The sequence below is a fragment of the Paenibacillus zeirhizosphaerae genome (assembly GCF_030705605.1).
Taxonomy (GTDB): Bacteria; Bacillota; Bacilli; order Paenibacillales; family Paenibacillaceae; genus Paenibacillus; species Paenibacillus zeirhizosphaerae.
Genome location: NZ_JAPCKK010000017.1, coordinates 1 through 56,037 on the forward strand (window position 1 = coordinate 1; position 56,037 = coordinate 56,037).

The following is a 56,037-nucleotide window of genomic DNA, read 5'->3' on the forward strand; positions in this document are numbered from 1 at the left end:
AAAACCTGTCTGGTGGCGATAGCGGAGGGGTTCCACGCGTACCCATCCCGAACACGACCGTTAAGCCCTCCAGCGCCGATGGTACTTGGACCGAAGGGTCCTGGGAGAGTAGGACGTTGCCAGGCAAAACCTTTACGCTTGTTCAACAAGCGTAGTATTCCCTGATAGCTCAGTTGGTAGAGCACTCGACTGTTAATCGAGTTGTCACAGGTTCGAGTCCTGTTCGGGGAGCCATGCTCTCATAGCTCAGTAGGTAGAGTGCATCCATGGTAAGGATGAGGTCACCGGTTCGATCCCGGTTGAGAGCTTATATGGCCCGTTGGTCAAGGGGTTAAGACACCTCCCTTTCACGGAGGTAACAGGGGTTCGAATCCCCTACGGGTCATTCATATGGAGGCTTAGCTCAGCTGGGAGAGCATCTGCCTTACAAGCAGAGGGTCGGGGGTTCGATCCCCTCAGCCTCCACCATGTTTTTTTAATAATGTGACTGGTAATGGGGAATCCTATTTATATGCATAATGGGGATTAGCCAAGCGGTAAGGCAACGGACTTTGACTCCGTCATGCATAGGTTCAAATCCTATATCCCCAGCCATCTATGAGCCATTAGCTCAGTCGGTAGAGCACCTGACTTTTAATCAGGGTGTCGAAGGTTCGAGTCCTTCATGGCTCACCAGTTTTTACAATGTGCGCGTGTGGCGGAATTGGCAGACGCACTAGACTTAGGATCTAGCGTCTTTGACGTGGGGGTTCAAGTCCCTCCACGCGCATTATGCGGACGTGGCTCAGCGGTAGAGCATCGCCTTGCCAAGGCGAGGGTCGCGGGTTCGATTCCCGTCGTCCGCTCCATTAGTTTGTCCCCTTAGCTCAGCTGGATAGAGCGTTTGACTACGAATCAAAAGGTCGGGAGTTCGAATCTCTCAGGGGACGCCATATTACTTCAGTGAAATTATAATTTCGTGAAATACTATCGGGACGTAGCTCAGCTTGGTAGAGCACCTGGTTTGGGACCAGGGGGTCGCATGTTCAAATCGTGTCGTCCCGATCTTTAATTTGCGGGTGTAGTTCAATGGTAGAACTCCAGCCTTCCAAGCTGGTAGCGTGGGTTCGATTCCCATCACCCGCTCCATTGTGTATAATCAAGCCGCAAGGCTTTTTTTTGTATTTTGTTTTAATGAAGATAATAACTTGGAGAAAGCATGGATACGATGTTGCTTTCTCCTTTTTTCTATATTTATTTATGCAAATGCTTGTTTCAAGGCTAAGGAATATGTACTCTACAAAAGTACAAACTAAGCTTAGAGCTTCCGGGGGATTCTACATATAGGAGTCACTCAATCTGTAGAATAAAAATTTGTTTTCATGAATAAACATCACACTTGCTAAAAATAATAAAGCACTTTTCTCTCTAAATTTCCCGTTTAAAATTAAAGCTTTTCACTGATTTTTATTGTATGATGTTAAGAAAGTGTCAATTTTTCATGGTATGAATATCGGATGAGATGGGAGGAAAAGCATGACTGAGCAGCTTACGTTGACCGCAAATAAAAGCCAATCTAACAATCTACTGCGGCGTGACGTTCGTTTCTTAGGTACGATTCTCGGAGAGGTCCTTGTACACCAGGGGGGCAACGAGCTTCTGGATATCGTAGAGAAAATAAGAGAAACGAGCAAATCCTTGCGGGCGGAATTTTTGCCTGAGCTTTTCGATGATTTCAAATCCATGATCGGAAATCTGGAGCCGGAAATCCGGCATCAGGTGATCCGTGCTTTCGCCATATATTTCCAATTGGTGAACATTGCTGAACAGAATCACCGTATTCGCAGAAAACGTGATTATGAACGATCTGCCGGTGAAGAGATTCAGCCCGGCTCCATCGAAAAATCAGTTCAGGAACTGAAAGAGCAGGGATTCACAGCCGAGGATGTACACTCTATACTTGGTGAGCTTTCCCTGGAACTGGTGATGACCGCCCATCCGACAGAGGCTATGCGGCGGGCCATTTTGGATATTCACAAACGTATATCCGAGTATGTTATGCAATTAGATAATCCAACGCTGACTTTCCGTGAGCGTGAACAGCTTCGTCATAGCCTGCTGAATGAGGTTATCACACTTTGGCAAACCGATGAGCTGAGGGACCGCAAACCAACGGTATTGGACGAGGTCCGTAATGGCATGTACTTTTTCCATGAGACGCTGTTTCACGTGCTCCCTGACGTATATCAGGAGCTTGAACGCTGTTTGAATAAATATTATCCGGGGGAAAGATGGCATATCCCTACATATCTTCGCTTTGGTTCCTGGATCGGCGGGGATCGGGACGGAAATCCTTCCGTAACCGCTGATATCACGTGGGATACACTCCTTATGCAGCGCAAACTGGCTGTACGTGAGTATCAGCGCATTCTTTTCGACTTGATGGGCTCGCTGAGCTTCAGCACCAGTATTGTGACGGTCTCCGAGGAGCTTATTGCTTCAATTAAACAAGATAAAATAAATGTTCCTCTGAAAAAGATGGAAATATGGCATAATGAAAAAGAGCCGTATCGGATCAAATTGGCCTACATGATGGCTAAAGTTAACAATGTGCTTGAAGATACCAAAAAAGGCACGAAAGAGCAGTATGCGAGTGCTGCTGAGCTTATCGTGGATCTTAATATCATCGACCGCAGCCTGCGTCATCATTTTGCTGATTATGTAGCGGATACGTATATTCAAAAAATGATCCGCCAGGTCGAACTGTTCGGATTCCATACGGCAACCTTGGATATCCGCCAGCACAGCCAGGAGCATGAAAATGCGATGACTGAAATTTTGGCGAAAATGAACATCACACCTGATTACAAAAGCCTTGCTGAAGAAGAGAAGATTGAGCTTCTGGAAGCCTTGATGAATGATCCGCGTCCGATTACATCCCGTTATTTAGATTATAGTGAAAGCACGCGGGAATGCCTTAACGTGTACCAGACGATCTATAGAGCGCAGCAGGAGTACGGCAGACAGTGCATCACCAGCTACCTGATCAGTATGACACAGGGTGCGAGCGATATGCTGGAAGTGATGGTATTGGCCAAAGAAGCCGGCTTGTTCCGCAAGGAAGTGGACGGAACGATCGTTTGCAGCATTCAATCCGTTCCGCTCTTTGAGACCATCGATGATCTGCATGCCGCGCCTGAAATCATGAGAAGGCTGTTGAAGCTTCCAGTATATCGTCAATCGGTTGCAGCGATGAATCATTTGCAGGAAATCATGCTTGGCTACTCGGACAGCAACAAGGATGGCGGGGTTGTAACAGCTAATTACGAGCTGCGTGTATCCATGAACGAGCTTACCAAGGTGGCTAACGAGTTTGATATCAAGCTGAAATTCTTCCATGGGCGTGGAGGTGCGCTTGGACGGGGAGGAATGCCGCTGAACCGCAGCATTCTGGCCCAGCCGCCAGGAACGGTAGGCGGGGGAATCAAGATCACGGAGCAGGGCGAAGTGCTCTCATCCCGTTATTCTTTAAAAGGCATCGCATACCGCAGTCTTGAACAGGCTACGTCGGCCCTGCTTACATCGGCCATGTACCGCCGTTCCGGTAAAGAAGAAAAGTTCAATGAACAGTGGGAAGAGATTATCACGCAGATATCTGAGGTGTCGCTGGAGAAGTATCAGGACCTGATTTTCCGTGATCCAGACTTTTTCGCGTTCTTTAAAGAGTCAACACCGCTTCCGGAAATTGGAGAGTTGAATATCGGTTCCAGGCCGTCGAAACGTAAAAACAGCGACCGCTTTGAGGACCTGCGTGCAATTCCTTGGGTATTTGCATGGACTCAGAGCCGTTCTTTATTGCCTGCTTGGTATGCCGCCGGTTCCGGACTACAAAGCTTCTATCAGGATAAGGAAGAAAATATGCAGGTGCTGCAAGCGATGTATAGGGAGTTTCCCTTCTTCCGCTCTTTGATCGATACATTGCAAATGGCTATCGCTAAAGCGGATCTCGTGATCGCCAAGGAATACGCCCGTATGACGGATAACGACGAAGCAAGGCAACGCATACTCGGCTTAATCACCCAAGAATACGAGTTGACCTCCAGCCTGATTTTGAACATTACAGGGCAAAAGGAAATCCTGGATAATGTACCTGTGATTCAGGAGTCCATCCGGCTGCGGAACCCTTATGTCGATCCGCTCAGCTACATGCAGGTGCAATTGTTAACCGAGCTTCGGCAAATGAGAGAACAGAATGGTGATGATGCCGAATTGCTGCGGGAGGTGCTGCTTACAATCAACGGTATTGCGGCAGGATTAAGAAATACCGGCTGATACGTTAGCAGAGGATGCTCTAAAAATACGCGGTCGGGTGCTCAAATGAGGACCCGGCTGTTTCTGTTATTGCTCGTAGGAGCAATATAATATCAACCCATCAGCAAGTCTGGGGGAATAAACGGTGGAAAACATGGACAGCCGCTTGGTCAAGCTGATTCTTAAAGGGGATCAACGGGCCTTTGCGGAGCTAGTGGAGCTTTATAAGGATAAAATATTTCATCTGACGTACCGGATGCTTGGCAACCGGCATGAAGCAGAAGATATGGTACAGGAGACTTTTTTACGCGTTTACCGCAATTTGGATAAGTATGACCCTAATCAAAAATTCTCCACATGGATATACCGTATTGCTACCAATTTATGTATTGACCGATTGCGAAGAAGAAAACCTACATATTCGCTAGATGCGGAAATTAATGATCAGGAAGGCAGCGATGGATACGGGATGCTTCCAAGCGATGAGCGTACACCTGAGGGTGAAACTCTCTTGTTGGAGACACAAACTCAAATCAGGGAAGCCATAGACAGCCTGCCGGCTAAATACAAATCTATTATGGTACTCCGCTATTTACAGGATATGTCCCTCCAGGAGGTCAGTGATGTGCTTAATCTTCCGGTCACGACAATTAAGACACGAGTTCACCGGGGGCGGGAGTTTCTGCGGAAAAAGCTTGAACACAAATTGTAGTTAATTCATTTTTTGTGAAACATATCTGTTACGGAAACGTAAGTAATGTTGTACAAACGGACCTTGCGCTAATAGATGCCTTGACCGGATTGGATTTGTATCCATTGGCGGCAAGTCGGAAGACTACAAGAAAGGATTGGCTCATATGGAATGCAAAGAGGCCGTCTCTTTTATGCACCAGTACCTGGACGGTGATCTGTCCAAGCAGGAAAAGAGTGAGTTGCAGAATCATCTGCTGGTATGCCAGGATTGCCGGATGCGGTTTAAAGAGCTGGAGCGGACCGAAACGATGCTATTCGGAATCCAGCATCCCCTGCCTTCTGTTACGGATGAGCTGACTGATCGGATTTTGAGCATTATGCCAACACCGAAGCGGCAGCAGAGGTGGGTCAAATGGATAAAGAGACATCCGGCTGCTACAGCAGCGGCTTTCTTTCTCGTTGTCGTCCTATCCAGTTTAGTAAGCAATTGGGGCCAGAACAGCCAACTAGTGGTCCGGGGAGACCATCTGGACCAGCTTGTTATCCAGGGCAACACGGTTATTGTGCCTGAAGGCAAAGCTATTGATGGAGATCTGACGGTGGAAAACGGAACTGCTCAGGTGTATGGGGATGTAGAAGGAAATTTGACGGTGATTGACGGCTCATATTACCAAGCGTCAACCGCAAACATATCGGGACAAATAAAAAGCATTGACAGGGCGCTGGATTGGGTATGGTATAAAATTTCGAATTTGTTCACAGATGTGGCATACCGCTAGGGCCTTAACCTGAGAGACCAAAATAAGCGCCTCTTTCCGCGGAAAGGGCGCTTATTTTGGTGTCAGGTTCCAATATTTTGCGAAAACAACCGATATGCACCATTAAAATCGGAGTTCGGCTTGCAACCTGACCGCGATCGTTATAACCTAGATAAAGAGACCATACTATATACATACTGTCGGTTAGGACGACCCACTTATCATTGACACTGCGGGGGCATGCGCATGCTGGAGTACTTTACGGATATGACTTGGCAAGAGTCCATTAAGGACTTAATCGATATTTTAATTGTAACGTATATTATATATCAGATTATTTTGCTGGTGCGGGGCACCCGGGCAGTTCAACTGTTGAAAGGGATTCTCGTGCTGGTTGTAATATGGGCACTCAGCACCTGGTTTGATTTGTACACCTTAAAGTGGCTAATGAACCAGATGTTCACCTTCGGGGTGCTGGCGGTTTTCATCATATTTCAGCCTGAGCTTAGACGGGGATTGGAACAGTTGGGCAGGGGGAAGCTGTTTGGACGCTCAAGCGCCGAGGATGAAGAGCTGAATAAACTGATCGGCGAGATTATTAAGGCGCTGAACTATCTTTCCCGTAGGAAAATTGGTGCTCTGATTGTTTTTGAACGTGAGACAGGTCTGAACGAATATACTGAATCCGGGATTAGAACCCAGGCAGTGGTGAGCTCAGAGCTGCTTATCAATATATTTATACCGAATACGCCTTTGCATGACGGGGCGATAATTATCCAGAATAACCAAATTGCAGCGGCAGCATGCTATCTTCCGTTATCGGAGAATCCGTTTATCAGCAAGGAGCTTGGAACAAGGCACCGGGCCGCGATTGGCGTCAGTGAGATGGCTGATGCGGTAGCCATTGTCGTGTCGGAGGAGACAGGCCAAATTTCGCTTGCCATTAACGGGCAGGTTGTAAGGGATATTAAGGAAGAATCGCTTATCTCCAAATTGTATGAGGAACTGCGCCCGGCTACATCGATTAAGGAAAAGCGCAAGCCGTTCTGGAAGCGGGGAGGCGGCGGCAGCTCATGATGGACAGATGGTTTAACAATGCAACGTTCTCCAAATTGCTAGCCTTGTTGATCAGTATTCTGCTTTGGGCTATGGTGCATCTGGATAGTGGTACTACTTCTTCGGGCATTACTACGGCTTATGATAATAAAACGATAAAAGATGTTGCGGTCCAGGCAGCGGGACTGAATGACAACTATGTGCTCACTGGCATGAGCACGGACAGGGTGACGCTTGAGGTTAGGGGGAAGCGCTCGCTTTTGACGTCGTTTTTTACGGATGATTATAAAGTGACGGTTGATTTAACCAATATGAAGTCAGGAACGGAGACGCTGCCGCTGAGAACTGATCTGCCTTCCGGTGTTGAGGTGGTGTCCATCAATCCGTCCATGGTTACGGTAACGGTGGAGGAGAAAAAGACGGAAGCTTTCAATGTAAATATCGCGACAAATGGTGATCCCGCAGCAGGTATGAGGCTGGGTACGCCTACCTCAGACCCGGCAGAGGTTCATGTCACTTTGGCGGAAAGCCGCTTAGAAGCAGTGGCTTCTGTACGTGGGACCGTAGATGTCAGCGGGGCAAAAGAAAATGTGACCGAACGAAAAGTCCGGCTCAGGGCCTACGACAAAAATGGCCAGGAAATTGAAGAGGCCGTGATTGAACCTGCAACTGTTTCTATCGAGGTGCCGGTTGTACAGGGATACAAAACACTGCCTATACGGGTAAGCTATACAGGTGATCTGCCAGATGGTCTGGTTCTGGCCAGTGTGAAGCCTAGTGTGACGGAAGCAAGCGTGTATGCTCCGTCTGCTGTGTTGTCAGAGCTAACGGGAAATGTGACAGCGACGCTGAATCTCAGCACGCTGACGGAAGCAGGGACCAGGCAGGTACAGGCCAACCTGACGGTGCCAGAGGGGGCAGGGAGCGTATATCCTGCGGCGATTGAGCTGGAGGTTACCGTGGCCCCGGATGGTGCGGTGACCACTTCGCAGAGAACGATTGAGAACGTTCCAATCCAGATTAATGGAGCTGCCGAGGCAGGGGGTGTAACGATCGTAACCCCGGAAAGCCAGACTCTGAGTGTCAGTGTGAATGGACCCGAAGATCTAGTGAGTGAATTGACGAATGACGATATCGCACTGGTAGCTGATGTTGCGGGCCTGGAGCCAGGACAGCATAACGTTTCTCTCCAGGTAACGCTGCCGAAGTACATTTCCCTGACTGAGGAGGACACGCCATTATCGGCTACTGTCCAAGTCCAGGACAGCTCAGAACCCACTGTTACGACCCCGGAAGGAGACACAGGGGAGAGTTCGACGGGGGAGAGCGGGGAGTCTAACGGCGGAGAAGTCCAGGAGACGTTACCCCCAGATGGTGCCGGGGAAGGGAATGCGACAGAGGGCGGACAGGATACCGGCCAGCAGGGCAGCGAAGGCAGTCCTAACAATACAGAGGAGACAAACCAGCCTTAATACAATATAAAAAACATCTATAATCTAAAACAAAAAAAGCAATATTAAAGAGGGAGTCATCATCATATGGGAAAATACTTTGGAACAGACGGTGTCAGAGGTGTAGCAAATAAAGAGCTGACTGCAGAATTGGCTTACAGTATCGGACGCTGTGGCGGATATGTGCTGGCAGGAAATGTGGAGAAGCCGACAGTTGTGATCGGTATGGATACACGTATTTCAGGATTAATGTTGGAATCGGCTCTGGTAGCCGGAATGCTGTCGATTGGAGCGAATGTAGTCCGGCTAGGGGTGGTATCCACACCTGGTGTGGCTTATATAACCCGCATGCTTAAGGCGGATGCAGGTGTGATGATCTCCGCTTCCCATAATCCGGTTGAAGATAATGGAATCAAGTTTTTTGGAGGAGACGGCTTCAAGCTGTCGGACGAAACGGAGTTGGAGATTGAAGCATTAATGGATGCTGAAGAGGACTTGCTGCCTCGTCCCGTTGGGGGGGGACTGGGGACGGTAACTGTGGATGACCGATCACGTTACCTGTACCTGGATTACCTGAAGACGACCGTCTCCAATTCGTTTAAAGGCCTTAAAATCGTTCTGGACTGCGCCAATGGGGCGGCCTACGAGCTTGCTCCCAAGCTGTTTGAGGATCTGGGTGCGGAAGTGACGGCTATTGGTGCGGAGCCAAACGGTCTAAATATTAATGATCACTGCGGGTCCACGCATCCGGAGAAGCTGAAGGAAGAGGTGCTTCGCTTGAAAGCGGACATCGGACTGGCTTTTGACGGGGATGCGGACCGTCTGATCGCCATTGATGAAAATGGAGAAGAGGTAGACGGTGACTTCATTCTCTGCATTTGTGGAGATGCCATGAACCGCGCCGGTAAGCTGAAGGACAGCACGATTGTTTCCACGGTCATGAGCAACATCGGCTTTTATAAAGCGGCAGAGAGACTGTCTCTTAAAACGGCTAAAACCGCTGTCGGAGACCGCTATGTAATGGAAGAAATGCGTCGCGGCGGATATAATTTGGGCGGTGAGCAGTCTGGACACGTGATTTTTCTGGATTATAATACGACCGGCGACGGAATGTTGACGGCGATTCAACTGGTGGATACTCTCGCGGCGTCCGGCAAGAAGCTCAGTGAGTTGAAATCCTTGATGAAGCAGTATCCTCAGGTGCTGGTTAACGTACGTGTGCAGGACAAAACCAATTACCCGGGCAATCCGGCCATCGCTGAAGCGATACAGAAGGTCGAGCAGAAGCTTGGAGACAACGGACGTGTGCTGGTTCGTCCTTCCGGTACGGAATCGTTGATCCGTGTCATGGCGGAGGGACCTGATAAGGAAGAGCTTGAACGTTATGTGGACGAAATTGTCGAGGTTGTGAAAACGGAGCTCGTTTAAAGGGTGCGTGCAAGCCTGGGCCCGGAGCAGCCGCTGAGCGTCTTTTTCGTCTGAGCGTGACCGGGCTCGGGTAGTTATGTAAAGAAAATTGGCAGCGGAAGGTACAAAACACCATTGCCAAATTCGACAGACATGCATATAATGAATGAGTATTTTGGAATCAAAATTAGAGAGCGAGGGTAGTGAGGTTCACAACCACTAAGCGCCAGAGCTTGTAAATTGCGCGGGGGAACTTCGGTTCACGGCATAACAAGCTGACGAGGTGGAGGTGTTCGAAATGTTCGGCGGGGACCTCCCGGTGATGCATCTAACCGTAAACCGATTTCGGAAAAGAAATGGGTGACCATTTTTACAACGAACCGGTAGATGCCACTAAACTATAAATTTATGGATTCATTTCATGAATGTGCGGCCATCAGCAGGTGTGCGGTACGGGAATGCGTGACATTCGTGAAGATTCTTTATTGTCGATACCGGTTTTCTTTGACAACTTCATAATGAACTCTTTCCCGCATATTCCGCATGCTCTTTTTCAAGGTCCCGTTCTCACTGAAATGATGATCGGAGGAAATCGAACATGTGTGGTATTGTAGGGTATATTGGAAATAAGAATACACAGGAAATTTTGCTGGAAGGCTTGAGCAAGCTGGAATACCGTGGATATGATTCGGCGGGAATCGCCGTGTTTACTAATGACGGTCTCCGAGTTGCCAAAGCCAAAGGCCGCCTTGCCAACCTCGAAGCCAAGCTGGAGGGAACGCCGCTGATCGGCAGCGCAGGCATTGGACATACACGCTGGGCTACGCACGGGAAGCCTTCTGATGTGAACTCCCATCCACATACGGATGAAAGCCAGAAGTTTTCGGTGGTTCATAACGGGATTATCGAGAATTATCTGGAACTGAAGGAGGAAATGATGAGGGAGGGGCACACATTCCGGTCCGAAACCGATACGGAAATCGTGTCCCACCTGATTGCACGTGAGTACCAAGGTGACATCGTCAAAGCGGTGCAGAAAGCCATTAAATATATTCGCGGCGCATTTGCGTTGGGTGTATTGACTGAATACGAGCCGGAAAAGCTGGTCGCGGTTCGTCAGGCAAGCCCGCTTGTCATTGGCGTAGGAGAAGGCGAAAATTTCATTGGATCTGATATTCCTGCTATTCTGAAATATACACGTAATGTATATATTCTCGAAGATGGAGAGATGGCTGTACTGACAAAAGACGCTGTCGAACTGTTGACGATTGAAGGAAACTTTATTGCTCGGGAAATGATCCATGTCGATTGGGATGCTGTTACTGCTGAAAAAGGCGGCTACGAGCATTTTATGCTGAAGGAAATTCACGAGCAGCCAAAAGCTTATCGGGATACGATGCTCGGACGCATCGATCATGCCAATCATCAAGTCGTTCTGCCGGAGCTGAAGCTGTCCGTAGAGCAGATTAAAAATATCCGCAACGTGCATATCGTTGCTTGTGGTACGGCGTATAATGCTGGTCTGATCGGTCGCACGGTGATCGAACAATTTGCCCGCATTCCGGTTGAGAATGACGTGGCATCTGAATACCGTTACCGTTCGCCAATCATCACGCCTGAAACGCTGGTTATCGTAGTTAGCCAATCGGGTGAAACAGCCGATACGCTTGCTGCTTTACGTGAAGCGAGAGCCAACGGCGCACATGTGCTTGCGATCACCAACGTGGTGGGCAGCTCCATCGCCCGCGACGCGGACGATGTACTCGTAACATTGGCTGGTCCTGAAATTGCCGTAGCGTCAACGAAAGCATATACTTCTCAGTTAATTGCTTTTTATCTGTTTGGACTTTACCTCGCGCAAGTACGTGGAACAATGAATAAGGAAGAAGTTGCTCATGTACTGGCCGCCATGGAAGCTCTGCCTGAGCAAGTGGAAGCGATGCTGGGTCAGGCGGATCCGATCAAGACTTATGCTGAGCATATTGCCAAGCACAAACATCTGTTCTTCATTGGCCGTGGTCAAGATTACGCTGTAGTACAGGAGGGCTCTCTGAAGCTGAAGGAGATCTCTTATATCCATTCCGAGGCATATGCTGCAGGTGAGCTGAAGCACGGTACGCTGGCGCTGATTGAAGAGGGCATCCCTGTCATCTCTCTTGTTACCCAGGAATCCGTGATGGAGAAAACGGTGAGCAACATCAAAGAAGTGAAAGCACGTGGTGCCGAGGTGCTCGCAATCTCCTATGAAGAGCACGCTGCAGAGCTGCTGAAGTCCGTAGACCATGTGATTACGATTCCGAAAACTCTGCCGATTCTGACGGCTGCAATTTCTGTCGTAACGCTGCAACTGCTGGCATATTATGCTTCTCTCGCATTGGGTCATGATGTCGATAAGCCTCGTAACCTGGCGAAGAGCGTAACGGTGGAGTAATCGTTTTAAGTAACCAGAGGGAGCTGTCAAAAGAAAATAATGATCTAGACCGGAAAATAAAATGTTAGACTCAGCAAATAAAGTTGTAGACTGAGAAAATTAAGTATTAGACTGACAATGCTTCATTAAGCTATACCAGTTAATAGCTTGTCAACATTACCAGTAAAGTGATTCTAGATCATGTGGTATAGTTAAAATGAGCATGCCAAATCCCCCTACAATTTTCGATGTGTCTTGGAAGGTTATGCCAATACCATTTTTTTAAATTGGGGCAGCGTCCAAGAAATACAAAGCAGTGCCGATCTATTGAGATAATGGCGATCATGGCTTCGCTTTGGCAACCGAACAAACAACGCCATAACCCAGCGGCATTATAAATGCAATTATGCAAGGCATGCAATAGCCCGTCTTGTATGCATAGATGAAAGAAGCTCCTGTGATGATCACAAGAGCTTCTTTTCTTCTGAAGTATATCATCTAAATTATATTTCGTAGTTCACGGTTACCACTTTCTCTTGAATCCCAAAAATATATCTAGCAACTTCAAGATGTGCAGGATGTGCAAGGTATGCATTAAAATCCTCTTTTGAATTAAATTGTGCAACCATCGCTATATCATAAGAAATTTGAGCGTGAGTAAAGTCTACTCCAACCGATAAATCCTTCAGATGTTCAATTTTGCCCTTCATTCCCAGCAGCTTGTTTTTCACGGTGCTTATTGTTTCTTCATTGCGGTTCTTAAGCTTAGTCACAAAAACATGTATAATCATAATATACCCTCCAGTAAGTGAACTCTAATTGCCAGACAATATGTCAAGCCATTCCTTAAGCAGTGCAGTTTCGGAAGCTCTTAGAGCAGAAATTTGGACTTTGGATAATTCATTCCGCAAAGTAGAAGCGGCCTCTACGATTTGTGGTGAGACCAACTGATCCTCGTATGAGGGGGCGGGCCCAATTAAGATCGAGATCAGCATGTTGCAGGTAATGGAGACCAGAGGATGGTGAATGTTGCTGTTCGAGCGGATGAGATGAAACGTTAGCCCTGTCGCGACCGACTCTATAAGATCTGTTGATATGTTGATCGGTAATCGCAGCCGGCCGGTATCTTCAATATGACGCATGAACTCCATTACCTCCGAGCGGGCGTTGGTGGCGGCTGGTGACACCGTGTGTGTGGATGCCCGGCAGTACATCAGATCATACAGCGCCGGATTATCCAATCCAAAAGTGATATGCATATCCCATACGTTTTTAAAGTCGGCAATGAGGTCACCTGTACGTTCAATCTTTCTTTTTTGAGCGAGGTACTGATCAAATGCCTCCTTAACCACAGCATGTAATAAAGCCTCTTTATCGTCAAAGTAATGATACAGGGTCGGCGCTTTCACCCCTGCTGCTTCGCATACCTCGCGGTTTGAAATGTCACCGGCTGGTGAAACGGCCAGCAACTGGGCTGTAGATTTCAGAATTCTTGTACGCGTCTCCTTGGACCGTTCAGCATTTCGCATTAGCTTAATCACCCCTATTCTAGATAAGAAGTAAAGAAAAGAAACTCATTTAGTATATTGATGATATACAATTAACATGTATTAGTCAACTGCCGATATAAAATAACTCTAAATCCCTTAACTTGAAGCCATGTGTATGAGCCAGCTATGGCATGGCTGCTGCGGGAAGTGGGGCTTCCGATCACTGTTGTGCCTAATATGTAAAGTTGGACAAGCCGAATCACCTTTTTCGTGCGCTCGCGGCGTGTATGACCGCATGTGGCGATTGTAATAGCATGAAGCCTGGGCGCGAGTGTTGCTTGAACTGCTGCGTCGCTCACATCACCGCTCCGACTTTCGAAGCACAGTGCGTTGTGTCGATACGATTGCCATCCAAGGAAACCTGTAGCCCGCCAATCCGGTCTCGCTTATACTCTCGGATTCAAAATGGTGCTGCGATGGTAATTTAAGCTAAAGGGGAAACGTTAGTTTAACGACAACAGCGGCAGTCTAAGACTTTATTTATCAAGTCTTGATCCGCCGCTGCTTCTTTTAATTGATCAGTCTAAAACTTATTTTTCAAAAGCTGGAAATTCTTCAATTCAAAAATCGCGTTAAATCAACGACTCCAGTCTAATACTTTATTTTCAACGAACAGCCCGAGGGGAATAATTCGGCGCTCCCTTTTAATTTATATAGAAGTTTTCATAAAACACTATTGACATACTGTTGTTAGTAGTGTTTTGTATGATATGATACTGTATCACTTATTATAGGAAGGATGGTATCTCGTGAATTTTGCTTCTGTACGCATTATTACTGATGACGTGGATCGTCTCGTCGAGTTCTATGAGAAAATCACGGGTGTTTCGGCGGAACGCCCTGCGCCTGTCTTTGCCGAACTCGTTATGCCATCGTGCACCCTAGCGATCGGCCACTCCCAGACGGTGCAACTGTTCGGCGCTGGTTCCGCAGTGGCTGCCAACAATCACACTGTCATCATCGAGTTCCACGTCCACGATGTCGATGCCGAATACGAGCGCTTGAAGCCGTTTGTCGATGAGTGGGTAAAGGAACCTACCACAATGCCGTGGGGGAACCGTGCCGTGCTGTTTCGCGATCCCGACGGCAATCTTGTTAACCTCTTCACGCCGGTGACCGAGGAAGCAATCAAACGGTTCAGTGGTAGGCGTTGACGGACAGTTGAAGTGAGTGAGGCGAATTTCGTAATTAGTAATTTTACTGACTGCTGAAAGAGACCATAGCGACGAGCTATGGTCTCTTCATTTTATCTAGGTATTTCATAACCGCGCATGGAGACACGCGACTTAAGTCGTGTGAGGAATTGCGCTCGGCATAAGGGCTACCATGGGTAGCTCGAAATCCGAAAGCTCCATACTTCCCCCTGGTATTAAGAGTTTCTCTCACTTATGCTCTCTCATTCGCAGGATTCCTACTTCTAGGATGTCGAAACCAGGTATCTACCGACATGTTTTTAGGTCGAGGATACCACATTGCACTATTGCAAACAGATAGAGTCAAACTAGGCTTATTGAAGCATTTGTTTGCTGTTCAAAGCAGGGAGCGGCCCGTCGCGGAGCTGCTCCTAGTGCCGCATATTATTTTTTGTGTGATGCCTCCTTACATTGACCAAGAGATCGGCTGGTGTTTTTCTTAAAGTAGCTTGGACTTCAATGGATCTAAGAAAGCTATCGATGTGCTGTAAATCTGATAGAATATAAATAAAGAAGGAAAAGAATGCCGATGTACATTCGTCCCAAATATTCCCAAACGAAGAGGGGGATACTTCCTTTCAAAAGGCGAGTATTACACGCCTACGAGCATACAGAATGACGGCTGTGTCGTATCAACAAAGCTGATACGTGCGGTAACGCATATTGTTTTTGAAGATAAGGAGGAGACGAGGGGAACATGAATGTGGAAGTGTATACGTTAAATGCGTTTGCGAAAGGTGAGCGTGGCGGTAATCCAGCAGGCGTTGTCTTGGAGGATGGCCTTTCGCTGGATGCTGCTGAAATGCAGCTCATAGCGAAGGAATTAGGCTATTCGGAGACGGCCTTTATGGAGAAATCCATGCTAGCGAATTACAAAGTCCGCTATTTCACCCCCGCCAGCGAAGTTGATCTGTGCGGGCACGCCACGATTGCTGCATTTGGACTCATGCATTCGCTGGGTTTGGCTAAAGCAGGAACCTCCTATACGATAGAAACCAAGGCAGGAATTTTGGATGTGGATATTAGCTCTGAGGGTCTAGTTTATTTATCCCAGGCTTTACCACAATTTCTTGAAAGGATATCCTGTGAGGAAATCGCCCCATCTTTGGGGATGGATCCCGAGGCTCTGGAAACCGGGTTGCCCATCCAGATTGTTTCGACGGGTCTGCGGGACATCTTGATCCCGATCCGCAGCAGGAAGCTATTGGATGAGGTTCAGCCAAATTTTGACGCCATAACCGCCATCAGTGAAAAATATGATGTGGTTGGATATCATTTGTTCACGTTGGATACTCCAGACGGTGCTGCTGCGGAATGCCGGAATTTTGCGCCGCTGTACGATATTCCCGAGGAGAGCGCGACAGGAACATCCAACGGTGCCCTGCTCAGCTATTTGTACCGGCATGGCCAGCGATCTTTGCGGGAAGTGGAGCATGTCATGTTCAGGCAAGGGTATTCGATGGATTGTCCTTCTGAAATCAGGGCAGGATTGCGCCTGAGCGAGAGCGGTGAAATCAACCAAGTTCGGGTTGGCGGTGCAGTGGCTGGCATTGAACGAAGACATATCATCATATAAGCGGAATCAAAAAGCCTGTTTGCAGCCACCATATTATAGGCAGCAAATAGGCTAATTCTGCTACTGGTAAGGCGAGGCTAGATAGCAGAGGATGCATGCGTGAGCAGACGGGTTAACAGTTCTTCTTCATCCAACCAGTCGTCTTCCTAGAATTTGATCACTTTCACATATTAGTGTGAACGGCAGTGGTAAAATCCCCAATAACGGCACTTGAAAATTCCCCATACTCGGCAGACACTCTTCCGTATGGGGACATTTTTTGTTCGACAATAAAAAAGTATGGAATCGATTTGTTAATAGTTAATGCATCTAGAGGGGAGCCGGAAGGATTGATTCCAGGCTACCCTCTTTTTTTATTTTAATGGAGAAACGACAAGTGGCGGTGAGATGGGTGAGTGGAATTGGATATAGAATAAAATGTACCCGAATACATCAGTCGCCGGCAGGCAGGCAGGAGGATCAGTTTGCCACGCGCGTGTCCGCTCTGGCTGATGTCGAGTGCTCTACGCCAGTCCTCGAGGGCGAAAGTCTGGGCGACCGGAACGGTGAACTTGCCGTCTGCGGCGTACTGGGCGAACTCGCTAAGAACATCATAGCGCAAGGTTTGCTCTTCTCCAGTGCTGGCGCGGACGCCGAGCTCGGCGGCTGCGGCGAAGTCGCTGATGGTTAGAACACGGCGGGGATCACCACCGGCGATCCGGATAAGATCGGGTATGATACCGCTGACCGGTGCAGTGTCCAGGACCAGGTCCACCGGCTGTCTGGCGAGTTCGATTACCCGCTCGACCATTCCATCACCGTACGAAGTCACTGTCGCTCCCATCGAGCGGAGCCGGTCGGCGTAAGTGTTACCGGCGGTAGCGATCACGCCGGCGCCGCGCATGAGAGCGATCTGGACGGCAGCGAAGCCCATCATGGTGCCTGCTCCGTGCACCAGCAGGGTGTGGCCCGACTTAACACCAAGTGCTTTAAGGTGGTTGTATGCAATTGTGACCGCCATTGGAAGCGCCGCAGCTTGCACGAACTCGAGTCCTGCAGGGATGCGGACCCAATGGTCTATGATCGCCCGATCCGACGCGCCAGCGATCGGGACGCCGACAAAGTCGGTGGTGCCCAGGACGGCGTCGCCGATGACGACATCGGTGACGTCCTCACCGACCGCATCCACAATCCCGGACAGTTCCAGCCCGATACCGCGGGGCAGCTTACCGGGAAATAGCCCTTTGCACAAAGCCCAGTCGACCGGATTCAGCCCGCAAGCTCGCACTGTCACGCGAATGTGCCCCGGGCCTGGGTCAGGGACCGCGACCTGTTCCATACGGAGGACTTCGGCCGGTTCGCCGTAGTCGTGGAAACGGATCGTCCGCATAGTAGCAGGGTGGGATACCTGATTGTTCACATCTTTGCTCGACGTATCTAAATTCTCCATTTCGATAACCTCCATTTTTTGGGGGGATGATGTTTTAATATAAATCCCAACGGTGCTTCAATAGATTGATACATGAAGTTACTTCATGGATTTTGTTCAAAAGTGATGGTCTCTCTAACCGTATCCATACTAAAACTTAACCTGGATGACACGATGTTCAATCAATCGCTCATGATAGGTGTGACTTGGCCTTATCATCGAAATCAGGAAGCCTTCTTCACGGTAAATCTTCATCAAATACCGCGGCCGGCGCGAGCGCATACTTCACTTGTGTCAATTCCTCGGAAACCGTCCACAACCGCCGCGCGACTGCTTCGTCATGCGAGCGCGTACTCGAAGCGACCTTCTCGGGGGAGCCGCGCAGTTCGAGACTGCTTGGCCCAAAGAAATCTCCACCTCGGACGTCTGGCGCAGTGGCCGCATAAAGGGTCGGCAAGACACCCATTTTCGAGGTCTGCGCGAAAATCGGATTCAGGCGTCGCATGAAGCTGGAATGTCGCAGCGCATTGGTCGCTGACCAGCCCGGATGCACAGCTACTGCCAGCGTTGATTGGCCTGCGGTAACAAGACGACGCTGCAGCTCATAGGTGAACAGCAGATTGGCCAGCTTGCTCTGAGCATAGGCGTGTGCTGGCTTGTATTTCCGCTCCCAGTTCAGATTATCAAAGTGAATGATTCCCGACCGATGTGAAATACTGCTTACGGTCACAATGCGTGCGCCCGGCGTCGCGTTGAGCCGATCCAGCAGTAAACCGGTCAGCGCAAAGTGCCCCAGGTGATTGATTCCAAATTGCTGCTCGAAGCCTTGTGCTGTCTTTCTGTAAGGTGGATGTGCCACGCCAGCGTTGTTGATCAGGAGATCAAGCCGCTGGTAGTTCTGGCGAAAGGCTGTCGCAAAAGCGTGGACGCTCGCCAGATCGCCCAAATCGAGCGCCATTACTATGACCTTGCCCGACGGCTTAAGTGCCCTAATCCGGTCAGCGGCAGGGTTGGCTTTGGCGATACTGCGGCAGGCCATAATGACCGTCGCCCCTTTGATGGCTAGCGCCCGCGCCGCTTCCCAACCAATCCCGCTGTTTGATCCGGTTACAATGGCCACTCGTCCGGTCTGATCTGGCATGTGGTCTTCTGTCCATGGTGTTGTCATGTGATTTCGTCCTTCCTCTGTTCAATCCGAAAACTATCTGTACAGGAGTTCCGGTGTTCGTCCAGCAAACCGTGAAATAACGGTTTGCTGGACTATTCAATTGCTTGAGCTCAGTGTTACCGGATTATGACGGCGCGAGCTCGGACACGAACTTAGATCTGAGAGCCGCCTCCGTCCAGGGGGAACTCAGCTCCGGTTGTGTATGTCGCGTCGAACGCAAGGAATGCAACTGCTTTGGCAACCTCGAGGGGGTCACCGAAACGCAGCATTGGGATCTGCTGTCTCAGCTGCTCCTTGGCCTGTTCTGCAGCTTCCTTCGGCATCGAATTGTCCATGATGCCGGTGTCGATGGGGCCGGGGCTGACCGCGTTGACGCGAATTTGCCGCGGCAACAGCTCGCGGGCCAGACTGCGGGTCATGGAGCGCAGTGCTGCTTTACTAGCCGCGTATGCACTGATCATCGGGATGCCCAATACGTTCGTGATAGAGGTGGTGAGCACCACGCCGCTTCCTGCGTTTAGCAACGGGGTCAGTTTCTGCACGGTGAAGTACGGACCTTTGGTGTTGATTGTAAGTAACTCGTCGTATACTTCCTCGGTCATCGACTCGAAGGGGACAAAGCGCGTGATGCCGGCGTTTACGAACAGTGCGTCGATCGTACCGAACTCGGCCTTTACCCGGTCGGCCAACTCGTCGATATCCGTTAACGACGCGGCGTCGCTCAGCACTGCAACCGCGTTGTTGCCAAGTTTTTCACGAGCCGAGTCGAGCTTAGCCTGGGTACGCCCGGTGATTAGAACGCGTGCTCCTTCATCAGCCAGCAGCTTCGCTGTCGCGAGCCCGAGCCCGCTGCTTCCTCCCGTGATCACTACTTTCTTGCCTGCGTATTTACTTCCTGGATTGTTTTCCATTTTCATCTTCCTCCCTTGGTTTATCCGGTATATGATCTCGCTAAACTAACGATCAATTTAGACCAATGATTGACCCGACAGTGTAGTATAATCTACACCGTCTGTGCTAATCTTATCTAAGCGGTTTGGGCTGTACAACCAGTAAACAACCGCATTCGTGGCTTATACAACACACGCACTTATTTGTTGTCTTTTAGCTTTCCTAAAATGAATGTTAACTAATATAAATTGAAAAGAGGAAGAAACATAACATGCATATGAATACAAACGATCCACGTGTGAAACGGACACGTCAACTGCTGATGCAAGCTTTTATGGAATTACTTGAGCAGAAGAAGAGTGTCTCTTCCATTACCATACAAGATATTACGGCCTACGCGACCGTAAACCGCTCCACGTTCTATGCGCATTTTGAAGATAAATTTGCATTTCTTGAGAGCTGGATGAGGGAGAAATTTCAAGAGAAGCTAAAGAATGAGCTGCCTAATGCTGCTTTATCCGATATTGGGAGTCTGCGAACGCTTATTTTAATCGTTTTCGATTTTCTTTTCTGTACTCGTCCGTATATGACTTTAGCTGATCGTCAGCATGAAACGCTGTTTGAGGCCGCAATGCAAAAGGAACTATATGACCTATTATTTACCTGGTTAAGCGAACAAGCGGAACCATTCGTTTCACGAGAGACGGTGGAGACTACCGCCTTGATAGCAAGCTGGGGCATATTTGGAGCGGCCGTCGAGTGGAGCAGACATCCGCAATATAGATCGGCGGAAGACATGGCGCGAGATGTTTTGGTGGTCGTTGCTGCTGGTTTGGCACCCGTATTAGGGTAATAGTTAGTTGCTTGGACCGAATTATCTGGGTTATACATTACATCAATCGCTAAACATCTCAATGAATGGTAAATAACGGATTGTTGATAATTTACATTATTTCACGAAGGGTGGTTATTTAATGAAAAGAGTAAGCCATCATGCCATTTTCTTTACCTTTAGAGGGAATATAGTGGGAGGAGAGATCAGTATCTCATTTCCAGAAGAAATTGAGGAAGTTACGTGGATAGAAGCTCGAAAAGCAGGAAAATATATACATATACCGGGTGAGTTAATGGGATTAATAACTGGTGAATCAACTGTACCATATATTCTTAGAGGAACTATTAACCATAATACTTAACAAAATAGGTGGAAGGCGATAACAAACTATATTTAGAACAAAAGGATAGCGAAATAGGTAAAGCTTTTTCGCTACACCAGACCATGCACTCGCCAAACGAACTGTACTGCAGATGGAAGATTTCCACGGAGAAGTGTTCCTGACGAATGAAAAGGGTTGGAGCAGGGGATAACCCTCGATCCAACCCTTTTTCTTATCTCCTTACGGCTCAATCCCCCATACAAGCTGATCGTTCATATACCCGGTAACCTGTTCATTGTTTACGTACTGACTGCTGGAAGACTTAAATGAGTAATCGTTAGCCTGGTTGTAATTGGACCAGTTGGTTTTGGAGAACCGTGCTTGAATTTCTGCGCTTTCGCCGGGATTAAGTGTTCCAGCCGAACTCGTAAAGCCCATTTCCAGAACATAATCGGCTCCGGCAACCGGAGTTGCCAGTTTAACGAATTTGCTGGTTACATTCGCACTCCCGATACTGGCCCAGTCGCACCAGAAGCTCTGTGCGTTTTCCCCATCAATCGTATAGTAATATCGGAGTTTTATGTCACTTAACTGAATCGCCGAATCGCCGGTGTTGATTACTTTAAATTTGGGTGAAATTCCGTTGGTGGAGGCACTTGTGTTGCCGTTAAAGGATTGGATCGTCAGGTCTCCCACAGGTAGATGAACACCGCCGTCTACTACATTTACTGTAAGAACAGCGTTTTTTCCTCCGCTAAAATGAAAGGTTAGCGCATTCTGGCCCAGCGGCAGTGTGGAAAGATAGGATTTGCTCAGAACGACAGCAGCGCCTGATTCCGTATAATCCTGGCCCGATGCAAGAGTATAGTTTCCATTCGTTATGCTTGCAAGCTGGTGTCCGTTTAAAGTAAGGGATACGGAAATATCCTGCCCCAGATTCTCCGCTTTATCATATGTCGCATTCACGGGCGTAATCGCAGCGCTTGGGGTAGGATTGTCTCCCTTTAAATCGGGCAGCTCATCCAACGTGATGACATAATTGCTTTGATAAAGCGTTTTCAGAGTGTCCGGATAATTAAAGGCAGAACTCATGAGATGCTCGCCATACCAGGGGCAGAAGTAGAGCCATCCTGCTTTTTCCTCTGTAAGATTCTGTACGCTTGGGACGGTGTCATTTTCCGTCATCGCCACCATTTTCTTGCCGTCAGTTAAATCTACCAGCTGATAGAAAATCGAGGTAATGGCATCCTCATTGGGTACACCGGACAAACCGTCATTACGGTTGTAGATCGTATTGTATTTATCATAGCCGACAATATCCACCTGATCATCGCCGGGATACCATGCGGGAGAAGTGTTATACACGTAGCTGTTGTAGGTCCAGATCAAGTTATGCAAGCCGTACGTCTCTGTAAGTTCGGTATAGAGTTGATCCCACAGCTGCTTGTACACCTCCGCGCCAGCCGAGGCCCACCAGAACCACGCGCCTTCTCCATTTAACCCGCCGTTGCCCTCTGCCTCATGATAGGGACGGAAGATGACCGGCACATTGTTATTTTGCAGAGTCTGCAGCTGTTCCGCCAAATCCTCAATGGTCATCATGACGTATTGATATTCTTTAGTACCGGGAACAACCGCATTGGCTGTATTAAAATTGGTTTCCGTCGGCTTGTAGGAGGCGTCCTTCCAATCCACAAACTCCCCGAGTTGATAGGAGGTAAAATCACGGGGCACATTGATATGCCAGGAAGCTGTCGCGATCCCGCCCCGGTTATTCACCCAATCGATCATTCGCTCGGTTGTGCCGTCCTCCCAACCGTAGAGCGGATTATAGTTCATTAAATCGAAGCCGCGAATGGCCGGATATTTTCCGGTTAAGTTGTAAATCCAATCAAACTCCAGCTCATAATCGCCGTTATTTCCGCCCCCGTAGATCTCCTGCTGGCCGGAGATTATATGGTTGCCGTAAACCTCTGTTAAATAATTCATCAAAGTCTGCGTTTCCGGTGTAGCCTCGGGATCGGTGAGAACAGGCTGCACATCCAGGGGATCAAGATCAGCATAATCCACAGTGAAGGTGTCAAAATAGGAGAATCCCCAGCCGGCCTTCAGTTGAATGGTGTTGCTTCCTTGTTTCAGCTTATGAAAGCCAAAATCGAAATTCGACCACTCGGTCGTGTAGGGCAGCATATACGAACCCTTGGTAACGCCATTCACTGATAAATATTGTAGCCTGCCGTCAGGACTGAGCTCTTGCATATAGCGGGTGGAGATCGCATACATGCCGGTTTCCGGGACGGTCACAGTAAAAGTGATTGTGCCGGAATTCTGCATCCAGACAAATCCGCTCCCGGAGAAGCCGGGCTTGGGTTGTCCGTAAATTTCAGTCACCACTTGAAGATCGGAGGAGAGCTGAGCGTTTTCGCTTTCAATCGTGAAAAGTGCGGTGTCTGCATGAACAGGCGCTGTCATCAATCCAAACAAACCAAACAGCAGAGTAAATATCAGCATCATTGCGCTTGCCTTTGTGAGCCCATTTTTCATTGCCATCTTTCCTTTCCATCTGAAATAGGATGAACAATAACATAATGTATCAACTCATGGTAGCGCTTACAAAATAAACATATCACATCCACCAATTTTTGTAAATATTTCGACGTTGAATTGAAAGATCATGGGCCGTCCTGCATATCGTAGGACGGCCCAATTTCTTTTCTGTTTGGTAAGCGGGGTTCGGAGATTTTGCTATTTACGTCTCTGTAGAATCTATCACTTACACAACTTACATTGTGCTAATGTCAATTACGAATCTATACTTCACATCGGAAGCCAATACTCGTTGGTAGGCATCGTCAATCTGGTCGGCCGATATCACTTCGATATTCGGAAGAATATTGTGTTTTGCACAGAAATCCAACATTTCCTGTGTCTCACGGATACCTCCGATCATGGAACCCGCAAAGGAACGGCGATGACCGATGAGGGACAAGACATTTAGGGACAACGGCTCCCCAGGGGCACCGACGTTCACTAAAGTTCCGTCAAGAGTGAGCAGTGAAAAATAAGCATCCATGCCGATACTTGCACTTACTGTGTTAATAATCAAATCAAAGTACCCGGCAAGTTTTTCGAATGTTTCAGGCTCGCTGGTGGCATAGTAATGATCTGCGCCAAATTGCAAGCCATCGTCCTTTTTATTCAAAGTTTGTGAGAGAACGGTCACCTCGGCACCCATAGCATGTGCGATCTTGACAGCCATATGACCAAGGCCACCCATGCCCACAATCGCTACTTTTTTACCCGGACCAGCCCCCCAGTGGTTTAACGGCGAATACGTCGTAATACCTGCGCAGAGCAGTGGAGCAGCCGCGTCAAGCTCAATGTTATCCGGAATTCGGACGACAAAGTTCTCAGTGACGACAATATGGGTAGAATATCCCCCTTGTGTAGGTTCGCCGTATTTGTCAACACCAGCGTAGGTAGGGATGTTGCCTGCGAGACAGTATTGCTCCTCTCCTTTGCGGCAGTTCTCACATTCGCCACAGGAATCAACCATACAGCCAACTCCTACCCGGTCACCAACTTTGTACTTTGTAACTTCGGCTCCCACCTCTGTGACAATGCCTGCGATCTCATGCCCTGGTACGAGCGGATAGTTGACTGGCCCCCATTCGCCGTGAGCTGTGTGGATATCTGAATGGCATATGCCAGCATATTTAATTTCAATCAGGACATCATGGGTATCCAGGTCCCGCCGTTTAATTTCCGCCGCTCGAAACAGTTTGTCCGGACCGTCGACAGCTCGTGCTTTAGCAGTTATCATAAAAAAACCTCCCAAAGTATATTTTCAAGGTAATACAGTTGCAATGGTACGAGTCCATGTTAATCCCTATAGTTAACTCTAAGTCAAGCGGTTAATTTCGTATTGTTTTTGAAACTCATTAAGAATGGGGGATATATGATGAAAACTTATTCGATCAGCGAAGTGGCAAAAGAATTGAATCTTACACCCTATGCCTTGCGTTACTACGATAGGGAGGGACTTATGCCTTTTGTGGAACGGACATCTAGCGGAATCCGATTGTTTAAAGAATCTGATATCGCCGCTTTAAAAGTAATTGAATGTCTAAAATCCACAGGAATGCCGATCAAGGAAATTAAAAATTTCATTGATTGGTGTTCTGAAGGAGACGCCACATTACAGCAAAGATATGACATGTTTATGGAACGAAAAGCTATTGTAGAGGCACAGATGGAGGAACTGAAAAAGACAATGGAGGTCATCGAACATAAATGCTTTTATTACAAAACTGCAGTGGAAGCCGGAACAGAAGATATTCATAAAAACAATAAAATAGGGAGTGCCTTTATTAATTAACAGAAAAACACCTGTGATTCATAAACTTTCATATGAATTACAGGTGGGGTTGCTTGCTGGGGAATTTTCAAAGCAGGCGCTTACGCATTCTTTCGCAAGCCGGCCAATGCCAATACCGATAAAACCCATGAAGTTCGTTTCGCGGGGAAAAGCTGATGAGGCGCGGCTTCGCTCAGTGCCGGCTCCCCGGTTAAGCCGTATTCCCGTGTCCGCCGGGCTTGGCGGTATTGCAGCAACTTTTCGTTTATATAATCTTGTTCCAGCATGCTGGTCCTCCTCGAACGTTAGTTCTCGTAATGTTTTTTTCTGTCTAATCACATTATGTGCTATTCAAAAGGGGATAAAAAGCGTATACTTGCCCCAACGGATTTCCTCTTTTATTGAAAATGCGGTCTTTCTTCTGTGAAAATACATCGATAGACGTTTTTATATGTAAGCGAAAGGGGGGAGCCACGCTGCTGGATGAGAGATATCTGCTGCTGTTCGAACGTTTCGGAAAAGATACGGAACTGGGAGATCCTGTAGAAGTGAAGCTGGAGCAGTTGTCCGAGGTGCTTTATTGCACCCCGCGGAATGCCAAGCTTATTCTTAAGAAGCTGCAAAGTGAGCAGCTAATCGATTGGTCCCCTGGTCTGGGAAGGGGAAATCAGTCCAAGATTGCTTTTAAGGTGGACAAAGAGGCCTATTTAATCGAGTTTTCGCAAAGCCTGGCTGAACAAGGGAATTATAAGCGGGCATTTGATCTGATCGGGGTACATGCTACCGGAACATTTGCGAAGTCCAAGTTTCTGGAGTGGCTGGATAAGCAATTCGGTTATAAAAAAGAGGAAGCGGGAGAAGGGCAGCATCCTCAGGATACACTCATGTTTCCGGTATCCAAACCGCCGCTGACGCTTGATCCCGCCGAGCTGCTGGTGTCGTTTGATTCGCACTTGATCCGCCAAATTTTTGACCGGTTACTCCGATTTGATGTGCAGCAGGGCTCGATTATGCCCATGCTGGCCCATGCTTGGAGCTCCAATGACAGTGCAACGGAATGGACGTTTCACCTGCGCAAAGGGGTGCGTTTCCATAATGGCCAGGAGCTTACTTCCCGGGACGTGCAATTTACACTCGAACGGCTTCAGAACGGAACGGCCAATAGCTGGCTGATGCGGGGAGTTGCAAGTATTGAGACGATGGGCCCCCGAGCGATCCGCGTGAAGCTTAGTCGGCCTAACCGGTTCTTTGACCGTTTCATGTGTTCGGCGGCAGCTTCCATTCTTCCCCACGGATTTACCGGCATGGAGGAAGCGGATTATTGGGAGCTCCCGCTGGGAACGGGTGCCTTCAGGCTGATCTCCTGGACAACAGGACGAATGGAGCTCGCCGCTTTTGATGCTTATTTCCAGGGGCGGCCTTATTTGGATCGTGTGGATATCGTGATTTTACCGGGCGATTGCGCTCTGGACATAGATGAAAATGCAAAGGTTCATCACAGCCTGGATACGATGCGGCTGTATCCCCATTCTCAGGAGGAGGCCTGGCAGGAAATCGAAAAGTTATGTCAGGGCTGTGCCTTGTTGACCTGGAATGTTTCACGCGAGGGTCCCCAGCAGTCCGAGGCCTTGCGGAGGGCGGTGAAGATGATGCTTCATCCCGGAGAAATGGTTGAGGAGCTTGGCGGTGAACGGGTGCTGCCCGCTTTCGGGTTTCGTCCCGAAACGAGCCGTTCACATACGGTTGAACCGATCAGGCCTGAACGCATTCGCAGGGCATTGGAAGAGTCGGGTTACGCCGGGGAGATTCTTCGTATTGCTTGCCATCCCAAATATAATGAGGACGGCTTATGGATCATGAACCGGCTTACCGAATGGGGAATCTCCACTGAAGCGGTAGATTATGAGTTTTGGTCCGATGCCGACTTTTGTATTTCGGGGCTCGTCTTCCCGGAAGACGAGGTATGCGAAATCGAGGCTTATCAGCACCGGGATTGTATTATGCATTCTTATTTCGACGAAGAGCGCAAGCAATGGATCACTGGCCGAATTGATGAGGCGGTTGCGGCTGAATCTGCGGATCGAAGACGCAAGTATTTAAAGGAAATTGAAGACCACGTTCGGGATGAGGCAACAGTGATTTTCCTGCACCACCGCCGGGTAAGCACCTTAATGCATCCTTCCGTGCGCGGCGTAAGCCTGAACTCGCTCGGTTGGATCGACTTCCAGAACGTTTGGCTGGAGTAGTATGTTTTTTTGCTGCTTCAGGAGTTATGGACTTTGCTCAAGCGTAGTAGATTGTCAAATCAAGAGTTCAGCAATCGAACTGCGATGCTGCTGATCTTTTATGTAATGGTTGTGATGCGGTAATAGCCGCGCATGTTTGGAGCAAGATAGGACATGATATATTGAAAAACTTCAATAAAAGGAGTCCTTTCGATGCCCATGAATCAAAATCCGGATCCTCAAGTGCTCTCGCATGTACAGGAGAAAATAAAACTAATCACGACCGACGAGGGAGCTATATATCTTGTCGGCCCCATTAAACTGCCTGTTAACTTACTAGGGGAAACTGTTGAATTCAAGTGGTACTGCTGGCTTAATTGCGACGAGGTGACAGCAGATTTTGAGCGTATTATCGCTAAATTATCATCTGCTAATTTAGCTGAGCTTCAACAATCGAGTGTACTTGTTCATGGTGATTTTCATGATGCCGATCATGCCCTGATCCGGTTTCATTCTATTTGTCATACCGGCGATATTTTCGGCAGCAGGCGATGTGACTGCGGATATCAGCTTAAACAATCCATGAAACATATTGCAGAACATGGAAACGGGGCGGTATTTTATTTGGCTAACCATGAAGGAAGAGGTATTGGTCTTTTCAGCAAAGCGCTTGCCTATATTTTGCAGGAAAACGGATACGATACGGTGGATGCCAATCTCAGACTTGGATTTGTTGATGATTCACGTGATTATGGCGATGCGATAAAGGTTTTAAAAGCCCTTCGGACAAAACCCGTTACATTGATCACAAATAATCCAAGAAAATTAGATGCATTGCGTAAGGCAGGTCTGGACGTAGAGGATCGGGTGCAGTTATGGGGCGATGTCTCCGAATATAACGAGAAATATCTAAAAACGAAAATCGAGCGATCTGGACACTTAAATGAAGGCGAAGGCTTTTGCAACAATGACTAACCATAATTTTTAAAAAAACACGTTAAGTGACAGATATGAACGTTAACGTTGTTGTAAATGATCGACTATTGCAGCATACCTGAGAATTCGGTACAATTTACTCATATTAACTAAGAGTAAGCGAATGGGAGGGACTAAAGATTGAAGCAGGAATATTGTACATCGACTCAGCACCCAAAATGGTTCGGTCTGGCTGTTCAATCGCTTATTATATTATCCCAGGGGGACGTCAAAACTTGCCCGAGCATGGAACTCGCCAAATCTCTGCAGTCGGAGCCTTCTCTGCTGCGCCGTATACTTTCCGTTCTCGCCAAGAAAGGACTTATTGGAACCCGTGAAGGTCGTGACGGCGGGTACCACCTTATGAAACCGGCGGAGTCCATTCGTCTAGTTGATGTGTACGATGCATTTCGGGCAGACAGCAGACTTTCCTGTGGTATTATCGAGACAGCAGGCACACATCCGCTCGGTAAAAGCATGAAATCCGCGCTTGAGGATATTACTCAGGAAATGGATAACAGCATGCGCGACGTATTAAGCAAATATACGATTGCTGATATCGTCAAACAACTGGAAGCGCAGCTTTAGATGAACCTGAACAAAAGACAGTTGACAACGGCTTGCTGGGGTTTTATACTGTGCAATATAAACAACAGTTTGGCGCAAGCCGCAAACGTCATTATTTTTTTGGGTTATACTGTGTTATATATAGCGCAGTTATATCTAAGTTCAGGGAGCAGAAGCATTTTTGTGTTTATAAACTCCTGCTCCGTATCGGACGTGAGCTTAACTGATCGTTTATTTTGATTTTAACTGTGCATATTAATTAACAGTATTTGTCCAAGGGAGGATTTACAATGTCAACTTCAACTCATACGAGTCAAAGCTCCGCCTTATTCGCTGATGTCATCCGCGAGCGCCGTTCGGTGCGTGTGTATGACAAATCGGTTCGTTTGTCCCACGAGGAAATTAAGGAGCTGCTGAAGGAAGCGACACTTGCTCCTTCTTCCAGTAACGCTCAGCCATGGCGTTTCCTGGTGATCGAGACGGAGGAATTGAAAGCGAAGCTGCAGCCGATCGCTTACAATCAATCTCAGGTTACTGAGGCAGCAGCCGTGATCGCTGTATTGGGCGATACGGAAGGTTATAAGAAACTCGATGAAATTTTCGATGAATCCGTCAAACGTGGTTATATGGCGGAAGATACGGCTAAAGCGCTTGTGGAAAGATCAATTCAGGCGTATGGTTCGATGCCAGCGGAAAGATTGCGTAAAGTCCTCTATATTGACGGTGGTATTGTTTCCCACCAACTTATGCTAGTTGCGCGTGCTCATGGTTACGATACCGTGCCGATGGGGGGCTATGATGAAGCTCAGTTGAAAGAAGCATTCAGCATCAGCGACCGGTACGTTCCGGTCATGCTGATTGCCCTCGGCAAAGCGGCCAAACCAGGCCATCCAACGACCCGGTTGCCGATAGAAGACATCACTTTCTTCAACGAAATGCCCTCTAACTAACCCATTAAAACTCAGCTCCTTGGAGCTGAGTTTTTGTACGTGCGGTAGGATTTTGCGATTTCATACATATATTTACTTCAAGGGACATGCATTCTAATATAAAGAGGTATACATTTGAAAGCGCTACCGGATTTGTGGGGCGAATGGGTAAGAAGAATCTTATACCAGAGAGGAGAAGCGTGAAGGATATGGAACAGACGCATAGATTATGGTACAGCCAGCCTGCGGTGGAATGGAACGAGGCGTTGCCTGTAGGAAACGGACGACTGGGAGCGATGATTTTCGGCGGTACAGGTTCTGAAAGGCTTCAGCTCAACGAGGATTCTGTATGGTACGGGGGGCCGCGTGATCGCAACAACCGGGATGCCCTCCCTCATTTGCCACAGCTTCGTGAAATGATCATGCAAGGGCGGCTGCGAGAGGCGGAGGAGCTGGCTTCTCTGGCGCTTCCGGGGTTGCCCGAGTCTCAGCGTCATTATTTGCCGTTGGGTGATCTGCTGCTAACCTTCAACGGTCATGACCAGCACTGCAGCGATTACGTCCGTGAGTTGGATCTGCAGCAGGGCCTATGCAGAATTCGTTACCGCATAGGGGAAGTGTCCTACACGAGAGAAATCTTCTCCAGCTACCCTGATCAGGCTGTTGTCATTCGGCTTACGGCGGACAAGAAACAGGCGATCTCACTGAAAGCCCGCTTCGACAGGGAGAGTTGGAGATATTTAGAGAAGACGGAGAAATGGGAGCAGAACGGTCTTGTGATGACAGGAGAGTGCGGCGGGAAAGACGGGAGCACATTTTTCGCCGCTCTGAAGGCGAGCAGCGAAGGCGGAAGCTGTCGGACTGTCGGGGAGCATTTGCTGGTGGAGGGAGCGGACTCGCTTACCCTGTTGCTTGCGGCTGGAACCACCTTCCGTTATAAGGACCCTGAGCAGTACTGCAAGCAGCATCTGAACGGCTTGATCGGGATTTCATACGCCGAGCTGCTGGAACGGCACGTCTCCGATTACGGGAGGCTGTACGGGAGGGTCAGTCTGGCGCTTCCCGCAGAGCCGGATAAAAGCCAGCTTCCTACAGATGCACGGCTGGAGCTTGTCCGTCAAGGGGAAGAGGACCACGGGCTGGTGGCTCTCTATTTTCATTACGGCAGGTATTTGCTGCTTTCGTGCAGCCGTCCGGGGTCACTGCCAGCTAATCTGCAGGGAATATGGAATGACAGCTTCCTGCCCCCATGGGGCAGCAAGTACACGATCAATATCAACATCCAGATGAACTATTGGCCGGCCGAGCTCTGCAATCTGGGTGAATGTCATGAGCCGTTGTTTGAGTTGATTGAGCGCATGAGAGAGCCGGGCAGGGTGACGGCAAAGGTCATGTACGATTGCCGTGGGTTTACGGCGCATCATAACACGGATATATGGGCCGATACGGCACCGCAGGATACGTATCTTCCGGCATCCTTCTGGCCCATGGGAGCCGCCTGGCTGTGCCTGCATTTATGGGAGCACTACCGGTACGGTCAGGACCGGGCATTTCTGGCGCAGGCTTATGGAACAATGAAGGAGGCGGCGGAATTCCTGCTGGATTACTTGATCGAGGATCAGGAGGGCCGGCTGTTGACCTGCCCGTCCGTTTCTCCCGAGAACCGGTACATACTGCCAAATGGTGAAACGGGTGTGCTGTGCGCTGGCGCTACCATGGATTTTCAAATCATCGAGGAGTTGTTCGCCGCCTGCATTCAAAGCGCGGACATTCTTGGCAGGGATCAGGAGTTCGGCGCGGAGCTGTCCGCAGCCCTGCAGCGTCTGCCCAAGCCGAAAATCGGCAAGCACGGTCAGATTCAGGAATGGATGGAGGACTATGAGGAGGCCGAGCCGGGGCATCGCCATATATCGCATTTATTCGCTCTTTATCCTGGCGATGCCTTTACCACCAAGCCTTCTCCAGAGCTTGCGGCCGCTTCACGGGTTACGCTGGAACGGAGATTGTCCAGCGGTGGCGGGCATACCGGCTGGAGCCGGGCCTGGATCATTAATTTTTGGGCCAGGCTGCAGGATGGAGACAAGGCCTATGAAAATGTGATGGCGCTACTCGATCACTCTACCCTGCCGAATCTGTTCGATAATCATCCGCCTTTCCAGATTGATGGCAATTTTGGCGGTACCGCAGGCATTGCCGAGATGCTGCTGCAAAGCCACACCGGTGTGATCCGCTTGCTTCCTGCCTTGCCCCAAAAGTGGGGCGTGGGAGAAGTCAGAGGGCTGCGCGCGCGTGGGGGGTTCACGGTCAGCTTCAAATGGTCCGAGGCCAAGGTTACGGAGGCAGTCGTTGAATGTACGGCTGCAGGACCTTGCCGGATAGAGGCTCCGGGTCTTGCACCGATAGCATTTATGGCTGAAGAGGGCAAGCGATATATATTTTCGAGATAGATCAAGGTGATGAAATGGAGAATTGGGCTATTGAGGTAGACGTAACGGATTCTGTGTATCTATTTGATGTAACCCCATGACCCAAAGGAGGCCAAAGATCAATTGATCATTGGTCTCCGCCCCTTTCCGAAAAAAATACTGGACTGATCATTTCGGAAAATGTATACTGTTCATAGCGAAGGAGGGGATGATCATCGGACGCACAAAAGAATTTGACTATGAGCAGGTGCTGCATAAAGCGATGCTCGTTTTCTGGGAAAAAGGCTATGAAGCAACCAGCATACCCGATTTGGTAAAAGCTATGGGCATCAGCAGATCGAGCATGTATGAAACGTTTGTGGACAAAGAAACGCTTTATGTGGAGGCCTTCAAGCACTATAAGAAAGTCTGGGAGAAAAAACGCACCCTTCTGAGGCAAGCAACATCTGTCAAAGAAGGAGTTCGCCAGTATTTTGACCTGCATATTGCAGGCGCCTATGATGAAGCTTATCCTAAGGGCTGTCTTGTGACGAACACGATCGTCTCTGCGGATTCTCCCCACGCAGAGTTTCACCAATTAACCCGGGAAAGTCTGAATGAACTCGAGCGGTTGTTTTATGAGCTTCTACAAAAGGGCCAGCAGAGTGGTGAAATCAGCCCTGATAAGAATATCAAAACACTTGCTTCCCTGCTGCTTCACTTGAATCATGGCATAAACGTTGTGGCCAGATCCCAAAGTGACAGGAAAGCGGCTGAAGATATGGTAGCTGCGGTAATTGAAATGCTGTAGCTAAATTTTTTTCGGTTTTTCGGAACGTTCATTCCTTTAAAATGAAACCCAACAAAATGTAAGGGAGCCTTATTATGAGTTCAATAGGAAATCAATCGGTTGTAAAATCTGTTCCGGCGTGGCTCACGCTCTTTCTGGCCATTTCCTGCGGTATCATTGTGGCTAATCTGTATTATGCCCAGCCCTTGGTAGGGGATATCAGTTCAGCCATCGGACTATCTCAGGGAGCAGCGGGCCTCATCGTTACCCTGACGCAGATTGGCTATGGGATTGGTCTGCTGTTTATCGTACCTCTTGGGGATGTTCTTGAAAACAGGAGACTGGTCGTAGGGGCTCTGCTCCTCACTACATTAGCTTTGATCGCTGCGGCAGTGGTCCAAAGCGCTTCGCTATTTCTCCTGACGGCCATGATGATCGGGATTGGATCGGTCGCGGCTCAGATTCTGGTACCCTATGCGGCGCAGCTTGCGCCGGATGAATCCCGTGGCCGGGTCGTAGGGAACGTCATGAGCGGCTTGCTGCTGGGCATTATGCTCGCTCGCCCGATATCCAGTATGGTGGCAGATCTCATGGGCTGGCGTGCTATTTTCGTTTTGTCCTCTGCATTGATCCTGATATTGGCTCTCGTTCTGGCCAAGGCGCTTCCAGCCAGACAGCCGGTGACGAATGAATCCTATCTCAGACTTATCGGATCTATGTGGCGTATGCTTGAGACAACTCCCATCTTGCAGCGCCGTGCGATTAATCATGCTTTTGTGTTCGGAACCTTTAGCTTGTTCTGGACGACAGTGCCGCTGTTATTAACGAGTCCTGAATTTCATTTTTCTCAAATGGAGGTGGCGTTGTTTGCCCTTGCTGGAGTATCCGGGGCGATTGCTGCGCCTATTGCAGGCCGTCTTGCGGATCGAGGCTGGATTCGTCCGGCCACAGGGCTGGCATTGGCGGCTGTTATTATTTCGGTAGTGCTGCCTTTCATGGTTCATACCCGCTCAATCACTACCGTATCCATCCTGGTCATTTCAGCCATTCTTTTGGATATGGGCGTGTCGGCTAACCTGGTTCTTAGCCAGCGCGTCATTTTCGCCCTGGGAGCTGAATTTCGCAGCCGGTTGAACGGCTTGTTCATGGCGATATTTTTTGCTGGCGGAGCTTTGGGATCTGCGGCAGGCGGATGGGCATACAATCTTGGAGGATGGAAAGCAGCGCTAGTCATAGGGATTGCTTTGCCTTCTGTTGCAATGATCTACTATTTAACGCGATCGTCGCCGGAAAGCTAAGCACCTGCAGGAGGGCCTAGCTTTCTTTTTTTGCTGATGTAGTCCAGAGACTATAGCATCAAAATGACGTATATAGCGGCTATGATGATATAAAATATAGAATAGCGGCGGTCGGTCTTCCAGTCCCGGATGGCCATGGCTATAAACAGGACGAACAAGGCATAAGGCGTAATGTTATATTCCTTGAAGAAAAATAGTTTGCAGATCAGGGCAATCAGCACAGCCACTATAATAACGTTATACCAAAGAGGGTATTTTTTCATAGAATCGACTCCTTTCAGCAAAATAAAAGTTTAGAATCATGATATGAGTATAGCAATCTTTTCCGGCAATGCCCACAGCCTGCCTGCTGGGCTGATGCTAAGACGGCGCCCAAGGGGTGCCGTTATTTTTTTAACTGCGCTCTGATCTATGCATTGGATGTTTACATTTTTGTTTCTTTTATGTTACTTGTATGATTTGTGATTTTTATTGATATATAGCCGTTATATCCGTTATCGATAAGGGTTTTTCTTCCATTGACAAAGCATGTTCAGGTATATTACTCTGTTTAAGGTTACAAAATTTTAATAACTGCCGAATTTCAATGATTTTGAAAACGGGGGAACCAATCCGGGTGAATTATTCTTGTACATCAGAGAGTAAAGGGAACCTTCTACCTAACCCTCAGCTAACTCCGTAGGCTTCGAAGGGAGAACATATTTTTGAAAAAGGTCATTTTATCGTTATTTGGAGCCGCCGTGTTGTTTACTTCCGGGGCCGCCACTACATATGCCAGCGAAGCTACAATTGACAGCTATGTTTCTGAGGTTACAGGCACTCCTTACCAATACGGTGGCACGACCACTGCAGGTTTCGATTGCTCCGGATTTATATTGTACATATTCAATAAGTTTGATTTGGACCTTCCGCGTACTTCTCAGCAGCAAGCCCAGACTGGAGAGGCGATTGCCAAGGAAGATCTGCGTGAAGGGGACCTGGTATTCTTCAACACAACCGGACGCGGCATTTCTCATGCCGGCATCTATGTGGGGAATAATAAATTTGCTCATTCCTCCAGCAGCAAAGGTGTAACCGTCAGCAGTCTCTCTGAGTCTTATTATGCAAACAGATACGTTACAGCCCGACGCGTCGTCAGCCAGTCCAGCTATGCCAAAATGGTGGGCGAGGCTCGTTAATGGAAAATGATTAGAAAGGACAAGTCTGCACGATTTCAGACTTGTCCTTTTTGCTGTCCGGTAAAAGCTTTGTACAGAATGGGTATACTGCATTGACAATCTTCTTCTTCACTACATATAATGGTTTCATAACACATGAACAATTATTCATATATAGGTTTTAGCTGTCTGGAAGGGGAGAAGCCTCATGGGTACAGCGGTGGAAAAGGTGAAACGAGAGCTCATACTGGAGGGCTTGGATTGCGCGAATTGCGCCATGAAGATAGAGAACGGTGTTAAGAAAATTGATGGGGTAATGGATTGTTCTGTTAACTTCGTGAATAAGACACTGACGATGGAAGTGGATAAAGGGCAGGATCATAATGTGGTGACAGCGGCTAAGAAAAAGGTAAATCAGCTAGAACCCCATATTCATATCGTGGAAAAGGGGAGCGGAGCTGCCGCTAGAGCGGCCAGTCCCTCGGCTGCGCAGCAGGGACATAACCATGCCCACGCTCATGAGCATGCTCACGACCATGATCACAGTCACGGACACAGCCATGATCATGGAGCGGAAAATACGAAACGTCTGATCATTCGCTTGATTGTGGGCGCGGTCTTGACAGGAGCCGGGTTATTGGCACCGGTTACTGGAATCGCGGAATTTGCCTTGTTCGCCGTCGCCTACCTTATTGTTGGCGGTGACATCGTGCTTAGAGCGGTTAAGAATATCGTCAGGGGCCAGGTGTTCGACGAGCATTTTCTAATGTCTGTTGCCACCATTGGGGCTTTTATCATCCAACAATATCCCGAAGGTGTGGCCGTCATGCTGTTCTATCAGGTAGGCGAGCTGTTTCAGAGCATAGCCGTTAACCGGTCACGTAAATCCATCAGCAGTCTGATGGATATCCGTCCTGATTATGCCAACCTGCAGATTGGGAATGAGACACAGCGGGTGACTCCGGAAGAGGTTCGTGTCGGGGATATTATCGTGGTGAAGCCCGGTGAGCGGGTTCCGCTTGATGGCAAGGTGCTTGGGGGCCGTACCGCCATGGACACTTCGGCTTTAACTGGCGAGTCCGTGCCGCGTGAGGTCGAGCCGGGCGATGAGGTATTAAGCGGCTTTATTAACAAAAATGGGCTATTGACCGTTGAAGTTACTAAAAGCTATGGAGAATCCACCGTTTCCAAAATTTTGGAGCTGGTGCAAAACGCAAGCAGCAAGAAGGCACCGACCGAGCAATTTATTACGAAGTTTGCACGCTACTATACGCCGGTCGTCGTCATGGTCGCCGCATTGCTGGCGATCGTACCACCCTTGCTGATCAGCGGCGCCACATTTTCTGAATGGGTCTACCGTGCTCTGGTGTTCCTGGTCATTTCCTGTCCTTGCGCTTTGGTGGTCTCCATTCCGCTCGGATTCTTCGGCGGGATTGGCGCGGCCTCCAAGCAGGGTATTCTTGTGAAAGGCAGCAATTACCTTGAGGCCCTGAATGATGTGAAATATGTCGTATTTGATAAAACAGGCACCCTTACGAAAGGGGCATTCACTGTAACCGGAATTTATCCGGCCGATCGGGTAACCCGAGAGGAGCTACTTCGTTATGCGGCTTATGCCGAGATTCATTCCATTCACCCGATTGCGGAGTCTATTCGCGCAGCCTACGGACAGGAGCTTCAGGCGGCGGATGTTCAGGAATATAACGAAATTGCCGGTCATGGCATTCAGGTACAGTTTGAGGGAAAACAGATCCTGGCTGGCAATGCAAAGCTGATGAGCCGGGAGCAGATTCCTTTCGCGATACCTGAAGACCCGGGAACGGTCGTGCACATAGCTATCGACGGAAGCTACGCGGGTTATATTGTCATTGCGGATGAGATTAAAGAAGATTCGGCACAGGCGATCCGTGCCTTGAAGGAGCTTGGCATTAAGAAGACGGTCATGCTCACCGGGGATGCGAAATCCGTTGGGGAGGCAGTGGGTCGGAGGCTTGGGCTGGACGAAGTCCACGCCGAGCTCCTGCCGCAGCATAAAGTAGAAGAGATAGAGAAGCTCGACCGGCAAAAAGCACGGAAGGACAAAATTGCCTTCATCGGTGACGGCATGAATGATACTCCCGTACTGGCAAGGGCCGATGTCGGGATTGCTATGGGCGGTTTGGGCTCGGATGCGGCGATCGAGGCTGCGGATATCGTCATTATGACCGATGAGCCATCCAAATTGTCCTCTGCGATCTACATCGCGAGACGCACACGCCGTATCGTATGGCAGAACATTTTGTTTGCTTTGGGAATCAAAGCGGTATTCCTGCTGCTGGGAGCCTTCGGCATTGTCTTCATGTGGGAGGCCGTATTCGCCGATGTGGGAGTAACCTTGCTGGCGGTTCTGAATGCGATGAGGGTCCTGCGTGCGAAGCCTGTTTAGCATAAATATTTCCTAAAAAAAATAAACACAGCGTCAATCCAGACCAACGTGTGCCGGATGATGCTGTGTTTGTTTCATTATTGATGGGTAATGTGTTGATGGGTTTGCAGGAAAATTTGCTCAACATGTGTATCGTCAAGCGAGTAGAAGACCGTTTTCCCCACTTTCCGGCGTTTGACGATGCGCAAATTGCGCAAATAGCGAAGCTGATGGGAGACGGCAGATTGCCCCATATCCAGCAGCACACACAGATCATGCACACATAATTCCCGCTCAATCAGGGCGTAGATCAATCTGATCCGGGTCGGATCCCCCAGGGCTTTGAAGATTTCAGCCATATCGGCAGCCGTTTGTGAATCGACCAGTTTATTTTTTATGGAATCAAGTACTTCCTTGGGTTGATGGCAGTCGGTGTTCCAATCTTCCTCATTTTTCATTACGGGTTCCACTATCATTCACCTTCCTCAAGTTCAGCCGATACTATTCATTATACCGAAAAGGCGTAGGATTTACGAATAAAATAAGAACTTGAACAGGAAGAAGGCAATTCTGATTATTTATTCTTTTTGGCCCATACCGAGAAACCGATTCGGGCGCCTACAATAACCAAGATCAGGATAATGCCGATGATCAAGCCGATATAAGTTCTTTCGGGTTCGTTATAAACATAATTCACGGGCTGTTCAGTGGTGCTGTTCGTTTCGCCTGTTCCGGTCTCCTGTTGAGTTTCTGTTGGAACTACGTTTTCTTCACCGCTAGCGGATTTCATCGTATTCCCCTTTCTGCACTTATAGCTTGTCCATCTACATATTCTTCAGACTCTTCTATTGTAGTTGATCTCTGCATGTGAAGACAATTTCCGATGACTTCTAATTCAGAGGGAAAAGCATACCGTATATCGAATGTATAAGGAAAAAGGAGTGTGGTAGTGTGAGCAAAAAATCATTGCAGATAGCGGCTCTTCCTGGGTATGAGCCTGAGATTGGGCGTTGGCTTTGGTGCCTGGGGGACGTGCGCAGAACCATTTTGGAGAAGCTGAACGGCCTGGAGCCTGACCTGCTGGATCAAAAAGTGGAAGGAAAGCACAGCATCGGTTCGCTGCTGTATCATATTGCGCTGATTGAGGCGGATTGGCTGTATGTTGAGGTCCTCGAAACAGACTTTGAGCCGGAAATCCGCTCGCTGTTTCCGCAGGATGACAGGTCGGAAGACGGGGCATTGGTTCATGTGGCAGGTCAAACGCTGGAGCAGCACCTGCACCGTCTGCAAGCGGTCCGCGACAGACTGCTCTTTCATTTTAAAGGCATGGACCTTACGGATTGGAGAACGCCAAGGCAGCTTGAGGCCTATGACGTGACTCCTGAATGGGTTATCTATCATTTGGTCGAGCATGAGGCCCATCACAGAGGACAAATTTTCGAGCTTTTACGGAATTTGCGGGAGCAGCGGGAAAAGGCCTGATCCATAACAAAAAAACAAGGGACTGCTTCTCTCTGTTGGAAAGAAGCAGTCTTTGCCCTGCATGATCAACGAGGAAATGAACGAAGTCATTGAGATGCTGAAGAAGACCAGCGGGTAGAACGCATGGAACGGTCGGGACTGCCATTCCATGCGTTGAATACGGGGATTAAGCAGCTTCCGCAGCAGCGGGGGCATCTTTTCTTGCGAGCAGCAGGCTCCAGCCTGTCAAAATGACAGCACCCACCACCATCAATCCGCCGATCCAGGACGTGTGAATCATTCCGGCTCTGTCTACAATCAAACCTCCCAGGTATGCGCCAAGGGCGATGCCACCGTTAAATGCGGCGATATTCAATGCAGAGGCGACATCCACAGCCTGCGGGACATAACGCTGGGCAAGGTTAACTACATACACCTGCAGTCCGGATACATTCATAAAGGCGAACAGACCCATCAAAATAATCGTAGTCAGACCGGCAGCTTTATAGGGAGCCGTGAAGGCCAGAATAAACAGGATGACCGCCTGAACCATAAACATATACAACAGCGCCGAAAGCGGCTTGCGGTTGGCGACCTTGCCGCCGATGATATTGCCGATGGCGATCGCGATTCCGTAAAGAAGCAGAATGAAAGCTACCGTTGATTCCCCAAAGCCGGTGACTTCGTGCAGCAGCGGAGACAGATAGGTAAAGACGACAAAGGTGCCTCCGTAACCAAGAGCCGTAATCAGAAAAGCAAGCAGAAGCCGTCCGTTGGTGACGAGCTTGATCTGATCGCGCAGCGGGGTTTTGACCCCTTTCCGGAGATTGCCGGGAACAAGGATTAGGTTGGCGATCAGGGCAATCATACCGATCACTGCGATGGTTACAAAGGCTGCACGCCAGCCCAACTGCTGTCCTATAAATGTGCCTAACGGCACGCCGGTAATCGTGGCAACGGTCAAGCCGGAGAACATGATGGCGATGGCGCTAGCGCGTCTGTTAGGCGATACAAGATCAGCCGCAATGGTCGAGCCGATGGACATAAATACACCGTGCGAGAAAGCGGAAATGACCCGTGCAGTCAGCAGCAGCGCGATTCCGCCGGAGAAGGCCGCAAGCGTATTGCCGACGATGAACACGATCATAATCCAGAGCAGCAGTGTTTTTCTGGGAACACCTGATGTTAATGAAGTTAAAACGGGGGCGCCAAAAGTAACACCCAAAGCGTATAATGTGACCGTTAATCCGGTCATCGTAACGGATATATTCAAGTCCTCAGCGATCAGCGGAAGAAGTCCTACACTGATGAACTCGGTTGTTCCAATCGCAAAGGCACTTATGGCCAAAGCCAGCAGCGACAACGTACTGCGTTTAGGGTCTAACGACATTTAAGCTCCACTCCTATTGTTGTTTCTATTTCGTATAATACCGGCCGGTAAATGTTATTATGGATTCCTCATGCGGAAAAGAACAGTACGTACTTCGAGGTACTATAGGTACTTTCAAGTGCCTATGAAAATGAATGGAGCAAAGGAGGCGGGGGCGTGCCAATGGCAAAAAAGAGCCGGATTCCTGAGTATACAGGATTCCGGCTCTCTAATGGCCAACCAGTTACATTTAAGGCACAAGCATTAATGCTGCATTTTTATTTCAGCTTCCTGCTGTATATGTTTTTCCCCCCAGGCACACATGGCGTCCAGCACAGGCTTCAGGGACCAGCCGTAATCGGTCAGAGAATACACCACCTTAGGCGGGACTTGCTCAAAAATTTGCCGTTTCACAAGCCCGACCTCCTCCAGCTCCCGCAGTTGCTGTGTAAGCATTTTCTGGGTAATAGCGGGCATGAGCCTTTTCAATTCACTTGTCCGCTTGTCACCTTTATCCAAATGACATAAAATGACCGCTTTCCATTTGCCTCCCATAACCTCCAGGGTTGCTTCCACGGGGATATTGTAAGCCATGTTCTTACCTCCTAAAACATCTATGATCAATTGGAGATCTACATATCCATTAGGGTACTACAAGCTATAATAACACCTTGATCATAAAAGTAAACAGCGGATGAAAGGGCGATCCTCATAACAAAGGGAATAAGACCGACACGTTGCGGAAGCCTGCTTCAGATGATGAATGGTATAATCAGATATAACTTAGCCGTACGGAGGGACATGCCTTGAAAACCGTTTTGGTGGTAGATGATGAACAGAAAATCCGCGAGGTGCTCCTTTCGTATTTGCGCAAGGAACATTTTCGTGTACTGGAAAGCGCGAGCGGGGAGGAGGCGTTAGCTGTTCTGCGCAGCCAGCGGATTGACCTGCTGATATTGGATCTGATGCTGCCTGGCATGGATGGGGAGACGGTGTGCCGGGAGGTGCGCAAATTCAATCCGGTGCCGATTCTTATGCTGACAGCCAAGGTAGCCCAGGCGGACCGGATCAGCGGTTTATCCATTGGGGCTGATGATTACATGATCAAGCCGTTTGACCCCAATGAGGTGGTTGCGAGGGTGAAGGCGATTTTGCGCCGGAGCGATGATTCACAGTTGCTGGCGGACGTCATCTCTTTTAATAACGGACATCTCAGAATCGATTCACTAAAAAGTCAGGTGTACCGCTATACGGAGCCGATCAGTCTTACACCAAGCGAGTATAAGCTGCTGCTTCTGCTCGCCAAATATCCGCAGCGTCGTTTCCCGCGGGAAGAATTGGTCGACAGGGTGATGGGCTACGGATTTGACGGTGATATGCGCATTATCGATCAGCATGTCAAAAATGTACGGCAAAAGATTGAAGCCGATCCCCGCAATCCGCGTTATATCGTTACGTTGTACGGCTTCGGTTACCGGTTTGGCGGTGAGGCCTGATGTTTAACCGGGTATATGTCCGGCTGGCGGTGACGATCGTTGGTATGGCCGCAGGCATATTGATTATTTTTACCCTCATTAGTATGGCTGCCGCCCATTATCACATCTCGATGTATATGGAACAGGTCTCCCTGGCAAGCAAAAGGCTGTCTCCATTAATGGATCATCTGGAGAGCGCCCTGATTCAGTCGATACTGCTGACAGGTTTGTTTTCACTGCTGCTGGCCCTGATTATCGGCGTTTATTTTGCCAAACGCATCTCTCGGCCGCTGGTCCGTATGAAACAGGCTGCCGAATGGATTAGCCGGGGCAACCTGGACGTTAGAGTCGGTACGGAAGGCAAGGATGAAATCGCAGAGCTTGGCGCATCCTTGAACCAGCTGTCCGAACAACTGCAGCGGCAGCAGTCGCTGCGTATGTCCATGTCCCAGGATATCGCCCATGAGCTGCGCACTCCGCTCACCACGCTGAAAAGTCATATGAGAGCTTTGGAGGATGGAATCTGGGAGCCGACACCCGATCGGATTCATTCTTGCCTGGAGGAGGTGGAGCGCCTGATCCAACTGGTAAGCGAGCTGGAGGAGCTGAACGTGATGGATTCGCCGGAATTCCAGCTATCATGCAAAGAAGAGCCCCTGCGCACGATTGTCGTGAAGGCTGCGGGACTGATGGAAGCCGCCTTCATGGAGAAGCAGGTACAGCTTCAATACGAGGACGTATCAGAGATCAAGCTGCTGATGGATGTGGACCGGATGAAGCAGATTCTCGTGAATCTGCTGACGAACGCCCTTCATCATACGCCCGCCGGGGGCACTGTCAGCATCCGGGAGCGCAGGGAAAAAGGAGCGGTGTGCCTTGTGATCAGCGATACGGGACCAGGGATTTCAGCGAAGGATTTGCCGTATATATTTGAACGATTTTATCGTGGTGATAAGTCCAGAACCCGGCAAACCGGCGGTAGCGGCATGGGACTGGCGATTGTGAAAAAGCTGGTGGAGGCTCACGGTGGCGAGGTCTGGGCACAGAGCGATCACGAGGGGGCCCGCTTTTATATCCGACTGCCCAAGTGATATCTTCAAAAAATCTTCAGAGGTGCTGTATATACCATGGATGTTTTTCTCTAATCTACCGTACAAATGAAGTAGCGTATACTAAAAAAGAACTGTGTGTTTGTAATTGCCTAATGGTAATATAAAGACGCCAATAAACGCAGGAGGGGATACCGATGAAATGGCAGCAAGTCAGAGAATTGTTTCCCGATCAGTTCGTGTTGCTTTCCATACTCGATTACGTTGAGGAAGAAGACAGAAAAATTGTAACGGAAGTTGCGCCAATTCGAGCTATTCCTGAGCAGGATGCTAATAGAGAGTTTTTCAGCGCAAAACCGGGCAACATTGTATATCACACCTCCAATGAGGAGTGTGTGATTCGTTTGCGTAAAGATCCGATGCTGAGAGTGAGACGCGGATCATGAAAATAATTTATAATGGGCAGCTTCTAACAACGACAATAACCTTATGTTATCGTGGAAAAACACTACAAATAGACGATATTGTTATTGATACAGGTAGAGAAGGCTTTAAAATGAAGCAACAGGAACTTCGAAGGGTGGGGAAAATTGTTGGATATTCGTTGTATCGATAAGGAAAGTGCCTGGCGAATTAGGCATGAGGTCATGTGGCCTGACAGGGAACTTGAATATGTTCAACTGAAGGATGACGATAGGGGCCGTCATTATGGACTTTTTGCCGGGGAGCGGCTGGTGTCGGTCGTATCTTTGTTTATGGATCAGGACGAAGCCCAATTCCGTAAATTTGCCACACTGGAGGAAGAGCAGGGCAAGGGTTACGGTAGTAGGCTGCTGCGGTATGTGATGGAAGAAGCGCAGCAAGCGGGAGTAAAACGGATCTGGTGCAACGCCCGCTGGGAGAAGACTTTCTTTTACCGCAAGTTCGGATTGCTGGAAACGGATCGTGCGTTTGTAAAGGGCGGCAAGGAGTACGTCATTATGGAGTGCAATATGAAATGAGGGAAGCACTCTAAGTTTCTAAGTTGTCATTTCAATCGCCCCTGTAGATAAAGAAAAAACACAGGTTTTTTATACTAATTTTTTTTTGGGGAATTGGTGTTTTGTGAAGAAATATATGTACTTTATTCGTCATCGTAGTACTTGTTGATCCTCACTGGGATCGAGTGCAGGTAATAAGTTTGAAAGCTTTATGTGTCTAAGAGTATAATAGCCAATTAATTCGTTGTTGTCGTATACTAAAGTAGTACTCGAAATTTTTTGAAATGTGGCAGATCTTCTATGGATATAATTTTGTGAATTAAATTGTGATCATTCTTTAGACAATCGCTCATAATACTCCTTAACTTTTTTTGCAGCATATTTTTTCATGAATTCTTCATTCTTCTTTTTTTTGGCTAAAAAGCGTTCTGCGTCTTTTCCTTGTAGAGTTGGCCTTTCACGTAAACTTACAGCCATACGTTTGCCTCCTTTACTGTTCTTGTCCAAGCAAATCACCTCCACACATATATGGTAAAAGTATATGTAACGGAGGTGGCTTCAATACTTTAATGTTACTTGTTAATGGCTATTATATAATCATCTGATACTTTTTAAGTTCAATATAAATGTACCACGCTGTTACGTGTCATGACTAGCCATCGCTAACAATTAAGTGCTATAAGGAGCCGAAAACGACAACAAATTTTAGGTTATTGAAAAGTTGTAGGAATGTACAATTTTTAAGTATGTGTATTTTGTAGTTCGCTAAAGAGCTGTAAAGCGTCTTTGAACCTTGTATGTAGATACTGCTTTCTATGATGGATTGAAGAGAAATTTGAGCGGCCTCGTACAGAAATATCGTATGTTGAAGTTGATCGGGCAGAGCTTCTCTGAAGCAATTTGAAAGCGGAACTATGGCTTAATTTTATCTTACATCTGTGGTATACTCGATTCAGAAACAGCTTATACTGCAAAGAGAGCCGTGCGCTAACACGACTCTCCGCGCAATAGCCGCTTTTAAGGGCGGTGGGCTTCACAGACTAGGACACGACAAATAGACCGTATACCTTTGTGGGAGGGCGGTCTATTTGCGTTTATTGGACAGTAGCGCCACGATGAGCGAACCAAAGGTAAGCATGAGCATCATTGCTTCAAAAACTATCACAGGGCATCCCTCCCTTCTATGGAGAGGTAGCCGACCGGCCATTTAAGCCTATTCTATTGCTGCTGCGATTATATCATAACCTTCTTTGACATGGATAGATTGAACTATAGTGGTTTAGAGTTTTACATTCTTCAAATATGTGTATTTTGTAGTTCGCTAAAGAGCTGCAAAGCGTCTTTGAAACCTTGTATGTAGATACTGCTTTCTAAGATGGATTGAAGTGAAATTTGAGCGTCCTCGTACAGAAATATTGTATGTTGAAGTTGATCGGGCAGAGCTTCGCGAAGTGATTTGAAATGCTCATTTGTCTCAAAAAGTAGTTGCTTATAATCTGTGTGGTTTTTCAGAAGATCGCTGTACAGTAATTCTAAACGTATTCGTATAAGTGGTTCTGCTAATGTTTCCAATGCATTGACCATAGCCGTTCCTCTTTTGTAGTAACTCTATAGAGTTACTATGTGCTTCCGTAGGTTTATTATACAGCAAATTGGTAACTTTGTATAGTTATTTATTAGTTTTTTATTGATATATAGTAGTTTTGAAAGATAACATAGGATCAATGGAGGGGAAATAATGTCGGTAATTAAATGTAATATTAGAGTACTTATGGCGAAACATCGGATAGATGATATAAAAGAGTTAATGCAGAAATCGGGTCTGAGTCGAAATTCAATCAATAAGCTGTACAGGGAAACGAACATCGAAACGGTAAAACTGGAAACCCTGTTTAAGCTATGTGATACCTTCAATTGTGAATTATCTGATTTAATTGAATATGTGCCGGAACAGGCGGGAAAGGAAAGCATATGACCAAAAAGCTGTATTACAACTCCGCATACATAACGGAATGGAAGACCGGGATCACACAGGAGCTTGAACGAGACGGGCGGAAGCTGGTCGTACTGGAAGAGACGGCGTTTTATCCGGCCGGAGGGGGACAACCCTGCGACACTGGAACGGTGAACGGTATCCCTGTGCTGGATGTGTTCAGTGAGGGAGACACGATATTCCATGAAGTTGAACGTATGCCGGAAGAGATGAACGCCGTGTGCAAGCTGGACTGGAGCCGCAGATGGGACCATATGCAGCAGCACAGCGGCCAACATTTGCTGTCGGCAGTTATTCTGAGCAGCCTGGGCGCCAGAACGCTGAGCTTTCATCTTGGGCAGGAAGACTGCACCATCGACATTGAACTGCCGGAGCTGAACCGGGCGCAAATGGAGGCGGTTGAACAGGAAGTCAACGCAGAAATTTACCGGAACCGCGACATCCGCAGCTACTTTGTGACCGAAGAACAATTAAAGAACATTACACTGGTGAAACAGCCGAAGGTAACGGAAAATATCCGCATCGTTGAAATTGAAGGCATCGAATATAACGCCTGCGGCGGCACGCATGTAGCCCGGACCGGTGAGCTGGGACTGGTCAAGCTGCTTAAGACGGACAAGCAGAAGGGCAATGTCCGAATTTATTTCAAGTGCGGAGCCCGCGCGCTTCAGGATTACAACGAAAGCCTGCGTATCCTCGAAGTTGTGGCCGGGAAATTCAACACAGGTCGTCATGATATTGTGGACAGATTTGAAAAGTGGGAGCAGGAGCAGACCCGGCTGAAGACCCGTGTTGATGAGCTGCAGCAGAAACTCGATGAGTATGAGATGAAAGAGCTGCTTGCAGCAGCAGAGGAACCTGTCCTGGTCCATGTATTTGCGGACAAGCCTGCAAAGGAGCTGCAACCTTTTGCCGCCAAGCTGACCAGTGGCCGGGACCTGCTGGTGCTGCTGGCCTCCCGAGCAGAAAATAAGATCCTGCTGGCTCATAACGGGACGAGGGACTTTTCCTGCGGGGGCTTTTTCAAGCAGCATCTGGGCAGCTTCGGCGGCAAAGGCGGGGGCAATAACCAATCAGCACAGGCCGGGTTTGCGTCCACGGAGGATATGCTGCGTTTTATCGATTTCGCGCGCAAGGAGCTTACCTAATCACGTTGCTGCGGACGCTCCACATACATTCCCTGTCGATGGTGTTCCACAGGAACCAGGTCAGCAACCATGGCAGCGCTTGCGGGTCGATAGATGGCTCCACCCAGCCCAATGTCAATAAATGCGGCATAATCTATCCAGCGGGAGGACGACATCGCAAAGCATGCAAACATCACCATTTGCAGTGCCGCCCTCAGCAGCATGATCGGACGCCATCCAAACCGGTCTGCCAACGCGCCTCCGAGCAATCCGCCGATTATACTGAAAATTAAGAAAATTGAATATAGTCCGGTGACGTCGCATTCGCGGGCGTCTTTTTTAGTATGTTAGTATGTATGTTAATATAAAAATGAAAGCGAATACAGGAAGGGGCAAATCGTTATGATCACAGAACAAATCAAGCTGAGTGAAGAAAATGAAGGCGTTTATATGCAGGCTTACATCCTGCATAATTCCAGGCAGTTCGGCACGGACCGGCTGCGCCCTGCTGTGATTGTCTGTCCCGGCGGCGGGTACCAGCATACCTCTGACCGTGAGGCCGAGCCTGTCGCTCTGCGTTTTCTCGCTCAGGGATTCCATGTATTTGTGCTGCGCTACTCGGTTGGGCCGTCCGCACTGTTTCCGCAGCCTTTTCTGGATACGGCACGGGCCATAGCCATGGTGCGGGACCGGGCAGGGGAATGGCTGGTGGACCCAGAGCAGATTGCGGTATGCGGTTTTTCGGCTGGCGGTCATGTGGCAGCGGCTTCCGGTGTTTTCTGGAGCAAGCCCTTCATTTATGAAACACTGCAGGAAGAGCCGATGAAGCTGAAGCCGAATGCGCTGATCCTTGCTTATCCGGTCATTCACTTTAACGATTGGCCGCGCAGCGCAGTCTTTACTGAGGATAAGGGCTTAAGCGAAGCGGAGCGGGCATTCACGAATATTTTCGGCACACCGCATCCTGGGAAGGAGCTGAGAGAGCAGTACGGGCTTCATTTGCATGTGAATGCGTCAGTACCTCCGTCCTTTTTGTGGCACACGGCAGATGATTCGGTAGTGAGTGTTCGCAATTCGCTGGATTTTGCCGCAGCGCTGACGGAGCATCAGGTTCCTTATGAGCTGCACGTCTTTCCGCAAGGTGTACACGGCCTGTCCTTGGCCGATCAGACGACGGCGACCCACCCTGAACAGGTGAATGAACGCTGTCAGATTTGGATCAACCTTGCGACAGCCTGGCTTAAGGGCCTATACTCCTGATGCATGTTCGTCCTTATACCGCATAGAGTAGTAATAAAATATGCTGCTGATCCGGTTGAAGGAGGGAATTATGAAGGTTTTAATTTTAGTAAGAGATGAGCAAAGGGCAGTGGACGGCGAGGTATCTGAAGAGGCACGGTGTTTATCCTACGCTGAAACCCAGCAATGGATTCCAGTCGGTGTGCATGAGCTGAACCAGGAAGACGGAACGTGGGAGCCGCTGGGCAGGCAGCTTGCGGAAACGGGAGCTGCTGCCCTGTTAACGGCTGATCTTTCACGGGTGACGGACAATATGCAGGAATTTATCCGCTTTCTTAAAATCCTGAACCGGCATCATGCCAAGCTGTATACAGTGAAGGATGGAGAGGTAGTTGATTTTTCTGTCGTTTAATCTTCCGCCTGTAGCCATGAACTAGCCGGACAAGCTCAGGTGAATGGGATAGGCGCGCCTGCATCCACTTATTATTTCGACACATTCACCGATTCTCATGGCTTATCCGGGGGGCATGTATCTATAACCTGCTTCCAGACGGCATCGAGATCAGGACACTGGAGGAAACGGATCATTATGTGATTATGAAGGAATTTGTCAATCATAAGGATAAAATGATCAGAGAGCTTTTTGAGGGGGATTTCATATGAAGCCAAGTATTTCTGTAATTACACTTGCAGTAGATGATCTGGAGCGGGCTGTAGCTTTTTACCGTGATGGTTTGGGACTTCCGACCAAGGGCATTATCGGACAGGAGTTTGAGCATGGGGCTGTTGCTTTTTTTGATTTGCAGGCAGGGCTGAGGCTGGCTGTCTGGCCGCGCAAGTCTCTCGTGCATGACGTCGGGATTCCGCTGCAGGCGGCCAGCCCCGGTGAATTTACAATCGGGCATAATGTCGGCAGTAAAGAAGAAGTGGATCAGGTCATGGAAGAAGTGAAGAAAGCAGGAGCGGGTGATCAAGGTCCCGGCGCATGATGCCTTCTGGGGAGGGTATTCGGGTTATTTTCAGGACCCGGACGGTCATTTATGGGAAGTTGTCTGGAACCCGGAATGGGAGTTCGCGGAATAAGTCGAACATTCGGAAAGCAAACTGTTTTGAAAAATCTGTTTTCAAACCAACCCCAAGCCCCATCATTAGATTAAAAACCAAAATTGTGTGAGTTATATTTACACTTAAATATTTTGGTTTTATGATGGGTCACAACTTCAAGGAGAAGAGGGGAACCAGATGCAGCTTACCCAAAATCAACGGGAAACGGCCCAAAAAGACAGCCGCTCTATGCTTGTTATCGATGATGTCGGCAAAATCTATCCCAATGACACCGTAGCCGTGCAGCATGCGGATCTGCATGGGGCGGGAAGGGTGAGCAGAAGGGATGGGATGATGGGATGAAAGACCAATGGAACGCCGTTGTCAACCAGGTGACGGTTGAACCAACAGGCCAGGGAACACTGGGCGGACTTAGCTTTATGGTCAAGGACGTGTTCGCTGTCCGTGATTATACGAACGGCGCGGGCAATCCGCGCTGGCTGGAGACGCACGGTCCCGCGGCGGAGCACGCGGAAGTGGTCAGCCTGCTGCTGCAGCAGGGAGCGCGGCTAACGGGCATGACACATACGGATGAGCTGATGTTTAGCCTGAATGGTGAAAATGTCCATTACGGACCGCCGGTGAATCCGAAAGCCCCGGACCGCATCCCTGGCGGTTCATCCAACGGATCGGCGGTAGCCGTCGCCGCAGGGCTCGCCGACTTTGCCCTTGGAACGGATACGGGAGGGTCGGTACGTGTGCCGTCCTCGTACTGCGGAGTGTATGGGATGCGTCCGACCCATGGCATCGTCTCCGAGAAAGGGGTCATCCCGCTCGCCCGCAGCTTCGACACAGTCGGCTGGATGGCCCGTGATCCCGAGACGCTGCGCCGGGTAGGCGAAGTGCTTCTGCCGGAGTCTGTATCGGCTTCCGGCTTCAGCAGGGTGCTGATCGGCGAGGATGCCTGGGAGCTTGCTGATGCTGAAAGCAAAGAGGCGCTCGCCTCTTACCTGGAGCTGCTGCGCGGCTCGGCCGCGAGCCATGAAGCGGTTCGCATTGCCCCACAGGGGCTGCCTGAATGGATGACTATGTTCAGGACCATTCAGGGCTACGAAATATGGCAGGAGCATGGGGCCTGGATTGAACGTGAGCGGCCGATTTTCGGACCGGACATAGCCGGACGCTTCTCTTGGGCAAGCACCCTTGAACGTGCCGATCAAGAGAAGGAAGCGGAGCGCCGTCTTGAGGTACGCAAGCACATGGCAGGCCTGCTCGGAACGGATTCGGTGCTTGTGATCCCGACGACTACCGGGGCAGCGCCGAAGCTGGGGTTAAGCGGGCCGCTGATTGAAGAACGAAGAGTGCAAACCATGCGTTTGACCTGCATTGCCGGCTTGTCGGGGCTGCCGCAGCTTACGATCCCTGCCGCCGTGGCAGGGGGCTGTCCTGTTGGTATATCCCTCATCGCTGGACCGGGGCAGGACCGGCGCCTGCTGGAATGGGCCGCATCTCTTGTCCCGGCAGTAAAAGGATAAGCGCCTGATTTGGTCATACGCTGGGTAGCAAATAAGAATTACCGTCAGTTGAACATGGGAGAGAAGGAGGGTGTCATCATGGTTGCACCGGTCACAGGCACACAGACGATGGTGGTCAGTCCTCATTATTTGGCCAGCACTGCCGGATCGCGTATTTTGCAGCAGGGAGGCAATGCTTTTGACGCTGCCGTGGCGGTCAGCGCTTGTCTGGCTGTCGTCTATCCCCATATGACGGGGCTGGGCGGCGATTCCTTCTGGCTGACTTACAGCAATCAGGAGGGAAAAGTCAGGGCCTATAACGCGAGCGGCCGTTCAGGCAGCAGGGTTACAGCCGCCTGCTTTGCCGGTGAATCCGCCATCCCGCAGCGGGGGCCGCGCAGCGCCATTACTGTGCCGGGCATGGTGGACGGCTGGGACGCCGTTCTGCGGGAATACGGGTCGATGACGCTGGCGGAGGTGCTGGAGCCTGCGATCCGTTATGCGCTGGAGGGCTTTCCGTTGTCACCCGACCAGCACGTCAATACGGCTGAGCGCTTCGATGTACTCGCAGCTTATCCTGAGACGGCTGCTATCTATCTGCCCGGGGGAAGGGTGCCGGAGCAGGGCAGTCGCTTTGTGCAGACCGCTTTGGGACGCAGCCTGCAGCAGATCGCGGACCATGGACGGGACGAATTTTATACGGGCAGCGTGGGCCAGGAGATTGTGCGTTCGCTTAGGGAGCAGGGAGGTCTGCTGACACTGGAGGATTTTGCGCGTCATCACGGGGAATGGGCGGAGCCGGTCAAAGGCAGCTATCGTGGTCTCGACCTGTACCAGGTCCCGCCGAACTCGCAGGGCTTTACGGGCATTATGGCGCTTCATATTCTGGAGCAGTTCGATTTGGGCAGTGTAGAACACGGCTCTTATGAGTATTATCACCTGCTGGTTGAGGCGCTGAAGCTGAGCTTCCGCGACCGCAGCCGTTATTTGACGGACCCTCGCTTTTCCTCCATTCCACTGGAGAGGCTGCTGTCCAAGCCCTACGCCGCGGAGTTGGCGGCCTGCATCGATATGGAGCGCGCCTTGCCGATGGATACCCAGCCGGTAGGACATGATACGGCGTATGCGGCGGTGGTGGATGGAGCGGGCAATGCCGTCTCCTTTATCCAAAGCCTCTATTTTGAGTTCGGCTCGGCTGTGGTTGGGGGAGACACTGGTATTTTACTGCAGAACCGGGGCTCATTCTTTTCCCTTGATCCGTCTCATGTGAACAGGCTTGAACCGGACAAAAGAACCTTCCACACCCTGATGCCGGCGATGGCTTGCCGTAATGGGAAGCCATATATTTTGTACGGTACCCAGGGAGGGGAAGGCCAGCCGCAGACGCAGACTGCGCTGCTGACCCGCATGGTGGATTATGGCATGGACCCGCAGACTGCTGTGCATGAACCGCGCTGGGTGTGGGGAAGAACGTGGGGAGAGGCAACGCAAGAATTGAGAGTGGAAGGCCGGATCGCGGCAGAAGTGCAGCAGCGTTTGCGGCTGGCCGGACACGCGGTGCACACGGTTGAGGATTTTGCCGGGGTCATGGGGCATGCGCATGCCATTATGATCGATGACAATGGCTTCAGGCTCGGCGGCACGGACCCCCGCTGTGATGGCGCGGCCATCGGCTGGTAAATCAGAATCGGGGCGTAGCCTTAGCAGTCACATATAGAAACGGAAATGCCCTGATCGGGAAGGATAGCTCTTCCTTTCGGGATCAGGGCGTTTTTCTACATCAATCGCTTCTTATTTGACGTTCTGAGAAATCCAGGATTGGATCGTTTCTCCTGCGGGTTTCCAGCCGAGCAAATTCCGGGCATGAACTGCGCGGACCCGACTGTTTGTAGCAAGGGTATACTGAGCAAATGGCCCCAATTCCTTGACGGCATCATCAAAGGACCAACTGACCGTCTGCCCTCCATATCCAAGGGCTTCACTGATATATTTGGCCAAATCTTTAAACGACTCCTCCCCATTCTCCGCGTAGAAGTAGGATGCGGATGGTGCTTTCTCCAACGCGAGCAGATACAACTGCGCCAGATCCTTAATATGAACATTGGACCAGCGGTTTGCGCCTTTGCCGATATATACACCCGCACCAAGCTCCTTGGATTTACGGATGAGTGGAGGCAGTTGGACACTCTCCCTTGAAAGGCCAAGTGCAGTTCCATAAACCATGGTGGGTACGATCACGATGCTCCGTATTCCCTGGTCCACACCTGCTTTTCGTACCTGCTCATTAATCCTGATATGAACAAGTTCCCTCACAATTGGCGATTCCTCTTCATAGATTTGCTGACCTTCGTAGTCTCCCCTTGCATCATCACCAGCTATACCTGAACCGGATGTATGGATGAATGGTTTCCCGGTGCCCTCCATTGCGTTGATAAATGTATCGATCGCCAGTTGATGACCGGTATCAGCCGTATGAATCACTCCATCGCTCATTTGCGCGAATTTAGTTAGGATTTGCTCGTCTTCCAGCGAACCGATGACAGGTTCTATTCCCATTGCTATAAGAGCATCATTTTGTTCGGCGTTGCGAGTCAACCCGTAAACCGAATGTCCGGCTTCTAACAAAACCTTTGCAACGGATCCGCCAATATATCCTGTAACACCTGTGATAAAAATCTTCATGGTTTTCGTCTCCTTATGTGATTTATTATTCTATATTAACGATATTATGAATCTATAATAACCTTGTTTGTTTTGGAAAGCAAGCCATTATTCCGCACCTTCGCTGAGTATTAAATAAGCCAATTGACGAATATAACATTCCCCCGTAATATTAGAAGATCAACGTCTGTATGTTGCCGAGGGTCAGGGCAGCATTTTTACTTGTTGTATCGCTTTGTCTGATGAAAGCAACGATGCGTAGAAGCGTCGAATTATTTGGGCTGTAACATGACTGTTAACTAAAGAGAGGGGTTAGACAAGATGAAAAAGATGTGGATGTCTCTGACGCTGGCAGGATTGCTGCTGACGGCAGTAGGCTGTGGCAACAATGGCAGCGGCGGAGAGCAGGCTTCAGGAAATGAGCAGAGCGGCGGCAATGCGGAAGGAAAAAACTATAAGGTTGCCATTTCGCAAATTGTGGAACATCCGTCTCTGGATGCCACACGCGAAGGCTTCCTGGCAGGCCTCAAGGATGCTGGGATTGAAGAGGGAAAGAACCTGACAGTGGATTATAATAATGCGCAGGGAGATGCAGCGACGAACCTGTCCATCGCGCAGAAGATTGCAGGCGATGACAGTGATCTTGCGCTCGCCATTGCAACCGCTCCGGCGCAGGCGCTTGTTCAGCAAATTCAGGACAAACCGGTGCTGTTTGCTGCGGTTACCGACCCGCTGGGAGCCAAGATCGTAAGCGATTTGAACAAGCCGGGTGCCAACGTTACGGGAGCTTCGGATACGAATCCGGATGCGGTCGTGCAACTGATGGATTTCGTCGCTACCGAACTGCCTGACATCAAAACCGTCGGTCTTGTCCTCAATGAAGGGGAGCCGAATGCGGTCGTGATGGCGGATAATGCCGAGAAGGCTTTGGGTGCTCACGGAATCAAGCTGATCAAAGCGCCGGTAACCAATACCTCCGAGGTGAAGCAGGCTGCGGACTCGCTGGTCGGCAAGGTGGATGCGTTCTTTATTACATTAGACAACACGGTGGTCAGCGCGGTGGATACGATGATTCAGGTGGCCAATGACAACGATATTCCTTTCTTCTCCAGCGACCGTGACACGGTCGAGAAGGGCGCAATGGCAACGGTCGGCTTTAAATACTATGATCACGGGTACCAGGTGGGCCAAACGGCTGCTAAAATTTTGAAGGATGGCGAAAATCCTGGGGATATGCCTGTTACCTTCCCTGACAAGCTGGATCTGATTCTGAATGTGAAAGCGGCGAAAGAACAGGGTGTTGAAGTGACGGATTCGATGAAAGCCAAGGTACAGGATCAGGCCAACAACATTATCGAATAATAAGCATGAGTTGATAGCTGGTCACGGCCTTCTCATATGGGCCAAAAGTTGAGTAACGAAATTCAGGGCGGCTCCCAGAGACTCGCCCTATCTTTTTTTGTACAAGGAGGTCTCCATTGTGGGTATGCTATGGAATCCGCTAAGCGGGGCAATCGAGCTTGGGCTCCTCTATGCATTGATGGCGCTCGGGGTTTATATTACGTTTCGTATTCTCGATTTTCCCGATTTGACAGTGGACGGGAGCTTTACTACAGGTGCCGCAATTGCGGCTATTATGATATCAAATGGCTCTTCGCCGTGGGTGGCGTGTCTGGCGGCTTTTGTGGGCGGACTCGTAGCCGGGGCATGTACGGGGCTGCTGCACACCAAAGGCAAGATCAACGGGCTGCTGTCCGGGATCTTGATGATGATTGCACTGTACTCCATCAATATGCGTATTCTCGACGGCAAACCGAATATTTCTCTGCTTGGTGCGGATACCGTTTTCTCCGGTCTGCCTAGAAAAGTATGGGAAATTTCGTCGATTGCGCTCGTTATGCTGGTCATTACGATCATTGTGAAAATATTGCTGGACCTGTTCATGAAGACTGATCTCGGTCTCGCGCTTCGGGCAACCGGTGATAACAAACGCATGATTCGCAGCTTTGG

The 56,037-nt window shown here is 49.2% G+C and carries 52 protein-coding genes, 11 tRNA genes, 1 rRNA gene, 4 pseudogenes and 1 riboswitch (1 of these 69 only partly in view); of the genes and pseudogenes, 50 read left to right on the forward strand and 18 right to left on the reverse strand.

Annotated features, from left to right (window positions below):
* Positions 1 to 8: 8 nt before the first annotated feature.
* The 19 genes from rrf to glmS all read left to right on the forward strand — a co-directional run bounded on the left by rrf (position 9) and on the right by glmS (position 12,086).
* Positions 9 to 125 (forward strand): 5S ribosomal RNA (gene rrf, locus OIN60_RS14295).
* A gap of 33 nt (positions 126 to 158) precedes the next feature.
* Positions 159 to 234 (forward strand) — tRNA-Asn (locus OIN60_RS14300).
* A 1-nt stretch (position 235) separates the two neighbouring features.
* A tRNA-Thr gene (locus OIN60_RS14305) sits at positions 236 to 308 on the forward strand.
* Between the two features lie 5 nt (positions 309 to 313).
* Positions 314 to 385, forward strand: a tRNA-Glu gene (locus OIN60_RS14310).
* A 7-nt stretch (positions 386 to 392) separates the two neighbouring features.
* Positions 393 to 468 (forward strand) — tRNA-Val (locus OIN60_RS14315).
* A 51-nt stretch (positions 469 to 519) separates the two neighbouring features.
* Positions 520 to 594 (forward strand) — tRNA-Gln (locus OIN60_RS14320).
* 5 nt (positions 595 to 599) lie between these two features.
* A tRNA-Lys gene (locus OIN60_RS14325) sits at positions 600 to 675 on the forward strand.
* Positions 676 to 688: 13 nt separating this feature from the next.
* A tRNA-Leu gene (locus OIN60_RS14330) sits at positions 689 to 769 on the forward strand.
* 4 nt (positions 770 to 773) lie between these two features.
* Positions 774 to 848, forward strand: a tRNA-Gly gene (locus OIN60_RS14335).
* A 7-nt stretch (positions 849 to 855) separates the two neighbouring features.
* Positions 856 to 932: transfer RNA gene (locus OIN60_RS14340), tRNA-Arg, on the forward strand.
* Positions 933 to 970: 38 nt separating this feature from the next.
* Positions 971 to 1,044: transfer RNA gene (locus OIN60_RS14345), tRNA-Pro, on the forward strand.
* A 10-nt stretch (positions 1,045 to 1,054) separates the two neighbouring features.
* Positions 1,055 to 1,128, forward strand: a tRNA-Gly gene (locus OIN60_RS14350).
* Between the two features lie 387 nt (positions 1,129 to 1,515).
* Positions 1,516 to 4,311: a phosphoenolpyruvate carboxylase gene (ppc, locus tag OIN60_RS14355; protein ID WP_305755570.1), complete on the forward strand. Its 2,796-nt coding sequence runs from the start codon at positions 1,516 to 1,518 to the stop codon at positions 4,309 to 4,311.
* A gap of 124 nt (positions 4,312 to 4,435) precedes the next feature.
* Entirely contained in the window at positions 4,436 to 5,002 is a 567-nt protein-coding gene (gene sigW, locus OIN60_RS14360) for an RNA polymerase sigma factor SigW (protein ID WP_305755571.1), read from the forward strand.
* Positions 5,003 to 5,147: 145 nt separating this feature from the next.
* Positions 5,148 to 5,762, forward strand: a complete 615-nt coding sequence (locus tag OIN60_RS14365) for a zf-HC2 domain-containing protein (RefSeq protein ID WP_305755572.1) — start codon at positions 5,148 to 5,150, stop codon at positions 5,760 to 5,762.
* A gap of 225 nt (positions 5,763 to 5,987) precedes the next feature.
* Positions 5,988 to 6,818, forward strand: a complete 831-nt coding sequence (gene cdaA / locus OIN60_RS14370; RefSeq protein ID WP_305755573.1) for a diadenylate cyclase CdaA — start codon at positions 5,988 to 5,990, stop codon at positions 6,816 to 6,818.
* Positions 6,815 to 8,269 (forward strand): CdaR family protein, encoded by a 1,455-nt coding sequence (locus tag OIN60_RS14375; protein WP_305755574.1) that lies wholly within the window; start codon positions 6,815 to 6,817, stop codon positions 8,267 to 8,269. The genes cdaA and OIN60_RS14375 overlap by 4 nt, the downstream gene beginning before the upstream one ends.
* A gap of 66 nt (positions 8,270 to 8,335) precedes the next feature.
* On the forward strand, positions 8,336 to 9,676 hold the full coding sequence (gene glmM, locus OIN60_RS14380; RefSeq protein ID WP_305755575.1) for a phosphoglucosamine mutase: 1,341 nt from the start codon (positions 8,336 to 8,338) through the stop codon (positions 9,674 to 9,676).
* A gap of 577 nt (positions 9,677 to 10,253) precedes the next feature.
* Positions 10,254 to 12,086: a glutamine--fructose-6-phosphate transaminase (isomerizing) gene (gene glmS, locus OIN60_RS14385; RefSeq protein ID WP_305755576.1), complete on the forward strand. Its 1,833-nt coding sequence runs from the start codon at positions 10,254 to 10,256 to the stop codon at positions 12,084 to 12,086.
* A 482-nt stretch (positions 12,087 to 12,568) separates the two neighbouring features.
* Here the strand turns inward: glmS and OIN60_RS14390 are convergent, their stop codons facing one another.
* On the reverse strand, positions 12,569 to 12,856 hold the full coding sequence (locus OIN60_RS14390) for a Dabb family protein (protein WP_305755577.1): 288 nt from the start codon (positions 12,854 to 12,856) through the stop codon (positions 12,569 to 12,571).
* 24 nt (positions 12,857 to 12,880) lie between these two features.
* On the reverse strand, positions 12,881 to 13,594 hold the full coding sequence (locus OIN60_RS14395) for a TetR/AcrR family transcriptional regulator (RefSeq protein WP_305755578.1): 714 nt from the start codon (positions 13,592 to 13,594) through the stop codon (positions 12,881 to 12,883).
* Between the two features lie 770 nt (positions 13,595 to 14,364).
* Between OIN60_RS14395 and OIN60_RS14400 the strand changes: the two genes are divergently transcribed.
* On the forward strand, positions 14,365 to 14,769 hold the full coding sequence (locus tag OIN60_RS14400) for a VOC family protein (protein ID WP_305755579.1): 405 nt from the start codon (positions 14,365 to 14,367) through the stop codon (positions 14,767 to 14,769).
* Positions 14,770 to 15,505: 736 nt separating this feature from the next.
* Positions 15,506 to 16,384 (forward strand): PhzF family phenazine biosynthesis protein, encoded by an 879-nt coding sequence (locus OIN60_RS14405; protein ID WP_305755580.1) that lies wholly within the window; start codon positions 15,506 to 15,508, stop codon positions 16,382 to 16,384.
* Between the two features lie 358 nt (positions 16,385 to 16,742).
* Here OIN60_RS14405 and OIN60_RS14410 read toward each other — a convergent pair whose 3' ends face one another.
* From OIN60_RS14410 to OIN60_RS14420, 3 genes are all read right to left on the reverse strand, one after another.
* Positions 16,743 to 17,813: an NADP-dependent oxidoreductase gene (locus OIN60_RS14410; RefSeq protein WP_305755581.1), complete on the reverse strand. Its 1,071-nt coding sequence runs from the start codon at positions 17,811 to 17,813 to the stop codon at positions 16,743 to 16,745.
* 217 nt (positions 17,814 to 18,030) lie between these two features.
* A complete protein-coding gene (locus OIN60_RS14415) occupies positions 18,031 to 18,960 on the reverse strand; it encodes an oxidoreductase (protein WP_305755582.1) in 930 nt (309 codons plus the stop codon).
* Positions 18,961 to 19,112: 152 nt separating this feature from the next.
* Positions 19,113 to 19,871, reverse strand: a complete 759-nt coding sequence (locus tag OIN60_RS14420; protein WP_305755583.1) for an SDR family oxidoreductase — start codon at positions 19,869 to 19,871, stop codon at positions 19,113 to 19,115.
* A 251-nt stretch (positions 19,872 to 20,122) separates the two neighbouring features.
* On the opposite strand from OIN60_RS14420, the gene OIN60_RS14425 reads away from it, so the two are divergent.
* The 3 genes and pseudogenes from OIN60_RS14425 to OIN60_RS14435 all read left to right on the forward strand — a co-directional run.
* Positions 20,123 to 20,704, forward strand: a complete 582-nt coding sequence (locus OIN60_RS14425) for a TetR/AcrR family transcriptional regulator (protein ID WP_305755584.1) — start codon at positions 20,123 to 20,125, stop codon at positions 20,702 to 20,704.
* A 121-nt stretch (positions 20,705 to 20,825) separates the two neighbouring features.
* Complete coding sequence (locus tag OIN60_RS14430) at positions 20,826 to 21,047, forward strand: hypothetical protein (protein ID WP_305755585.1); 222 nt, start codon at positions 20,826 to 20,828, stop codon at positions 21,045 to 21,047.
* 67 nt (positions 21,048 to 21,114) lie between these two features.
* Positions 21,115 to 21,204, forward strand: a pseudogene (locus OIN60_RS14435) (LysR family transcriptional regulator); the annotation flags it as partial.
* Between the two features lie 44 nt (positions 21,205 to 21,248).
* Here OIN60_RS14435 and OIN60_RS14440 read toward each other — a convergent pair.
* A complete protein-coding gene (locus tag OIN60_RS14440; RefSeq protein WP_305755586.1) occupies positions 21,249 to 23,552 on the reverse strand; it encodes a glycosyl hydrolase in 2,304 nt (767 codons plus the stop codon).
* 238 nt (positions 23,553 to 23,790) lie between these two features.
* Positions 23,791 to 24,831, reverse strand: a complete 1,041-nt coding sequence (locus OIN60_RS14445) for an NAD(P)-dependent alcohol dehydrogenase (protein WP_305755587.1) — start codon at positions 24,829 to 24,831, stop codon at positions 23,791 to 23,793.
* A 138-nt stretch (positions 24,832 to 24,969) separates the two neighbouring features.
* Between OIN60_RS14445 and OIN60_RS14450 the strand changes: the two genes are divergently transcribed.
* Entirely contained in the window at positions 24,970 to 25,386 is a 417-nt protein-coding gene (locus tag OIN60_RS14450; protein WP_305755717.1) for a MerR family transcriptional regulator, read from the forward strand.
* Positions 25,387 to 25,466: 80 nt separating this feature from the next.
* On the opposite strand, the gene OIN60_RS14455 is transcribed toward OIN60_RS14450, so the two are convergent.
* A complete protein-coding gene (locus OIN60_RS14455) occupies positions 25,467 to 25,652 on the reverse strand; it encodes a hypothetical protein (protein ID WP_305755588.1) in 186 nt (61 codons plus the stop codon).
* Between the two features lie 120 nt (positions 25,653 to 25,772).
* Here OIN60_RS14455 and OIN60_RS14460 point away from each other — a divergent pair, with 120 nt between their 5' ends.
* The 7 genes from OIN60_RS14460 to OIN60_RS14490 all read left to right on the forward strand — a co-directional run bounded on the left by OIN60_RS14460 (position 25,773) and on the right by OIN60_RS14490 (position 34,554).
* Positions 25,773 to 27,611, forward strand: coding sequence for an SgrR family transcriptional regulator (locus tag OIN60_RS14460; protein ID WP_305755718.1), 1,839 nt, complete (start codon positions 25,773 to 25,775; stop codon positions 27,609 to 27,611).
* A gap of 198 nt (positions 27,612 to 27,809) precedes the next feature.
* A complete protein-coding gene (locus OIN60_RS14465; protein WP_370872501.1) occupies positions 27,810 to 28,565 on the forward strand; it encodes a GTP cyclohydrolase II in 756 nt (251 codons plus the stop codon).
* A 141-nt stretch (positions 28,566 to 28,706) separates the two neighbouring features.
* Complete coding sequence (locus OIN60_RS14470; RefSeq protein ID WP_305755590.1) at positions 28,707 to 29,153, forward strand: Rrf2 family transcriptional regulator; 447 nt, start codon at positions 28,707 to 28,709, stop codon at positions 29,151 to 29,153.
* A gap of 269 nt (positions 29,154 to 29,422) precedes the next feature.
* On the forward strand, positions 29,423 to 30,082 hold the full coding sequence (locus OIN60_RS14475) for a nitroreductase family protein (protein ID WP_305755591.1): 660 nt from the start codon (positions 29,423 to 29,425) through the stop codon (positions 30,080 to 30,082).
* Positions 30,083 to 30,270: 188 nt separating this feature from the next.
* Entirely contained in the window at positions 30,271 to 32,508 is a 2,238-nt protein-coding gene (locus OIN60_RS14480; protein WP_305755592.1) for a glycoside hydrolase family 95 protein, read from the forward strand.
* Between the two features lie 187 nt (positions 32,509 to 32,695).
* Positions 32,696 to 33,277: a TetR/AcrR family transcriptional regulator gene (locus OIN60_RS14485; protein WP_305755593.1), complete on the forward strand. Its 582-nt coding sequence runs from the start codon at positions 32,696 to 32,698 to the stop codon at positions 33,275 to 33,277.
* Between the two features lie 74 nt (positions 33,278 to 33,351).
* Entirely contained in the window at positions 33,352 to 34,554 is a 1,203-nt protein-coding gene (locus OIN60_RS14490; protein WP_305755594.1) for an MFS transporter, read from the forward strand.
* A 50-nt stretch (positions 34,555 to 34,604) separates the two neighbouring features.
* On the opposite strand, the gene OIN60_RS14495 is transcribed toward OIN60_RS14490, so the two are convergent.
* A complete protein-coding gene (locus OIN60_RS14495) occupies positions 34,605 to 34,817 on the reverse strand; it encodes a hypothetical protein (RefSeq protein WP_305755595.1) in 213 nt (70 codons plus the stop codon).
* Between the two features lie 301 nt (positions 34,818 to 35,118).
* A riboswitch (cyclic di-AMP (ydaO/yuaA leader) is annotated at positions 35,119 to 35,254 on the forward strand.
* Between the two features lie 4 nt (positions 35,255 to 35,258).
* On the opposite strand from OIN60_RS14495, the gene OIN60_RS14500 reads away from it, so the two are divergent.
* A complete protein-coding gene (locus OIN60_RS14500; protein ID WP_305755596.1) occupies positions 35,259 to 35,732 on the forward strand; it encodes a C40 family peptidase in 474 nt (157 codons plus the stop codon).
* Between the two features lie 187 nt (positions 35,733 to 35,919).
* The gene (locus OIN60_RS14505) at positions 35,920 to 38,136 is read left to right on the forward strand and encodes a heavy metal translocating P-type ATPase (protein ID WP_305755597.1); all 2,217 of its coding nucleotides are present in this window, start codon (positions 35,920 to 35,922) and stop codon (positions 38,134 to 38,136) included.
* A 77-nt stretch (positions 38,137 to 38,213) separates the two neighbouring features.
* Here OIN60_RS14505 and OIN60_RS14510 read toward each other — a convergent pair whose 3' ends face one another.
* Positions 38,214 to 38,573, reverse strand: a complete 360-nt coding sequence (locus tag OIN60_RS14510; protein ID WP_305755719.1) for an ArsR/SmtB family transcription factor — start codon at positions 38,571 to 38,573, stop codon at positions 38,214 to 38,216.
* Between the two features lie 116 nt (positions 38,574 to 38,689).
* Complete coding sequence (locus OIN60_RS14515) at positions 38,690 to 38,905, reverse strand: hypothetical protein (RefSeq protein ID WP_305755598.1); 216 nt, start codon at positions 38,903 to 38,905, stop codon at positions 38,690 to 38,692.
* Positions 38,906 to 39,066: 161 nt separating this feature from the next.
* Here OIN60_RS14515 and OIN60_RS14520 point away from each other — a divergent pair, with 161 nt between their 5' ends.
* On the forward strand, positions 39,067 to 39,597 hold the full coding sequence (locus OIN60_RS14520; RefSeq protein WP_305755599.1) for a DinB family protein: 531 nt from the start codon (positions 39,067 to 39,069) through the stop codon (positions 39,595 to 39,597).
* 166 nt (positions 39,598 to 39,763) lie between these two features.
* On the opposite strand, the gene OIN60_RS14525 is transcribed toward OIN60_RS14520, so the two are convergent.
* On the reverse strand, positions 39,764 to 40,966 hold the full coding sequence (locus tag OIN60_RS14525) for an MFS transporter (protein ID WP_305755600.1): 1,203 nt from the start codon (positions 40,964 to 40,966) through the stop codon (positions 39,764 to 39,766).
* Positions 40,967 to 41,209: 243 nt separating this feature from the next.
* Positions 41,210 to 41,539, reverse strand: a complete 330-nt coding sequence (locus OIN60_RS14530) for a winged helix-turn-helix transcriptional regulator (RefSeq protein ID WP_305755601.1) — start codon at positions 41,537 to 41,539, stop codon at positions 41,210 to 41,212.
* 212 nt (positions 41,540 to 41,751) lie between these two features.
* On the opposite strand from OIN60_RS14530, the gene OIN60_RS14535 reads away from it, so the two are divergent.
* From OIN60_RS14535 to OIN60_RS14550, 4 genes are all read left to right on the forward strand, one after another.
* Positions 41,752 to 42,441 carry a response regulator gene (locus OIN60_RS14535; protein ID WP_305755602.1) on the forward strand — a complete coding sequence of 230 codons (690 nt, stop codon included), beginning with the start codon at positions 41,752 to 41,754 and terminating at the stop codon, positions 42,439 to 42,441.
* Positions 42,441 to 43,511, forward strand: a complete 1,071-nt coding sequence (locus OIN60_RS14540; protein ID WP_305755603.1) for a sensor histidine kinase — start codon at positions 42,441 to 42,443, stop codon at positions 43,509 to 43,511. Before OIN60_RS14535 ends, OIN60_RS14540 begins: the two co-directional genes overlap by 1 nt.
* 155 nt (positions 43,512 to 43,666) lie before the next feature.
* Complete coding sequence (locus tag OIN60_RS14545; RefSeq protein WP_305755604.1) at positions 43,667 to 43,915, forward strand: hypothetical protein; 249 nt, start codon at positions 43,667 to 43,669, stop codon at positions 43,913 to 43,915.
* Between the two features lie 147 nt (positions 43,916 to 44,062).
* A complete protein-coding gene (locus OIN60_RS14550) occupies positions 44,063 to 44,470 on the forward strand; it encodes a GNAT family N-acetyltransferase (RefSeq protein WP_305755605.1) in 408 nt (135 codons plus the stop codon).
* Positions 44,471 to 44,779: 309 nt separating this feature from the next.
* Here OIN60_RS14550 and OIN60_RS14555 read toward each other — a convergent pair whose 3' ends face one another.
* From OIN60_RS14555 to OIN60_RS14560, 3 genes are all read right to left on the reverse strand, one after another.
* A complete protein-coding gene (locus OIN60_RS14555) occupies positions 44,780 to 44,926 on the reverse strand; it encodes a hypothetical protein (protein ID WP_305755606.1) in 147 nt (48 codons plus the stop codon).
* Positions 44,927 to 45,533: 607 nt separating this feature from the next.
* Complete coding sequence (locus OIN60_RS22655; protein ID WP_370872498.1) at positions 45,534 to 45,656, reverse strand: putative holin-like toxin; 123 nt, start codon at positions 45,654 to 45,656, stop codon at positions 45,534 to 45,536.
* A gap of 89 nt (positions 45,657 to 45,745) precedes the next feature.
* Entirely contained in the window at positions 45,746 to 46,033 is a 288-nt protein-coding gene (locus OIN60_RS14560) for a DUF6809 family protein (RefSeq protein WP_305755607.1), read from the reverse strand.
* Positions 46,034 to 46,187: 154 nt separating this feature from the next.
* On the opposite strand from OIN60_RS14560, the gene OIN60_RS14565 reads away from it, so the two are divergent.
* Together OIN60_RS14565 and OIN60_RS14570 are read left to right on the forward strand one after the other, a co-directional pair.
* Positions 46,188 to 46,424 carry a helix-turn-helix domain-containing protein gene (locus tag OIN60_RS14565; RefSeq protein ID WP_305755608.1) on the forward strand — a complete coding sequence of 79 codons (237 nt, stop codon included), beginning with the start codon at positions 46,188 to 46,190 and terminating at the stop codon, positions 46,422 to 46,424.
* Positions 46,421 to 47,590 (forward strand): alanyl-tRNA editing protein, encoded by a 1,170-nt coding sequence (locus tag OIN60_RS14570; RefSeq protein ID WP_305755609.1) that lies wholly within the window; start codon positions 46,421 to 46,423, stop codon positions 47,588 to 47,590. Before OIN60_RS14565 ends, OIN60_RS14570 begins: the two co-directional genes overlap by 4 nt.
* Before the next feature lie 32 nt (positions 47,591 to 47,622).
* On the opposite strand, the pseudogene OIN60_RS14575 reads toward OIN60_RS14570, so the two are convergent.
* Positions 47,623 to 47,886: pseudogene (locus OIN60_RS14575) on the reverse strand (MFS transporter); the annotation flags it as partial.
* Between the two features lie 85 nt (positions 47,887 to 47,971).
* Here OIN60_RS14575 and OIN60_RS14580 point away from each other — a divergent pair.
* From OIN60_RS14580 to ggt, 7 genes and pseudogenes are all read left to right on the forward strand, one after another.
* Entirely contained in the window at positions 47,972 to 48,829 is an 858-nt protein-coding gene (locus OIN60_RS14580) for an alpha/beta hydrolase (RefSeq protein ID WP_305755610.1), read from the forward strand.
* A 70-nt stretch (positions 48,830 to 48,899) separates the two neighbouring features.
* The gene (locus OIN60_RS14585) at positions 48,900 to 49,220 is read left to right on the forward strand and encodes a recombinase family protein (RefSeq protein ID WP_305755611.1); all 321 of its coding nucleotides are present in this window, start codon (positions 48,900 to 48,902) and stop codon (positions 49,218 to 49,220) included.
* Positions 49,221 to 49,272: 52 nt separating this feature from the next.
* A pseudogene (locus OIN60_RS14590) lies at positions 49,273 to 49,471 on the forward strand (AAA family ATPase); the annotation flags it as partial.
* Positions 49,468 to 49,891, forward strand: a pseudogene (locus tag OIN60_RS14595) (VOC family protein). The pseudogenes OIN60_RS14590 and OIN60_RS14595, both read left to right, overlap by 4 nt.
* A gap of 159 nt (positions 49,892 to 50,050) precedes the next feature.
* Complete coding sequence (locus tag OIN60_RS14600; protein ID WP_305755612.1) at positions 50,051 to 50,215, forward strand: hypothetical protein; 165 nt, start codon at positions 50,051 to 50,053, stop codon at positions 50,213 to 50,215.
* Complete coding sequence (locus OIN60_RS14605; protein ID WP_305755613.1) at positions 50,212 to 51,387, forward strand: amidase; 1,176 nt, start codon at positions 50,212 to 50,214, stop codon at positions 51,385 to 51,387. The genes OIN60_RS14600 and OIN60_RS14605 overlap by 4 nt, the downstream gene beginning before the upstream one ends.
* Positions 51,388 to 51,465: 78 nt before the next feature.
* Positions 51,466 to 53,046, forward strand: coding sequence for a gamma-glutamyltransferase (gene ggt, locus OIN60_RS14610; protein WP_305755614.1), 1,581 nt, complete (start codon positions 51,466 to 51,468; stop codon positions 53,044 to 53,046).
* Between the two features lie 111 nt (positions 53,047 to 53,157).
* Here the strand turns inward: ggt and OIN60_RS14615 are convergent, their stop codons facing one another.
* Positions 53,158 to 54,048 carry an NAD-dependent epimerase/dehydratase family protein gene (locus OIN60_RS14615; RefSeq protein WP_305755615.1) on the reverse strand — a complete coding sequence of 297 codons (891 nt, stop codon included), beginning with the start codon at positions 54,046 to 54,048 and terminating at the stop codon, positions 53,158 to 53,160.
* 300 nt (positions 54,049 to 54,348) lie between these two features.
* Between OIN60_RS14615 and OIN60_RS14620 the strand changes: the two genes are divergently transcribed.
* Both OIN60_RS14620 and OIN60_RS14625 read left to right on the forward strand, forming a co-directional pair.
* A complete protein-coding gene (locus OIN60_RS14620; RefSeq protein ID WP_305755616.1) occupies positions 54,349 to 55,389 on the forward strand; it encodes an ABC transporter substrate-binding protein in 1,041 nt (346 codons plus the stop codon).
* 124 nt (positions 55,390 to 55,513) lie between these two features.
* Positions 55,514 to 56,037 carry the 5' portion of an ABC transporter permease gene (locus OIN60_RS14625; RefSeq protein WP_305755720.1) on the forward strand. 418 nt of this gene lie beyond the right edge of the window, so the window shows 524 of its 942 coding nt (coding positions 1-524); it begins with the start codon at positions 55,514 to 55,516; the stop codon falls past the right edge of the window.

What these genes read in the sequence shown, in the direction of transcription:
- ppc (WP_305755570.1), top strand. Translation starts at nt 1,516, where the DNA reads ATGACTGAGCAGCTTACGTTGACCGCAAATAAAAGCCAATCTAACAAT.
- OIN60_RS14365 (WP_305755572.1), top strand. Translation starts at nt 5,148, where the DNA reads ATGGAATGCAAAGAGGCCGTCTCTTTTATGCACCAGTACCTGGACGGT.
- cdaA (WP_305755573.1), top strand. Translation starts at nt 5,988, where the DNA reads ATGCTGGAGTACTTTACGGATATGACTTGGCAAGAGTCCATTAAGGAC.
- OIN60_RS14375 (WP_305755574.1), top strand. Translation starts at nt 6,815, where the DNA reads ATGATGGACAGATGGTTTAACAATGCAACGTTCTCCAAATTGCTAGCC.
- glmM (WP_305755575.1), top strand. Translation starts at nt 8,336, where the DNA reads ATGGGAAAATACTTTGGAACAGACGGTGTCAGAGGTGTAGCAAATAAA.
- glmS (WP_305755576.1), top strand. Translation starts at nt 10,254, where the DNA reads ATGTGTGGTATTGTAGGGTATATTGGAAATAAGAATACACAGGAAATT.
- OIN60_RS14390 (WP_305755577.1), bottom strand. Translation starts at nt 12,856, where the DNA reads ATGATTATACATGTTTTTGTGACTAAGCTTAAGAACCGCAATGAAGAA.
- OIN60_RS14395 (WP_305755578.1), bottom strand. Translation starts at nt 13,594, where the DNA reads ATGCGAAATGCTGAACGGTCCAAGGAGACGCGTACAAGAATTCTGAAA.
- OIN60_RS14405 (WP_305755580.1), top strand. Translation starts at nt 15,506, where the DNA reads ATGAATGTGGAAGTGTATACGTTAAATGCGTTTGCGAAAGGTGAGCGT.
- OIN60_RS14410 (WP_305755581.1), bottom strand. Translation starts at nt 17,813, where the DNA reads ATGGAGAATTTAGATACGTCGAGCAAAGATGTGAACAATCAGGTATCC.
- OIN60_RS14415 (WP_305755582.1), bottom strand. Translation starts at nt 18,960, where the DNA reads ATGACAACACCATGGACAGAAGACCACATGCCAGATCAGACCGGACGA.
- OIN60_RS14420 (WP_305755583.1), bottom strand. Translation starts at nt 19,871, where the DNA reads ATGGAAAACAATCCAGGAAGTAAATACGCAGGCAAGAAAGTAGTGATC.
- OIN60_RS14425 (WP_305755584.1), top strand. Translation starts at nt 20,123, where the DNA reads ATGCATATGAATACAAACGATCCACGTGTGAAACGGACACGTCAACTG.
- OIN60_RS14430 (WP_305755585.1), top strand. Translation starts at nt 20,826, where the DNA reads ATGAAAAGAGTAAGCCATCATGCCATTTTCTTTACCTTTAGAGGGAAT.
- OIN60_RS14440 (WP_305755586.1), bottom strand. Translation starts at nt 23,552, where the DNA reads ATGAAAAATGGGCTCACAAAGGCAAGCGCAATGATGCTGATATTTACT.
- OIN60_RS14445 (WP_305755587.1), bottom strand. Translation starts at nt 24,831, where the DNA reads ATGATAACTGCTAAAGCACGAGCTGTCGACGGTCCGGACAAACTGTTT.
- OIN60_RS14450 (WP_305755717.1), top strand. Translation starts at nt 24,970, where the DNA reads ATGAAAACTTATTCGATCAGCGAAGTGGCAAAAGAATTGAATCTTACA.
- OIN60_RS14455 (WP_305755588.1), bottom strand. Translation starts at nt 25,652, where the DNA reads ATGCTGGAACAAGATTATATAAACGAAAAGTTGCTGCAATACCGCCAA.
- OIN60_RS14460 (WP_305755718.1), top strand. Translation starts at nt 25,773, where the DNA reads ATGCGGTCTTTCTTCTGTGAAAATACATCGATAGACGTTTTTATATGT.
- OIN60_RS14465 (WP_370872501.1), top strand. Translation starts at nt 27,810, where the DNA reads ATGAATCAAAATCCGGATCCTCAAGTGCTCTCGCATGTACAGGAGAAA.
- OIN60_RS14475 (WP_305755591.1), top strand. Translation starts at nt 29,423, where the DNA reads ATGTCAACTTCAACTCATACGAGTCAAAGCTCCGCCTTATTCGCTGAT.
- OIN60_RS14480 (WP_305755592.1), top strand. Translation starts at nt 30,271, where the DNA reads ATGGAACAGACGCATAGATTATGGTACAGCCAGCCTGCGGTGGAATGG.
- OIN60_RS14485 (WP_305755593.1), top strand. Translation starts at nt 32,696, where the DNA reads ATGATCATCGGACGCACAAAAGAATTTGACTATGAGCAGGTGCTGCAT.
- OIN60_RS14490 (WP_305755594.1), top strand. Translation starts at nt 33,352, where the DNA reads ATGAGTTCAATAGGAAATCAATCGGTTGTAAAATCTGTTCCGGCGTGG.
- OIN60_RS14495 (WP_305755595.1), bottom strand. Translation starts at nt 34,817, where the DNA reads ATGAAAAAATACCCTCTTTGGTATAACGTTATTATAGTGGCTGTGCTG.
- OIN60_RS14505 (WP_305755597.1), top strand. Translation starts at nt 35,920, where the DNA reads ATGGGTACAGCGGTGGAAAAGGTGAAACGAGAGCTCATACTGGAGGGC.
- OIN60_RS14510 (WP_305755719.1), bottom strand. Translation starts at nt 38,573, where the DNA reads ATGAAAAATGAGGAAGATTGGAACACCGACTGCCATCAACCCAAGGAA.
- OIN60_RS14515 (WP_305755598.1), bottom strand. Translation starts at nt 38,905, where the DNA reads ATGAAATCCGCTAGCGGTGAAGAAAACGTAGTTCCAACAGAAACTCAA.
- OIN60_RS14525 (WP_305755600.1), bottom strand. Translation starts at nt 40,966, where the DNA reads ATGTCGTTAGACCCTAAACGCAGTACGTTGTCGCTGCTGGCTTTGGCC.
- OIN60_RS14530 (WP_305755601.1), bottom strand. Translation starts at nt 41,539, where the DNA reads ATGGCTTACAATATCCCCGTGGAAGCAACCCTGGAGGTTATGGGAGGC.
- OIN60_RS14540 (WP_305755603.1), top strand. Translation starts at nt 42,441, where the DNA reads ATGTTTAACCGGGTATATGTCCGGCTGGCGGTGACGATCGTTGGTATG.
- OIN60_RS14545 (WP_305755604.1), top strand. Translation starts at nt 43,667, where the DNA reads ATGAAATGGCAGCAAGTCAGAGAATTGTTTCCCGATCAGTTCGTGTTG.
- OIN60_RS14555 (WP_305755606.1), bottom strand. Translation starts at nt 44,926, where the DNA reads ATGGCTGTAAGTTTACGTGAAAGGCCAACTCTACAAGGAAAAGACGCA.
- OIN60_RS22655 (WP_370872498.1), bottom strand. Translation starts at nt 45,656, where the DNA reads ATGGCCGGTCGGCTACCTCTCCATAGAAGGGAGGGATGCCCTGTGATA.
- OIN60_RS14560 (WP_305755607.1), bottom strand. Translation starts at nt 46,033, where the DNA reads ATGGTCAATGCATTGGAAACATTAGCAGAACCACTTATACGAATACGT.
- OIN60_RS14565 (WP_305755608.1), top strand. Translation starts at nt 46,188, where the DNA reads ATGTCGGTAATTAAATGTAATATTAGAGTACTTATGGCGAAACATCGG.
- OIN60_RS14570 (WP_305755609.1), top strand. Translation starts at nt 46,421, where the DNA reads ATGACCAAAAAGCTGTATTACAACTCCGCATACATAACGGAATGGAAG.
- OIN60_RS14580 (WP_305755610.1), top strand. Translation starts at nt 47,972, where the DNA reads ATGATCACAGAACAAATCAAGCTGAGTGAAGAAAATGAAGGCGTTTAT.
- OIN60_RS14585 (WP_305755611.1), top strand. Translation starts at nt 48,900, where the DNA reads ATGAAGGTTTTAATTTTAGTAAGAGATGAGCAAAGGGCAGTGGACGGC.
- OIN60_RS14600 (WP_305755612.1), top strand. Translation starts at nt 50,051, where the DNA reads ATGCAGCTTACCCAAAATCAACGGGAAACGGCCCAAAAAGACAGCCGC.
- OIN60_RS14605 (WP_305755613.1), top strand. Translation starts at nt 50,212, where the DNA reads ATGAAAGACCAATGGAACGCCGTTGTCAACCAGGTGACGGTTGAACCA.
- ggt (WP_305755614.1), top strand. Translation starts at nt 51,466, where the DNA reads ATGGTTGCACCGGTCACAGGCACACAGACGATGGTGGTCAGTCCTCAT.
- OIN60_RS14615 (WP_305755615.1), bottom strand. Translation starts at nt 54,048, where the DNA reads ATGAAGATTTTTATCACAGGTGTTACAGGATATATTGGCGGATCCGTT.
- OIN60_RS14620 (WP_305755616.1), top strand. Translation starts at nt 54,349, where the DNA reads ATGAAAAAGATGTGGATGTCTCTGACGCTGGCAGGATTGCTGCTGACG.